This window comes from Paraglaciecola aestuariivivens (genome assembly GCF_052983255.1).
In genome coordinates, this window is sequence record NZ_JBRKBA010000010.1 from 57,672 (window position 1) to 111,409 (window position 53,738).

At 40.7% G+C, this 53,738-nt stretch carries 46 protein-coding genes and 2 tRNA genes (1 of these 48 only partly in view); 29 read left to right on the top strand and 19 right to left on the bottom strand.

The window, feature by feature from the left end; all coding sequences use genetic code 11:
- From ACVCDT_RS13990 to pepA, 5 genes are all read right to left on the bottom strand, one after another.
- Positions 1–1,218 carry the 5' portion of a diguanylate cyclase gene (locus ACVCDT_RS13990; RefSeq protein WP_447133410.1) on the bottom strand. Its footprint begins 393 nt before the window's first position, so only the first 1,218 of its 1,611 coding nucleotides appear in the window; it begins with the start codon at positions 1,216–1,218; its stop codon lies off the left edge, out of view.
- 5 nt (positions 1,219–1,223) lie between these two features.
- Positions 1,224–2,612 carry a bifunctional metallophosphatase/5'-nucleotidase gene (locus ACVCDT_RS13995; protein ID WP_447133411.1) on the bottom strand — a complete coding sequence of 463 codons (1,389 nt, stop codon included), beginning with the start codon at positions 2,610–2,612 and terminating at the stop codon, positions 1,224–1,226.
- A 203-nt stretch (positions 2,613–2,815) separates the two neighbouring features.
- Positions 2,816–5,590 (bottom strand): valine--tRNA ligase, encoded by a 2,775-nt coding sequence (locus ACVCDT_RS14000; RefSeq protein ID WP_447133412.1) that lies wholly within the window; start codon positions 5,588–5,590, stop codon positions 2,816–2,818.
- Positions 5,591–5,594: 4 nt separating this feature from the next.
- Positions 5,595–6,050 carry a DNA polymerase III subunit chi gene (locus ACVCDT_RS14005; RefSeq protein WP_447133413.1) on the bottom strand — a complete coding sequence of 152 codons (456 nt, stop codon included), beginning with the start codon at positions 6,048–6,050 and terminating at the stop codon, positions 5,595–5,597.
- 36 nt (positions 6,051–6,086) lie between these two features.
- The gene (gene pepA / locus ACVCDT_RS14010) at positions 6,087–7,592 is read right to left on the bottom strand and encodes a leucyl aminopeptidase (protein WP_447133414.1); all 1,506 of its coding nucleotides are present in this window, start codon (positions 7,590–7,592) and stop codon (positions 6,087–6,089) included.
- Between the two features lie 261 nt (positions 7,593–7,853).
- Here pepA and lptF point away from each other — a divergent pair, with 261 nt between their 5' ends.
- Complete coding sequence (lptF, locus tag ACVCDT_RS14015; protein ID WP_447133415.1) at positions 7,854–8,963, top strand: LPS export ABC transporter permease LptF; 1,110 nt, start codon at positions 7,854–7,856, stop codon at positions 8,961–8,963.
- Entirely contained in the window at positions 8,956–10,023 is a 1,068-nt protein-coding gene (gene lptG / locus ACVCDT_RS14020) for an LPS export ABC transporter permease LptG (protein ID WP_447133416.1), read from the top strand. The genes lptF and lptG overlap by 8 nt, the downstream gene beginning before the upstream one ends.
- 11 nt (positions 10,024–10,034) lie before the next feature.
- Here the strand turns inward: lptG and ACVCDT_RS14025 are convergent, their stop codons facing one another.
- On the bottom strand, positions 10,035–10,511 hold the full coding sequence (locus tag ACVCDT_RS14025; protein WP_447133453.1) for an RDD family protein: 477 nt from the start codon (positions 10,509–10,511) through the stop codon (positions 10,035–10,037).
- 296 nt (positions 10,512–10,807) lie between these two features.
- On the opposite strand from ACVCDT_RS14025, the gene ACVCDT_RS14030 reads away from it, so the two are divergent.
- Positions 10,808–10,892: transfer RNA gene (locus ACVCDT_RS14030), tRNA-Leu, on the top strand.
- 116 nt (positions 10,893–11,008) lie between these two features.
- Here ACVCDT_RS14030 and ACVCDT_RS14035 read toward each other — a convergent pair.
- The 3 genes from ACVCDT_RS14035 to ACVCDT_RS14045 all read right to left on the bottom strand — a co-directional run bounded on the left by ACVCDT_RS14035 (position 11,009) and on the right by ACVCDT_RS14045 (position 15,567).
- Complete coding sequence (locus ACVCDT_RS14035; RefSeq protein ID WP_447133417.1) at positions 11,009–14,266, bottom strand: tetratricopeptide repeat-containing hybrid sensor histidine kinase/response regulator; 3,258 nt, start codon at positions 14,264–14,266, stop codon at positions 11,009–11,011.
- Positions 14,267–14,274: 8 nt separating this feature from the next.
- The gene (locus ACVCDT_RS14040; RefSeq protein WP_447133418.1) at positions 14,275–14,478 is read right to left on the bottom strand and encodes a hypothetical protein; all 204 of its coding nucleotides are present in this window, start codon (positions 14,476–14,478) and stop codon (positions 14,275–14,277) included.
- Between the two features lie 270 nt (positions 14,479–14,748).
- A complete protein-coding gene (locus ACVCDT_RS14045) occupies positions 14,749–15,567 on the bottom strand; it encodes an SAM-dependent methyltransferase (protein WP_447133419.1) in 819 nt (272 codons plus the stop codon).
- A 137-nt stretch (positions 15,568–15,704) separates the two neighbouring features.
- Between ACVCDT_RS14045 and ACVCDT_RS14050 the strand changes: the two genes are divergently transcribed.
- A complete protein-coding gene (locus ACVCDT_RS14050; RefSeq protein ID WP_447133420.1) occupies positions 15,705–16,148 on the top strand; it encodes a response regulator in 444 nt (147 codons plus the stop codon).
- Between the two features lie 201 nt (positions 16,149–16,349).
- On the top strand, positions 16,350–17,993 hold the full coding sequence (locus ACVCDT_RS14055; protein WP_447133421.1) for an amidase: 1,644 nt from the start codon (positions 16,350–16,352) through the stop codon (positions 17,991–17,993).
- Positions 17,994–18,069: 76 nt separating this feature from the next.
- On the opposite strand, the gene ACVCDT_RS14060 is transcribed toward ACVCDT_RS14055, so the two are convergent.
- From ACVCDT_RS14060 to ACVCDT_RS14075, 4 genes are all read right to left on the bottom strand, one after another.
- Entirely contained in the window at positions 18,070–18,513 is a 444-nt protein-coding gene (locus tag ACVCDT_RS14060; protein WP_447133422.1) for a response regulator, read from the bottom strand.
- A gap of 18 nt (positions 18,514–18,531) precedes the next feature.
- Complete coding sequence (locus tag ACVCDT_RS14065; RefSeq protein ID WP_447133423.1) at positions 18,532–19,611, bottom strand: sensor histidine kinase; 1,080 nt, start codon at positions 19,609–19,611, stop codon at positions 18,532–18,534.
- A 187-nt stretch (positions 19,612–19,798) separates the two neighbouring features.
- Positions 19,799–20,674, bottom strand: coding sequence for a hypothetical protein (locus tag ACVCDT_RS14070; protein ID WP_447133424.1), 876 nt, complete (start codon positions 20,672–20,674; stop codon positions 19,799–19,801).
- Positions 20,675–20,855: 181 nt separating this feature from the next.
- Entirely contained in the window at positions 20,856–21,050 is a 195-nt protein-coding gene (locus tag ACVCDT_RS14075) for a zinc ribbon domain-containing protein (protein WP_447133425.1), read from the bottom strand.
- A gap of 154 nt (positions 21,051–21,204) precedes the next feature.
- Here ACVCDT_RS14075 and ACVCDT_RS14080 point away from each other — a divergent pair, with 154 nt between their 5' ends.
- Entirely contained in the window at positions 21,205–21,642 is a 438-nt protein-coding gene (locus tag ACVCDT_RS14080) for a DUF3010 family protein (RefSeq protein WP_447133426.1), read from the top strand.
- Between the two features lie 21 nt (positions 21,643–21,663).
- Here the strand turns inward: ACVCDT_RS14080 and ACVCDT_RS14085 are convergent, their stop codons facing one another.
- Both ACVCDT_RS14085 and ACVCDT_RS14090 read right to left on the bottom strand, forming a co-directional pair.
- Positions 21,664–22,419, bottom strand: a complete 756-nt coding sequence (locus tag ACVCDT_RS14085; protein WP_447133427.1) for a phytanoyl-CoA dioxygenase family protein — start codon at positions 22,417–22,419, stop codon at positions 21,664–21,666.
- Between the two features lie 5 nt (positions 22,420–22,424).
- Complete coding sequence (locus tag ACVCDT_RS14090; RefSeq protein WP_447133428.1) at positions 22,425–22,961, bottom strand: hypothetical protein; 537 nt, start codon at positions 22,959–22,961, stop codon at positions 22,425–22,427.
- A 240-nt stretch (positions 22,962–23,201) separates the two neighbouring features.
- Between ACVCDT_RS14090 and ACVCDT_RS14095 the strand changes: the two genes are divergently transcribed.
- Entirely contained in the window at positions 23,202–23,537 is a 336-nt protein-coding gene (locus tag ACVCDT_RS14095; RefSeq protein WP_447133429.1) for a zinc ribbon domain-containing protein YjdM, read from the top strand.
- A 58-nt stretch (positions 23,538–23,595) separates the two neighbouring features.
- Here the strand turns inward: ACVCDT_RS14095 and cydB are convergent, their stop codons facing one another.
- The 3 genes from cydB to ACVCDT_RS14110 all read right to left on the bottom strand — a co-directional run bounded on the left by cydB (position 23,596) and on the right by ACVCDT_RS14110 (position 26,590).
- The gene (gene cydB / locus ACVCDT_RS14100; RefSeq protein ID WP_447133430.1) at positions 23,596–24,594 is read right to left on the bottom strand and encodes a cytochrome d ubiquinol oxidase subunit II; all 999 of its coding nucleotides are present in this window, start codon (positions 24,592–24,594) and stop codon (positions 23,596–23,598) included.
- Positions 24,591–25,976 (bottom strand): cytochrome ubiquinol oxidase subunit I, encoded by a 1,386-nt coding sequence (locus ACVCDT_RS14105; protein WP_447133431.1) that lies wholly within the window; start codon positions 25,974–25,976, stop codon positions 24,591–24,593. Before ACVCDT_RS14105 ends, cydB begins: the two co-directional genes overlap by 4 nt.
- A 62-nt stretch (positions 25,977–26,038) precedes the next feature.
- Complete coding sequence (locus ACVCDT_RS14110; protein WP_447133432.1) at positions 26,039–26,590, bottom strand: GbsR/MarR family transcriptional regulator; 552 nt, start codon at positions 26,588–26,590, stop codon at positions 26,039–26,041.
- Between the two features lie 308 nt (positions 26,591–26,898).
- Here ACVCDT_RS14110 and pyrC point away from each other — a divergent pair, with 308 nt between their 5' ends.
- From pyrC to ACVCDT_RS14150, 8 genes are all read left to right on the top strand, one after another.
- Positions 26,899–27,939, top strand: a complete 1,041-nt coding sequence (gene pyrC, locus ACVCDT_RS14115; RefSeq protein ID WP_447133433.1) for a dihydroorotase — start codon at positions 26,899–26,901, stop codon at positions 27,937–27,939.
- Between the two features lie 75 nt (positions 27,940–28,014).
- Complete coding sequence (locus ACVCDT_RS14120; RefSeq protein ID WP_447133434.1) at positions 28,015–28,776, top strand: substrate-binding periplasmic protein; 762 nt, start codon at positions 28,015–28,017, stop codon at positions 28,774–28,776.
- 97 nt (positions 28,777–28,873) lie between these two features.
- A complete protein-coding gene (locus tag ACVCDT_RS14125; RefSeq protein WP_447133435.1) occupies positions 28,874–29,563 on the top strand; it encodes a crotonase/enoyl-CoA hydratase family protein in 690 nt (229 codons plus the stop codon).
- A 34-nt stretch (positions 29,564–29,597) separates the two neighbouring features.
- Positions 29,598–30,977 (top strand): ATP-dependent RNA helicase DbpA, encoded by a 1,380-nt coding sequence (gene dbpA, locus ACVCDT_RS14130; RefSeq protein WP_447133436.1) that lies wholly within the window; start codon positions 29,598–29,600, stop codon positions 30,975–30,977.
- Positions 30,978–31,059: 82 nt separating this feature from the next.
- Positions 31,060–32,523, top strand: a complete 1,464-nt coding sequence (locus ACVCDT_RS14135) for a sensor domain-containing diguanylate cyclase (RefSeq protein WP_447133437.1) — start codon at positions 31,060–31,062, stop codon at positions 32,521–32,523.
- A 163-nt stretch (positions 32,524–32,686) separates the two neighbouring features.
- Positions 32,687–34,528, top strand: a complete 1,842-nt coding sequence (locus tag ACVCDT_RS14140) for an ABC transporter ATP-binding protein (protein ID WP_447133438.1) — start codon at positions 32,687–32,689, stop codon at positions 34,526–34,528.
- A gap of 47 nt (positions 34,529–34,575) precedes the next feature.
- A complete protein-coding gene (locus ACVCDT_RS14145) occupies positions 34,576–35,196 on the top strand; it encodes a LysE/ArgO family amino acid transporter (protein WP_447133454.1) in 621 nt (206 codons plus the stop codon).
- A gap of 2 nt (positions 35,197–35,198) precedes the next feature.
- Positions 35,199–35,873 carry an RluA family pseudouridine synthase gene (locus ACVCDT_RS14150; RefSeq protein WP_447133439.1) on the top strand — a complete coding sequence of 225 codons (675 nt, stop codon included), beginning with the start codon at positions 35,199–35,201 and terminating at the stop codon, positions 35,871–35,873.
- Positions 35,874–35,885: 12 nt separating this feature from the next.
- Here the strand turns inward: ACVCDT_RS14150 and ACVCDT_RS14155 are convergent, their stop codons facing one another.
- Complete coding sequence (locus ACVCDT_RS14155; protein ID WP_447133440.1) at positions 35,886–36,590, bottom strand: DUF445 domain-containing protein; 705 nt, start codon at positions 36,588–36,590, stop codon at positions 35,886–35,888.
- A 320-nt stretch (positions 36,591–36,910) separates the two neighbouring features.
- Here ACVCDT_RS14155 and ACVCDT_RS14160 point away from each other — a divergent pair.
- The 14 genes from ACVCDT_RS14160 to ACVCDT_RS14225 all read left to right on the top strand — a co-directional run.
- Positions 36,911–36,987: transfer RNA gene (locus tag ACVCDT_RS14160), tRNA-Trp, on the top strand.
- A 322-nt stretch (positions 36,988–37,309) separates the two neighbouring features.
- Positions 37,310–37,687 carry a preprotein translocase subunit SecE gene (gene secE, locus ACVCDT_RS14165; protein ID WP_447133441.1) on the top strand — a complete coding sequence of 126 codons (378 nt, stop codon included), beginning with the start codon at positions 37,310–37,312 and terminating at the stop codon, positions 37,685–37,687.
- Between the two features lie 3 nt (positions 37,688–37,690).
- Positions 37,691–38,227, top strand: coding sequence for a transcription termination/antitermination protein NusG (nusG, locus tag ACVCDT_RS14170; RefSeq protein ID WP_447133442.1), 537 nt, complete (start codon positions 37,691–37,693; stop codon positions 38,225–38,227).
- A gap of 256 nt (positions 38,228–38,483) precedes the next feature.
- Complete coding sequence (locus ACVCDT_RS14175; protein WP_447133443.1) at positions 38,484–39,065, top strand: hypothetical protein; 582 nt, start codon at positions 38,484–38,486, stop codon at positions 39,063–39,065.
- A gap of 206 nt (positions 39,066–39,271) precedes the next feature.
- Positions 39,272–39,700 carry a 50S ribosomal protein L11 gene (gene rplK, locus ACVCDT_RS14180; protein ID WP_447133444.1) on the top strand — a complete coding sequence of 143 codons (429 nt, stop codon included), beginning with the start codon at positions 39,272–39,274 and terminating at the stop codon, positions 39,698–39,700.
- A 3-nt stretch (positions 39,701–39,703) separates the two neighbouring features.
- Positions 39,704–40,393, top strand: coding sequence for a 50S ribosomal protein L1 (gene rplA / locus ACVCDT_RS14185; RefSeq protein ID WP_447133445.1), 690 nt, complete (start codon positions 39,704–39,706; stop codon positions 40,391–40,393).
- Positions 40,394–40,743: 350 nt separating this feature from the next.
- Entirely contained in the window at positions 40,744–41,262 is a 519-nt protein-coding gene (rplJ, locus tag ACVCDT_RS14190; protein ID WP_447133446.1) for a 50S ribosomal protein L10, read from the top strand.
- A gap of 53 nt (positions 41,263–41,315) precedes the next feature.
- A complete protein-coding gene (gene rplL, locus ACVCDT_RS14195) occupies positions 41,316–41,687 on the top strand; it encodes a 50S ribosomal protein L7/L12 (protein ID WP_447133447.1) in 372 nt (123 codons plus the stop codon).
- 288 nt (positions 41,688–41,975) lie between these two features.
- Positions 41,976–46,004, top strand: a complete 4,029-nt coding sequence (gene rpoB, locus ACVCDT_RS14200) for a DNA-directed RNA polymerase subunit beta (protein ID WP_447133448.1) — start codon at positions 41,976–41,978, stop codon at positions 46,002–46,004.
- Between the two features lie 87 nt (positions 46,005–46,091).
- Positions 46,092–50,276 carry a DNA-directed RNA polymerase subunit beta' gene (gene rpoC / locus ACVCDT_RS14205; RefSeq protein ID WP_447133449.1) on the top strand — a complete coding sequence of 1,395 codons (4,185 nt, stop codon included), beginning with the start codon at positions 46,092–46,094 and terminating at the stop codon, positions 50,274–50,276.
- 236 nt (positions 50,277–50,512) lie between these two features.
- Entirely contained in the window at positions 50,513–50,887 is a 375-nt protein-coding gene (gene rpsL, locus ACVCDT_RS14210) for a 30S ribosomal protein S12 (RefSeq protein WP_007623100.1), read from the top strand.
- Between the two features lie 78 nt (positions 50,888–50,965).
- Positions 50,966–51,436 carry a 30S ribosomal protein S7 gene (gene rpsG / locus ACVCDT_RS14215; RefSeq protein WP_447133450.1) on the top strand — a complete coding sequence of 157 codons (471 nt, stop codon included), beginning with the start codon at positions 50,966–50,968 and terminating at the stop codon, positions 51,434–51,436.
- 12 nt (positions 51,437–51,448) lie between these two features.
- Positions 51,449–53,551 carry an elongation factor G gene (fusA, locus tag ACVCDT_RS14220; protein WP_447133451.1) on the top strand — a complete coding sequence of 701 codons (2,103 nt, stop codon included), beginning with the start codon at positions 51,449–51,451 and terminating at the stop codon, positions 53,549–53,551.
- Positions 53,552–53,616: 65 nt separating this feature from the next.
- Positions 53,617–53,738, top strand: a 122-nt coding sequence (locus ACVCDT_RS14225) for a GTP-binding protein (RefSeq protein ID WP_447133455.1), incomplete at its 3' end; no start/stop codon positions are given.

The window sequence follows — 53,738 nt, forward strand, 5'->3', positions numbered from 1 at the left end:
TAATAACACAGCTATGGGCATCTTTTGCCTTTTAGCTAATTCAATATCATGCTCTAAACGAATGTCTAGGGCTCGACGATTAGCAATGCCGGTTAAGCCATCTAACATTGATAATTCTTCTAATGCTTGCTTTTGCTGCTCTATAGTATGAGTAAACTCTCTAAAGGTATGAGCTAAATCAGTAATTTCGTCATTGCCATGTATAACAACGTCACATTCATCCCCTAGAGCTTGATTACGCACCATTTGGTTGACTATTCTTAAGCGTTTTAATACACGGCGTTGGAATAAAATAATGATACTTAATAAAAATATTACTCCGCCTGCTAATACATAACGCATAAGCTGAGTTTCTTGCTCCAAATCACTCACTGAATCAGCTACTTGTTGGGTAATGTTTTGTTCGGTTTCGTTTGAGATGTAACCTAAATGTGCTACATAGTCTTCGATTAAGTGATGCACAAAGTTACCGCGCCCCGTTACTCGCCCTTGTAATTGTAAAATTTGAATTTTTAAATCTGCTAGACCATCTTTGCCAAATACCAAAGTACGTAACTCTTGGATCATATGTTGTTGCATGGGTTTTAGTTCATTTTGGCTTTTAACCCTATCTAAATGGTCTAATTGAGCTTCTAGTTGTTTAAACAAAAGTCGAACTTGTTGCAAACGCGCTTCATCTAAAGCTTGCTTAGTATTTAACAAAGCTTGTAGGTAGTCGATTAGCCAGTCTGATGATGAAAACTGCTGAACATTTGAGGCCTGAATTCCTAGTAATGAGATCTTGCCTTTAAGGGTGCGCATTTTTTCTTTTAAGGCTAATAAATTGCCAACTAAAACCGAGAATTCATCTAGTTCAAGGTGAATGGTGTCTAATTGAATATCTAAAAATTCATTGGCGTCTATGGCTTTTACTGCAAGATTTATGGCATCTAAATTAGCATTTAGCTGTTTTTCAACTAAGCGCTTAGAGGCATAAGAAGTCGATTGAGATAATAGCTCGGTAGACTCAAGTAAACGAGCAGATTGATTAAACAAATGGCTAGTGCTAATTAAATTTGGTAAAGCATGATTAGAAAACTTTACCAATACAGTCTCAAAATTTAATAAACGACTAAAGGTAAAATAACTTAACAATACAAAGACCACAAAAATACCGGCCAAGCCTGCACTGAAGACTTTAAATAATGACACCCGCGCTTTTTTGGTAGGTTGTTGCATGGCCATTAGTCTATCCGTTTAATTCTATTATCTAGTTTAGGTGCAAGGTGCTTTTGCCTTTGAATTGCACGAATAATTAAATCAGAGATTAATGGCGCAGCTTGAGAAGACAATTCGACTTTAGTGGCGTTTGTCAGCATATCAAATCCATCCCCACCGTTTGCTATATAGTTTGATGTGGCAACAGTGTAGGTTTGGGTTAAATTAAGAGGTTGCCCATTGACCAAAATATTTTGAGTTCGCTGTCCAATAGGATTGTTCAAAGAATAACTAAAACTTAACCCTGAGACTTGTAAAAATCTACCTTTAGCGGTTTCCACTGCGCTTACTGAGTTTTCTAAGGCTTGTTTAAGCTGAGCACCGGTTATTTGGACGACGGCGAGGTAGGTTCTAAAAGGCAACTCAGATGCTATATCACGGCGAGTAATAGCCGTACCTTGTGCATAGCTTTTGTTGCCTCTTATTACGCCGCTATTAATTAAACCAACATCTGCTTTGGCAAAATTTTTCATGGTATCGGCAATAAAATTACCAAACGGCATTTCTTCGGTACGTATGCGTTCGCGGTCGGTGTTAATGGTTGTATTTAATACCCCAATTTTTTGTTCAAGCAATCGATTGAGTCTTTGTTCGTATTCAGTAACTAACTTGGCGGTATCAGACTGATGACTTAACTTATCTAAGGAAATATCCTGCTGTTCCACTACTAAGTTGTTTTTTGCAGTGTTGCCTTGCCAGACTAATTTGAGCACTGTAATAGGATTGTCATAAGACACAGTAAAAATATTATTCGACTCTTGATGTAAAAGAGGGTCGGCAGAAATGGGAGACACTTGTAAAGCTAAATCAATTTTTTGCTCTGCTAATAAGGTCTGATAATAATCGCGGTCTTTTGAATACACCAAAATGATTAACTCCGCGCCTTTTTGTTTAAGCTGGGTAATTTGTCGATTAATAATTTGCTGCGGTTCAAATACGTCCACTCTTTTTAATAAGTACTCTTCTACTACTTCTTCATCAAGAATGGCGATAAAGCCTATTTGCATGTTTTGTTTTTCGATCACTATGCTGGATAACACACCCTCTAAATTTGAATTGATTAAGGGGTCGTACAAATTGCCAGTGACTATAGGAAACGCGGCTTCATAAGTGCGTAAAGTTAATTCGTCTTCATAATAACTAAACTCGCGTTTAGTCAAAGTCATCAAATCGGGCTCTAAAGTATTAAGAATATCAATGATATGAGAGCCTCTGTCTAAGCTAGACAAAGGGCTAGGTCCTAGGCTGCCACCGGTAAATGCAAATAAAGTAGAATCAGGCTGTGATCTTAGTTTATTTAAAACTTCAGCTAAATCTGAATAGGAACCGTTAGAAGTATTGCTAATGTCTGGCATATTGCCAGCAAATACCAGGTTAAGCTTTTTTTCTACAGCTAGCACAGGTTGCAGCGCAATAAGCGAGAGGCACAAGATGCTATTAATAAAATGTAGATTAAGCCTTCTCAAGGCATACCTCTCTTAACAATTTATGACTGGTATTCTAACCGATAAAAAAAAGGATGCCACTTTATTGAAACACCCTTGATTTTTTATACCTTTTAAAGTGACTCTATACTTTGTTTCTGAGCGGTTAATTTGCTCATTTGCATAGTAAAGTCTGCCAACTTTGCTTTTTCTTTGTCAATCACTGCAGCTGGAGCATTGCTTACAAACTTCTCGTTTGCCAGCTTGCCTTGAGTTCTGGCAAAGTCTTTTTCTAGCTTGTCGTAAGCTTTAGCGATTCGAGCTAATTCGGCGTCTTTGTCGATTAAACCAGCCATAGGAATTAAAATTTCCATTTCGCCAACTAAAGCTGTGGCCGAAGCCGGCGCTTCTTCGTCTGGCGCTAACAAATCAATCTTTTCCAGTTTTGCCATTGCACCTAAAAACACATTAGTTGATTGCAGTCTTTGCCAATCTTGCTCACTAGCATTACGTAACAACACAGATAAAGGTTTATTCGGTGAAATATCCATTTCGCCTCTGATGTTACGAATACCCACTACAAAACTTTTTAGCCATTCGATATCTTGTACTGCAGTTTCATCCATTAATTGAGGGTTTTGTTGAGGGAAGCTTTGTAACATTATGCTGTCTGCAGTCGTTTCTGCGCTAGTGCATAAAGGATGCACTTTTTGCCAAATTTCTTCTGTGATAAAAGGCATAACAGGGTGCATTAAGCGTAATAGATGCTCTAAAACATTGACTAAGGTATGTCGCGTACCGCGTTTTTGCGCCTCGCTGCTGTGTTCAGAATTTAATATAGGTTTAGTTAATTCTAAATACCAATCGCAGAATTGGTTCCAAGTAAATTCGTAAATTAGCTGCGCAGCAATATCAAAACGGTAGTCAACTATAGCGTTTTCAAAGCCTGTAAGTGTTTGTTGAAACTTCGCCCAAATCCACTTGTCGGCTAAACTCAGTGACAATTCGCCACCTTGGGCACCTGTGTCTTGATCTTCAGTATTCATCAATACAAATCGCGAAGCATTCCATAATTTATTACAGAAATTGCGATAACCATCAACTCGGCCTAGATCAAAGTTTATGTCGCGACTAGTTGACGCCATAGCTGCAAAGGTAAAGCGCAGCGCATCTGTGCCATAAGCACTAATGCCGCCTTCAAACTCTTTGCGGGTGCGTTTTTCAATTTTTTTCGCATCTTGAGGATTCATCATGCCAGCGGTACGTTTAGCTACTAAGCTTTCTAAATCTATACCGTCAATTAAATCAATAGGGTCAAGCACATTGCCTTTTGACTTAGACATTTTGTTGCCTTGCTCGTCTCGAATAAGGCCAGTGATGTAGATTTCTTTAAACGGAATTTTGCCAGTAAACTTTTTGGTCATCATGATCATTCTGGCTACCCAGAAAAAGATAATGTCAAAGCCTGTGACCAATACTGAACTAGGTAAAAACTCTTCTAAATCAGGTGTTTGTTCTGGCCAGCCCATAGTGGCAAAAGGCCATAAAGCAGAAGAAAACCAGGTATCTAGTACATCGTTGTCTTGGCGTAATGCCACGTCATCAGCTAACTGGTTTTTTGCTCGCACTTCAGCTTCGTCGCGGCCTACATAAATATTGCCCTGGTCGTCGTACCAAGCGGGAATTCTGTGGCCCCACCAAAGTTGGCGTGAAATACACCAATCTTGAATATTGTGCATCCATTGGTAGTAAGTTTTGTTCCAGTTTTCTGGAACAAATTTAATTTCGCCGCTTTCTACTGCTTCTATGGCGGGCTTAGCTAAGGACTCTACTGCCACATACCATTGATCTGTTAAGTAAGGTTCGATTACGGCACCAGAGCGATCGCCACGAGGCACTTTAAGTTTATGCGGTTCTACCTTAACTAAGACATCAGAGGCAGTTAATTCCTCAACTATTTTCTTACGCGCTGCAAAACGATCTAAGCCTTGGTATTCTGCTGGCGCCTTTTGATTAATTTTAGCGTCGTCTGTGAGTATGTTTATCATCTCTAGATTGTGACGCTTACCCATTTCGTAATCGTTAAAATCGTGAGCTGGAGTGATTTTTACACAACCTGTGCCAAATTCTGGATCCACATAGTCATCGGCAATAATATTAATTAAGCGCCCTGTAATAGGCAGTTTAATTTGTTTGCCTACTAAGGCTTGATAACGTTCATCTTCGGGGTGCACAGCAACAGCTGTATCACCTAACATGGTTTCAGGACGAGTGGTGGCAACCACTAATTCCCCACTGCCATCAGCCAAGGGATAACGCATGTGCCACATAAAGCCGTCTTCTTCTTCGTTTAGTACTTCTAAATCTGATACCGCGGTTAATAAAACCGGATCCCAGTTAACTAAACGTTTACCTCGATAAATTAAACCTTCTTCGTGCAACTTAACAAACACTTCTACCACTGCAGAAGATAAATTGTCGTCCATGGTAAAGGCTTCTCTGTCCCAATCTGGTGAGTCACCTAAACGGCGCATTTGTTGAGAAATGTTGCCGCCTGATTCAGCTTTCCATTCCCATATTTTATCAATAAAAGCTTCGCGACCTAAGTCGTGGCGGGTTTTGCCTTGTGCATTAAGTTGGCGCTCAACTACCATTTGGGTAGCGATACCTGCATGGTCAGTACCACATTGCCACAAGGTATTGTCACCTTTCATACGATGGTAACGCGTAAGAGCATCCATAATGGTATGTTGAAAAGCATGCCCCATATGCAGACTGCCAGTGACATTAGGAGGTGGGATCAAAATGCAGTAGGGTTCGCCTTGACCACTGGCTTTAAAATAGCCATTGTCTTCCCACTTTTGATAACACTGTTGCTCGATATTTTGTGGGCTGTAGGTTTTATCCATGGTGTTAAATCTCGTTTATGCTTGTGGCGGGCAAGGTGTCTAATTGACAACCTGCCGCGCGAAATTGTTTGTAACGCTCGCGTGCTTGGACTTTTAGCGCCTCTACGGCGGGAACAAAGTCGATTATGTGTTTATAGCGTGCGTGAAAATTGGGTACTTGGTCAGACAAATTAATTAACACTGGTCGATTAAATTGTTTGGGCGCTTGCCAGCATATTTCTACTGCTGTGCCATTGGCTGGCCCTTCACCCAATAAGTTGTGAGGAACAAAGGCATCTACAGGTAATTGCCATAATAGCTCATCAAACTTTTCTGCCTCTTGCTGATTATTGCAAAAGACTGTGACTTTTTGCCTATTGCGATAGTGCCGAGTCGATAACGCACATGCCAAAGCAAAATGCTGAGGCATATCCAATACTTCTGCTTGTTGTTCAAGCAAATAAAATGTGACCTGTGGCATATTAAAAGCTGTGTCTCTGACTACCAGTATTCACTATTAATCCTCGGTCTCTATGCCTGCTTTGTTCATTAAAAATTGCGAAAGCATAGGCACAGGGCGCCCTGTAGAGCCCTTTTCTTTACCACCAACCCAAGCTGTACCGGCAATGTCCATATGTGCCCAATTGTATTTGCGAGTAAAGCGCGATAAAAAACATGCCGCGGTTATGGTGCCCGCAGGACGACCACCTAGGTTACTCATATCCGCAAAGGGGCTTTCAATTTGTTCTTGATACTCATCCCATAAAGGTAAGCGCCAAGCTTTGTCGCCACTTTGTTCAGAGGCATTAATCAGTTCGTGAGCTAAAGGATTGTGATTACTCAAAACACCAGTAGCGTGCTTGCCTAATGCAATGACACAAGCGCCGGTTAAAGTGGCTACGTCTACTACTAACTCTGGGTCGAAGCGCTCTACGTAAGTTAAAGCGTCACATAATACTAAGCGCCCTTCGGCATCGGTATTTAATACTTCAACCGTTTGTCCTGACATAGTAGTTAACACATCGCCAGGGCGATAGGCATTAGCATCAGGCATGTTTTCACAGCCAGCTAACACGCCAATAACATTAATAGGCAGGTTCAATTCACACACTGTATGCATGGCACCTAAAACACCAGCGGCACCGCCCATGTCATATTTCATTTCGTCCATTGCTTCGCCAGGTTTTAGTGAAATACCACCTGAATCGAAGGTTAAGCCTTTACCAACTAAGACAATAGGGGCTTGCCCAGAAGGGCCGCCTTTATGCTCCATTATGGTCATAATAGATTCGTTAGCTGAACCTCTGCCAACGGCTAGGTAGGAGTGCATGCCCAGTTCGTGCATTTGTTTTTCATCTACTGCACTAACTTGCAAGTTAGGATAGTGCTTTTCAAGCTCTTGGGCTTGCTCTAACAAATATTTAGGATTGCAAATATTAGGCGGCATATTGGCTGCATCTTTAGTGGTTTTCACCCCTTGCGCCACAGCTAGGCCATGTTCTAATGCGCGCTCACCAATAGACAATTCACGACGAGTTGGCACATTAAATACTATCTTTCTTAACGGACGGCGTAACTCGCCTTTTTTGGTTTTTAGTTGTAAAAAGGTATACAGCGAATCTTGCGTAGCTTCTACTGCCTGACGTACCTTCCAATAGGTATCGCGACCTTTAACATGTAATTCTGTTAAAAAGCTGACCGCTTCCATTGAGCCTGTTTCATTCAGGGTTTTAATGGTCTTAGATATGATTTGTTTGTATTGGCGTTCGTCTAATTCACGCTCTTTGCCGCAGCCAACCAGTAACACACGTTCACTTAGAATATTTGGCACATGATGGAGTAACAACATTTGCCCGGCTTGCCCTTCAAGGTCGCCACGTCTAAGTAGATTGCTGATGTAACCTTCGCTGACTATATCTAACTGTTCTGCTACTGAGGTTAATCGTCTTGGTTCGAATACGCCTACTACTATACAGGCACTACGTTGTTTTTCTGGACTGCCACTTTTGACACTAAATTCCACTTTTGAACCCTCATTACGCTAAGTCTAATCACGGCTGCAAAAACCATTAACTACCCTTTTTATGTGATATTACTAAGCTGGGCTTGGGCAATGCAGTGATATTATTGTAAGATTTAACTTTGCCAATCAAAATCTGTAAACAAGACATTGGCTAAGTGCTTTAATTACGCACACTTTATAAATTAAACTTGTGAAAACGTTAAGTTTACTTAAAATTTCGTATAGTGCCACTAAAAATACTACTTTTCCTATGGATGTGATGTGCTGATTTTCCGCTATTTGATGAAAGAAACCCTTAAATCGCAAGTGGCTATTTTCTTGCTTTTAATGGCGATTTTTGTCACCCAAAAATTCGTTAGAGTGTTAGCCGATGCGTCTGATGGCGAAATCCCTGCGGGCTTAGTATTGGGATTTTTAGCCCTTCATATGCCTGTTTTGGCTTCTTTGATTTTACCCTTAAGTTTGTTTTTAGGCATTATGTTGGCGCATGGGCGCTTATATGTTGATAGTGAAATGAGCGTTATGCGCGCTTGTGGCATTAGTGAATGGTATATCACCCGAGTCATGTTGGTATTAGCATTGTGCATGGCAGTATTTACCGCAGTATTAACTATGTGGTTAACCCCTTTATCTATTGAAAGCCGTTATCAACTTGAAGAAAAAGCTGGGGCGCAAAGTGGTTTATCTAGTTTAATTTCGGGGCGCTTTCAGCAAACTGCCAACCAACAGGCGGTGATTTTTGTGCATGAAATTGATGCTGGCGCTACCCCTTTACGTAAAGTGTTTTTAGCTCAAAAAAGCGATGACTCTGAAACCCAAAGTGTGCGAATAGTGTATGCCAACCAAGGCGGCATTGAAGAACAAACGAATGGCGCACAAAAGTTGATTTTGGGGCAAGGCAAGCAGTATGAAGGGGAGTTAGGCAAGCAAGATTATCGAGTGATTGAGTTTGATGAGTATCAAATTCAAATTGCCGAGCAGCAAGCTGAAAAAAAACGCCGAAAAATTAGTGCATTTGCAACCACAGATTTAATTAACGATACCTCGATAGATGCCATTGCAGAATTGCATTGGCGCATAGCCATACCTCTTTCTTTGCCATTTTTAGTGTTAATAGCCGTGCCATTAAGTGCAGCAAACCCAAGGCAAGGGCGGTTTGGCAAAATGTTCCCTGCCTTAATGTTGTACCTAGGGTATTTTATGTTGCTTATGGCCGGTAGAAAGGCGTTAGAAGATGGCAATATACCCCCGCAATTAGGATTGTGGTGGGTGCATTTTGTACTCTTTGTTATAGGCATAGTATTGATATTGAAAAATCGACCTTTAGGGGTAAAGCTGCGCGCCCGCATTAAAGGAGATGGCCATGTTTAAAATTTTAGATGTTTACATTGCCAAAACCTTGTTGGCCACCACTGCCTTAAGTTTAAGTGTGTTAGTTGGCTTAAGTGGGCTAATTAAATTTATCGAACAAATGAAACAAGTAGGACGGGGTAGCTACGATATGACAGTGGCAGGCATTTATGTGCTACTTAGCTTGCCCCGCGAAATCGAACAATTCTTTCCTATGGCCACCTTAATTGGTGGGTTAATTGGCATGGGTATTTTAGCCAGTAATAGTGAGTTAGTGGTGATGCAGGCTGCTGGACAGAGCCGCTGGAACATTATTGTTTCGGCAATGAAATCGGCATTGTTAATGGTATTGTTTGTGATGTCTATTGGCGAATGGGTGGCGCCAGTGACAGAAACTAAAGCCAAAGAAATTCGAACTCAAGCTATATCGGGGGGCAGTTTATTTGCATCTGATCGACTCATCTGGGCCAAAGATGGCAATCATTTTGTCAGTATTGGTGAGGTAGTAAATACTCATACTTTAGGCAAAGTGAACAGGTATGAATTTGATGATAATTTGGTGCTTAAACAAATAACCAGTGCCTTTAAAGCTCAGTATACAGATAAGGGTTGGTTGCTAGAACAAGTAACCTATACACGCATGGATCAAGAGCGAATCCGGTATGAACAAAAATCCCAAGATAACTGGCAATCTAGTTTAACCCCAGACAAGTTAGGTGTAGTGACCATCAAACCCGAGGCCTTATCTATCCAAGGGTTAATTGAATATGTTAACTACAGTCGTAACAATAGCCTAGATCCCAGTCGTTATGAATTGGCTTTATGGCGCAAAATATTACAACCCTTATCTGTGGGGGTGATGTTACTTATGGCTTTGTCTTTTATATTTGGCCCTTTGCGCAGCGTGACTATGGGGGCTCGGATTATTTTAGGTGTGCTCACTGGCTTTGGCTTTTTTGTGAGTAACGAAGTATTTGGGGCAGTGAGTTTAGTCTATCAATTACCCCCAATACTAGGAGCCGCTTTACCTAGTGCGGTGTTTGCCGGCTTAGCTTGTTATCTTTTGCAACGAAGAAGCTAATCAGCAAGAGATTATTCTTGAATGTTTTTCCACGCCGCATGGTGATTTTGTTCTTTGCTTAGCACTAAAATTTCTGTGGAGACTAAGCGGTCTTGCAATGACTGTTTGTGTTTAATGTCAAATAACACTAACAATGTGCCTAGCCCACCTAAAGAACATATAAGGCGTAAAAGCGCTCGACCATAACCAAAGGGTTGTGGGTTGGTGCTAAATAAACGCAATCGCCATGCTCGCATACCTATAGTTTGTCCGCCATTGCGCCAAAACCAAAGAAAAAAACCTATTACCCAAAACGCTACCCACAGTTGCAAAATCAGCTGATATTCTGGTGACTGACTAATTAAATCACTAAAGTGTTGGTGCCCATTGTTATCTATTATGTTGTTTTCACTCAACAAAAGCAGGCTTATTAACATGACCATAGCGGCACACATGCCTACGGCCACCGCAACTAAGGTGTCGTAAATCATGGCAGCTAAGCGGCGCATAAAACCTGCACGTTGAGGTTGAGAAGAGCTTGAGTTCAATTAAGGTCCTTAAGGGATGTTTTATTACTAAGAGGTAAAGGCCCATAGTAAACAATCGGCCTAAATTTTCAATCTTAGAACTAGACTCAATCAATCTTCAGGTAAATAAGGCGAGTTTTAAAATAAAAAATCCACAGTTGCTTAAAAACTCAACAAGGAAGCTAAGACTTGCATAAAAACACTTGCATGCAAGACACTGCTCGCTATAATGCTCGCCTCTTGAAGTTTACGTTAAATTAACTTCAAAAATCACCTTTGCCAGTGTGATGGAATTGGTAGACATGACGGATTCAAAATCCGTTGCAGCAATGCGTGGCGGTTCGAGTCCGCCCACTGGTACCATCTTTGATGCTTTACATTAAAGATAAAATAACCTGCTTTTGGCAGGTTTTTTTATATTTGGCCAACTCAAGTCAGCCCCTATTCTTCCGCAACCCAATATTTATCAAAGTTTGTTGTTATTCGTTTTTATCAAGTTGTTGTTTTACAACTGTAAAAAGCTTGAGCATGGCTTGATTAAATAGACTTAATTGTTGATGTAATTCCCGTGAGCCTGAATCTTTGTCTGTATAAAGTTTGTCTTCAATATTTTTCGCTAGTTTAGCTAAGTTGTAGGCACCAATGTAATTAAGGGCAGGCAAGGCATCGTGAATGATTTTATGCACAGCATCTAAATCGTTAGTTTTTATTAAGTTTTCTAATGTGTGGATAATGTTTTCTTTGTCTAAAAAGTCATGTAATAAAGCTTGAAACTCTTGCTGATTAACAAAGAGTTTCTGCATAGCTTTAGCCTGCTCTAAAATAACTAACTTATCGATTTGTTCAGCTGTGGGTGGCAAGGTCGCTTGGTTTTGAGTTAATGCCTGTTGCGGGGATTGATTAGCTGGTTTAGCCAATAAAATTTCAGCCAAAACTTGATATAAGTATTCGGGATCTATGGGTTTAGTAATATGTGCGGTCATACCAACTTCAGCGGTTTTTAGCATATCTTGCTTCATCGCATTGGCGGTCATAGCAACTATGGGCATAGTACAAGCCAATTCGTTTCTCAAATTTGTGGTGGCGCTTAATCCGTCCATCTCTGGCATTTGTAAATCCATAAGAATGCAGTCGAAATCAGGCTGCTTTTTAACTGCTTCAATGACTTCTAAACCATTGTTTACTAGATGTAATTCAGCCTGAGTGTATTTAAGGAAGCCAAGCGCAACTTTTTGATTGAGTTTATTGTCTTCGGCGATGAGAATGCGCTTACCTGTTAGATCCGGCACGTTTTCTAAGCCAGCAACAGAAACCGAAGATGGTGATGTGATATTAAATGCGGTTTCCTGCATTTTATTAATTAATTCACTGGCGCTAAAAGGCTTAGCAATAAAGTGAATTATGCCTAACTCTTTTGCCTGCTGTTGCATGGGGGCAAAGTCGAAAGCTGATAACATAATGATTTTGGGTTTATTGCGGCTAAACTCTTGATTAATAATGGCTGTCACTTGGAGTCCATCTATATCCGGCATCTTCCAATCTAACAGCAATAAGTCGTAAGGCGCATGTTGCGCCACAGCGCTACGCAGTTTATGTAAAGTGTCTTGGCCACCATTGGCTAAATCACAATGAATGTTAACTTGCAGCAAAGCATCTGCAATAACTTGCCGAGATAAATTAACATCGTCTGCAACTAATACTTTTAAGGCTGAAAGTTGCGAAGAAGGAGAGACTATATGTTGCTCTTTATCGACCTTTACCGGCACAGTAAAATAGAAGCTAGAACCTTGTTGAGGTTTACTTTCAACCCAAATGTTGCCGCCCATTAACTCCACAAGTTGTTTGCAGATGGCTAAACCTAAACCTGTGCCGCCAAACCTTCTGGAAATGGATTCGTCGACTTGGGCAAAAGATTCAAATAAGCCAGACATTTCCTGCTCTGTCAGGCCAATTCCTGTATCTGTTACGTTAAATTCCAATACCACATCTTGTTCGCGAGTTTGGCTTTTAACTTTTACCGAAACTAGTCCTTCGTCAGTAAATTTCACTGCGTTACTTAATAGATTCACTAGAACTTGCTGAATGCGTAAACCATCACCTTGTAAATGCAGCGGTACATCGCGGGCAATATGTTGAATTAACTCGATGTTTTTTTCGTGTGCTCTAATAGATTGTAGGCGTAGCGATTGACTGATAATTTTATCTAGCTGAAATGGCTGGATTTCAATGTCTAATTTACCCGCTTCGATTTTAGAAAAATCAAGAATATCGTTGATCACCCCTAGTAGAGAATGTGAAGCCTGATCAATTTGCCGCAAGTTGGTTAGATCTTCTGGATTAGTTGCATTTTTTTGCATCAGCTTAGTTAAGCCCGAAATTGCATTGATTGGGGTGCGAATTTCGTGACTCATTCGAGCTAAAAAATCAGACTTAGCTTGGGTGGCCTGTTTAAGCTCTTGTGCATATTGATTAAGCTGCTCGCGCTGCATGCGGGTTCGAATAAACAAAAAGAAAACTAACAATAAGGCCGCAACTAATGTGAGGCTAAAGTAAACTTGATACCTATTGTTTTGAACTTGGGCAAGGTGACGTTGAGACTGAAGCTCATTTTCTTTTTGTAATAATTTGATGGCTTTTTCTTTTTCAAACACATCCAGTCGAACATTATTTATGGCAACTAACTGTGATTGTTTTTGATTAAAACTTTGTTTATATAATTGAGTATATTGCTTTAAATAGCCAAGTTGTGCGGAAGCATCACCAGTAAGTTCGGTTAATTCTATCAGTTTAGCTAAGATTTCTAGGTGCTGAATTTTATCTTTTTTGAGTACTTCAAGGGCTAAGTTGGTTTCAAGTTCAGTTACTGCTTTTTGTAAGTCACCTTGTTGTTGATAAATTTCTGCTAAAACTAATAGGCGCGGTACTTCTGCATGTAAAAAGTTTATTTTTCTATCTGCTTTTATAGATTGGCTAATACGCTTTAGGGCTTGGTCGTATTCGCCTTTGGCGACTTTAAGTTTAGCGATTAACAGGTGAACATTGCCGATAAAAGGATAGTTGGCTTGTTGTAAAATGCTTTCTGCTAAGGCCGCATTCACTTCCGCATCAAGCAACTTTCCTAGATTAATTTGTGCCAGGGCAATACCAAAATAAGCCATGCCTTCAGATTCTTTATTGTTAAATTTTTGCGCCGCAGTTAACTGTTGATAAGCATTATCTAACATGCCCTGGTAGTCTCTTAGTGAGATATAAGTATTCTGCAAGGAGTTGTAGATATTTAGCACTTTTTCGCTATTCAGCTCGCTGTATAATTGAAAGCCATTGTTGAGTGCCGTTAATGCATCACCATATTCACCAATGGTATCTAGTACTGCCCCTTCAATACGGAAGGATTCTGCTACTTCTATTTGATTGTTGGATAACTGGGCTTTAGTACGGGCTTCTAATAATTTTTTGTAGGCTGCTTCTAAGTCGAGTTTTAATAGATAAGCGTAGGCCTGCACATTAAAAAATGTACTTTGATGAAAATCATCTGGATGTTGCAAAAAGAGTTGTTCGAAATGTTCAAACTGTTGTGCCAGTTCTGGCGAATTGGTTTGGACTTGGGTTTTTAACAAAGCTAACTGCTCGGCTAAACTTTGTTGATTGTTAGCTTGCACAAAACTAGAAAAAACACAGCAAACTAGCAGGGTGAAAACCAAGCTAGCCTGCCAAAGTCTAGTTAGTAAGTGTTTCAAGCTAACCCTTAATATGTATGGGTTTTTATTGGTTTGCCTTCACTTTCAAACATCTGTTTTGCTTTTTCCCAATCTTGGTTTTTGATGAGTTCTATATCATCATCACCTAGTCCGTAGGATTGTGCAGTGCCCACAGGATCTTTTAAATAAGCCTCTTTTAATTTTGCGTTGCTATCGAGCTCTTCTAAAAAATCAATCAGTGATCTTGCCATGATAGTGTCCTAAATTAAGGGTTAAATTTATTAATCAATTAGGTTTTTGTTAAAGAGATTTTCTTCACCCTAACGATTATACGCAGAAAAGCCAACAGAAAGCACGGCTAAACTTACCCCCTCACTTGGGTAAAGAAAGTAAACGGTATTTTTCTAATTCAGAATAGTCCTATCGCCAACTTAAGATTAAATAAACCGCCTGAGCAATCCTTAATTGTCTACTTTATTGACTTTAGTGAGCTAAAGCAGCATGCCTTAAAGCTTGCCAATTCAGTTGTGTCGGTAAGCTTTAACTTGCTCAAGGGTTAACCCTAACTTGGCCAACCTAGTTTGATTGTATTCAGGCAGACCTAATGATGGCACCACTAAAGTAGATATTAAGCTTGGTTGACATAGGGATAATTTGGATAACGGGAAGCGTTCTATGCGAGGTCCAAACAAAGGTAAGGTGGCCGCTTCATATAGTATGACTTCATGCTCGGCAGGATAATGGCTTAACAAAATTTCTTGGTACAGGGCTAAGCCCGCACGGCAATGTTGGGCATCTAACACACTTAACTTTGCTTCACCTGCTAATCCAATTTGCCAGATAATTTGGGTCATATGCGGATCTAAGGTGTAATTTCTAAACAAAAACTGTGTGGCTTCATAGGACTGGCAGCCGAAGTGTGCCGGATCTATCCCTAAATCGGCCACTAAACAATCTTCAGCCGAAATGCCGGGTAACATTTCGGCACGCAAACCTAGCGCCCTAACTTGTTTGATTGCCTCGTGAGAAGGGTTAACAAACACACCAGGGTGACCATAAAATGCCGCACAAACGTTTTTCCCTGCCTTAACATCATCTACTATGCGTTGTGTCATCTGCTGGTAAGTTTTTGCCCGTGATTTACCTTCTGTATACAAGTCATCGAGCTTAATCAGCTTTGGATTAAGTTTTTGAATGACTTCTTCAGCAACTTTATGGTTTAGGCCTGTAAATACTAAGTCTGCCTGTTGTATGTAACTTTGAGCGAGCGGAGTAATTTGACCAGCTACACTGATGCCTGTACCTACTACAATTAGCGAGCCTAGAGATTTATCTGACATAACTTCCTTGGTGCGAATAAAAGTGTTCTTTGAAACCTTACCAGTCTCATTTTTAGAAGACTAGTTTGTGTTAAATTAACATAGCGAAAAGATAAATTTAGATTGAACATGTAAAAGTTAAGTTGCCCATAGAGTACGTGTTAAGTAAACCATGCCCATCTGATATTTTGTTTACTGCAATAGAACATTGTTTAAATGAAAAAACACAAGAGCTAGATATTAAGCAACCTGCTAAAAAATTAGAAGATATACGAGTGTTAGTGGTTGAAGATAATGAGATTAATCAGGTAGTAATTAATCACTTACTTCAAGAAAATGGAGCTGTTGTTATTATTGCCAATCATGGCAAAGCCGCCCTTGAATTACTAGAACAAAATGATGATTTTCAAGTGATTTTAATGGATATCCAGATGCCAGAAATGGACGGAATTCAAGCCACTAAAATTATTCGTGCCCAGGCGAATCCCAAGGTTGCTAAAATGCCTATCATTGCGCTTTCTGCCAATGTATTGGAAAAAGACGTAGCAAGTTATCTGGCTGTGGGGGATGAATGCTCACAGTGCGAAACCGGTGAATATTGATGAGTTAACTAAAAAAATATTAGCGTTAATTGATTAATATGACGCATATTATGGATAACTAGCAGGCTTTGGTTGTGACTTTATTGATTGCACTAGATTTAGCAGCAAATAATTGTGCCGTTTAGACTTACTCTTCTCTTGCAAAATCCTAGTAGTTTTATTAGCGTCTAGTCACACTAAAAATACTAATAAAGAGAGAAAATGAAAAACATCATTCTTTTGTCCATTTCGACAATTTTTGCTCTAACAGGGTGCTCACCTAATTCACAGCCAAAAAACACGGTAAAAGCAGCGTCAGTGCAAAGTGTTCATGACTACACAGCCAAAGGAATTATTGCTGGCACTTTGCCCGAAATAGTAGAGGCGTTAAATAGTGGCGAAGTAAGTGCCGAGCAGTTAGTTAAATTATATCTTGAACGTATAGAACAAGTAGATAAACAAGGGCCGCAGTTACAGTCTATTATTTCGCTTAATCCAGATGCGCTAAAGCAAGCACAAAAGTTGGATGAAATGCGCGCCAATGGTGAAGTATTAGGGGCTTTGCATGGGGTGCCTATTTTACTTAAAGACAATATTGAATCACTCGATGCAATGCCCACCACAGCAGGCGCATTAGCACTTATAGACAACATTACCCTGCGCGACAGCCCTTTAGTGACTGGTTTAAGAGCTCAAGGTGCAATTATTTTAGGTAAAACAAATCTGAGTCAATGGGCCAACTTTCGCTCTGAAGGCTCTATGAGTGGTTGGAGTGCCCTTGGTGGGCAGGTTAAAAACCCGCATATGCTGGATAGGAACCCTTGTGGCTCAAGCTCTGGTTCAGGGGCCGCGGCAGCCGCATCGTTAAGTGCTGGTACAGTAGGAACCGAAACCAATGGCTCTATAACTTGCCCGGCTAATGCCAGTGGCATAGTAGGCTTTAAGCCCACTGTTGGCATAGTACCTCAAGAACATATTATTCCTATTTCTGCCTCGCAAGATACCGCAGGCCCTATGACTAAAAGTGTGAAGGGCGCTGCTATGATGATGAATGCCATGGCCACCACTACACCTAATGTCGACTATACCCAAGGCTTAACTAAAGATGCCTTACAAGGAGTACGAATAGGGGTTTTACATTTTGCTAAAGGCAATACTGCGCCAATAGTGAAACACTTTGAACAAGCTTTAAAAGACCTAGAGGCGGCTGGCGCCACCTTAGTTGTTATACATGAGCGCCCCGCCACACCAGAAAATTACGGTTCTATGGGGTACGATATTCTAAAGTATGAATTTAAAGCGGGGATCAACGAATACCTAGCATCTACTTCGCCAGAACAGGTTAAACCGCGTAATTTAGCTGAGTTAATAGCCTTTAATCAGGCGCATAAAGACATAGAGTTAGCCTTATTTGATCAGAGTATTTTTGACGCCTCTCAGGCCATGGGATCACTAGAAAGCGACGACTATAAAAATGCCGTAAAAACCGTGCAGACTGCTTCTGGTCCTCAAGGTATAGACAAGTTACTGGCCGAATATGATGTGCAGGTTTTAGTTGCGCCTACAGGGGTGATAGTACCTAGAGTGGATCCTATTAATGGTGATGTGTGGCCTAATAACTGGCCTGGATTTGGAGGACATGCAGCGCGAGCAGGGTATCCTCATGCCACAGTGCCCATGGGCGGCATTAATGGCTTGTCGGTGGGCTTGTCATTTATAGGCACAAAAAATACCGATAGTGATATTTTGGCCTACGCCTACGGCTATGAACAGCAGTCTAAACGCAGACTAGATCCTCAGTATTTAGCAAATGCGCAAGCTATTCCAGCCATTGCCAAAGCTATGCAAGGACAGGGGGTAAAATAGTTTTTAGCTTAGAATAAATCATGCTTGAGTGAAGTAAAAAGTGCGGCGGGTTAAGCCTCTTTTTACTTCACTCAGGTTAAGAAGGAAGCTCAGTCGTGTTGGCCCAATAATGATTAAGGTCAGCTATTTTTTGGTAAAAACGATCAAATTCAACTGGCTTGGTAATATAGCCATTAGCACCTAACTGATAACAGATTTCAATTTCTGCTTTGGTTTTTGAGGTACTGATCATAATCACTGGAATATGTTGTAACTCAGGATTGCTTTTAATCAGTTTTAAGGTGGCAATGCCGTTTTGTTTGGGCATGCGAATATCTAATAAAATGATATCTGGTTGAGCATGTAAGCTTGCATCGTCAAAAGGCGGTTGTCGATTTAAAAATAACACCGCCTCTTCACCATCATCTATATGTTTTACTTCATTTAATGGGTTAAATTTATATAGGGCGTCTGTCATCAATTCAGCATGATCAATGTTGTCTTCAATCATTAATACAGTAAGAGGCTTATGGTTTTTCATTAAGGGTCCATTCCATATTTACTGGGAAGGTTGAGTGATAGGAAATTTAAGGGTAAAACTGGTGCCTTTTCCTTCTTCAGAGGTGACAGATATATTGCCCCTGTGATGTTCAACCACCCGTTTAACTATGCTTAACCCTAAACCACTGCCTCCAAACTTTTTACCATTAGCTAATCGATAAAAAGGTGAGAACACTTTTTCAGCCTGAGTGGGATCAAAACCTATACCATTGTCGGTGAGAGTAAGGATGACAAGGTTATCTTCGGTTTGGCAGGTTAGGCTGATGTGTGGCGAGTTTTCGTTGAATTTTATGCTATTGCTAATGAGGTTTTGAAACATTAATTGCATCAGCTCTGCATTGCCCATTATTTTAGGTAATTGCTCAGGGTAGTCAAAAGTAAAAGCTTTTTCTGATGCCATTTTTATCGATAATTTGGTGTACTCTAAAACCTTATCTAAAGAAATTTGTTTAAATTCACGGGCACTGTGACCTAAATTTAAATACTGCTGTAAATTGCCAACCAAGGCCATAATGGCATTGGTACTTTTATCTAAATAACTAAACCATTGTTTATCGTCTTCGGTAAAAGTTAGGCGTTTTTCAAAACTTATTTTTATGGCTTCAGAGACACTCATGATGCGGCTAATATGCCCATTAAAATCGTGTGACAAACTCGCACAAAATGCCTGCATGTCTTTGTTGTTTTCATCCATTATAAATTGGTGTTTCCAGCGGTCGATGGCATATCGGCAGGTGCGAAACAACAAGTTAGGGGATAATTCTTCTTTAGGAATAAAGTCTTGCACACCACTGCGTAGTAGACTTTTAGCTAACTCAACACTGTTTAGTGAGGTTAAAATGATAATAGGCAAATTTAACGAGTGCGAACGTAAAAACTCAACTGTTAGCTCAATAGGCGAGTCGGGTAGCTTTAAATCACATAAACACACATCGTATTCTTGTGCTTTTAACGCTTTAACACCGTCTGCTAGGGTATGGGCTGAATCCATATGCACATCAGTGTCGACAATGGCATAAAGCGCATCCTCTACTAACTGCAAATGATCTAAGTTGTCTTCAATTACAAATACTTTCACTGCCAGACTCCTATTTACACTTAATTGAGACTTAAACTTATGATCGCTTATTAACTATCTCTAATGTAGTCGCACTCACCCTTAAAAATCAATGTGAATTATGCTTTAAACGCGCTTAGCAGCGTGAGTTATTTATCTTTAAGATTAAATAGTTAAATAGACAAAGCAATGAGTTAAGCCGAATGACTTAGGCTTGAGGGATGATTTCAACACTATACCTATTGCCTTCAATACTAGCCAAACTGCTAGAGGCTATTTCGCCTAAGGCAATTTTAGCTGGCCCAGTAGGCTCCATAAGTAAGTAGTTTAAACCGTTTACTGTTAATGTTTGTTCGTTAGTTCGAAAAGGTAAAGCCGCACCTAACAAAGCATGGCCGGGCAAATAAATCATGATTAATTGTAGTTCAGGTACTAAAGCGCGAATTAAACTGGCCATCAATACAGATTTACTGTCGCAATCCCCTTGATTATTGGCTATCACAGAAAGCGGTGGTAAATACCCAGCACCATTGGAAGTTAAGCGATTGTTTAGTTCATTATAGGGGATGCTTTGTACCCAACTTAACAATAAATTGATATAGGCTCGGGTTTCACTATTACTGGGGAGCTGGTCGTAAACAGCTTGGGCCACTGGCAAAAGTGCATTAGCATTTTCTACTATATATCTCACGTGATCGGGTTTGATTGCTTGTTGACCTAAATAAGAATAAAAGCGGCTATAATAATGTTCCTGCAAATATTGGGTTAATGCTTGTTCTTGGCTGTCTTGCATCATTTTTTGCCAAGTTTTAATGTGCTCTTCAGAGCGGCTTGTAACTGATATGGAAATGTCTTTGCCTCTTCGCTGAATCTCTACTCTAGCTTCTTTAGGATCTACTTTGCGTGCCGCCTTGTGTAATTCAATAAACACATATTGTTGAGCCATTTCGGGAATAAAGCGTTTATGACTCTGACTATTTAATTTGTTTAGGGGCAGGGTAAAACTTAGTTCAGCTTCTCTATTTAAATGATCGATCCACACATAGTTAAAGGCACTTTGACTTTCGCCCTTAGCGCTGGTCATAGAAACTTGCTGAGCTAGGGCACAACTTAGTTGCCCCAACCACAATAGCCAAATCCAATTGCGATTTATTTTAATAGAACTAAACATAGATAAGATAAGTTTTATATAGGTAGATAATTTAAGGTTAACACTAAGCTATTTACTAAGAAACCAAGCTAACAGACAACAATAACAGAGCGGGTTAATCACTGTCGGTACGAGCATTAATACTTAAACTATCATCAGGGTTGCGGGTCACTATAACTTCTATGGGTGAACAACAAATTTGGCAATCTACAATTTGCTGTTGATTGATATCATTAAACTGATCAATTTCAATATCATTACACACCATACAATATGGGCAACTAAAAGTGGCGCTATCGGTTAGACTCATAAGGCTGTACTAGTATTTATTGCTTGTAGAAAATTGTCTTTTATCAAGGTTAGTACAGTAGCAACAGTGGTACAATTATTTGTCAGTAGTTGTTAAATCAATATTTAACGAATTGCGTTATAATCGAGAAAAATTTTGTACGGGATAAGAAGTTATGCGTGTTATAGGTGTTGAGTTAAGTGGTAATGATGCCAATCTATGTTTGTTGTCTTTAGCAGACGAAGTATTTCAAATTCCAGATTGTCGAACTCGAAAGTTGTCTCTGCCTAAAAATGCAGAAGCAAAAGATTTACGTTATTTTCAAAAAACCTTTGCTCAATTAGTTAAAGATTACAAAATTGATAAAGTGGTGATCCGTCAACGCCCAATGAAAGGGAAATTTGCTGGTGGAGCGGTTGGCTTTAAACTAGAGGCGGCGCTTGAGTTGCTGACTGATGTTGAGGTGATAGTGTTAGCCCCAACTGATATTAAAGAATCGTTAAAACGCAACCCAGTGCATGTTCCTATGGCCGAGACCGGATTAAAAATGTTTCAAGAGGTGGCCTTTAACACGGCTTTTGCGTATTTAATGAAAGATAAATACGACTTATAAAAGATTAGGTGATCAAGCCAATCAAGCAGACTTTGCGGATAAAAATAAGCCTTTAGGTAAACTATTTAAGAGCTTTGGATCAGGTTGATGTTCAGCTTCAATAAAGGGATAAAGTTGAACATCATCTTCACAATAAATAATATCTAAGGCTAACCTATTATGGCCATATAGTCCTCTGTGGATCATATTGGCGGAAAAAAACAATATATCTCCGGGTATCAAGGCAATAGGCAAACCATTGGACAGTGGTTGGTGATTTTTATGACCGCTTTTCTCTAGCCTTACTGCTAACTCTTCTGCTGTATCCCAGTTTTTGTGAGAACCAGGGATGACTTCTATCCCAGGATCTATGGTTAGTGGAATGCGTACATGTAACACTTCTGGACCCAGTAGTGCTTGTTTTTGCTGCTCTTCGGTTAAATGGTACTGAGGATCTCTATGCCAATAATTTTTTTGCTGACTGTTTAGTGGGTCAAAAAATAATTGGGTATTTAAAAAAAGTGGTGTAGCAATAATTTGATCCACTACAGCCAAAATATCGGCATGGCTTATTAACTTAAACAATTGTTTGGTTTGCTCTGTGTTTAAGCAGGATTTTGCGGTTAATCCTGAGCTATTGATCGCCCCGGCTTGATAAAAGTCTTGATTTTGTTTACACCAGTTTTTATGAAAGTATTCAATGATTTGTCTTAACTCGGCTAAATATTCGAGGGAGAAAAATTGGCAAAGTTTAATAAAGCCCTGCTGGTTATATTCTTGAGCATAGTTTGTTCCCATAGTTTTTAATCTGCGGCTGTATAGTGGCGTTTGATGAGTTTACCTACCAAAGCTAAGATTAAAACACTAATACACGCAAAACCACTCCACTTTGTGGCAGTAACAAAACCAGCAAGATCTGCTACAAATAGGTGTTTTACTGGGTATTCTAAGAGTAAATAAATAAGCAAAGTGTTTTCAAATAAGTCAAAAAACACCACCATAAAAGGAAGAAAAATTACATAGCTGGGTTGGTAATGCGGTAAGTTTTTTATGAGCCAAGCAATCAACAAGGCCAATAAGGTGCCATAAAATATTGGGTAAGCAAGATCTGCTGAAATCAAGCCTACTATGTACCTAAATCTGAGTGTTTCACCATACCCAATAAACAACGAATACAGAATTTCGTGGTTATACCAAAACCGCAAATCAAGAGGGCCCAATTCCCCTGTGTTAATGATTCCAGGTAACAAATACAAAGGAAAAAATAAATAGATCACGCACATAGCCAAAATTAATGGGATATTTGTGACCTTAAAAAACCAAGCGCGGATCCTTTGCATAGTGGTTACATCCAATGGGGGAAATGATTCAAATTTAACCAGCTTAACCTGCAATAATCAAACTGGCTTTAATTTTAGCCCATGAATTTTATTCACCAATTCCTCTGGCGGTAAGGGCAGAGAAATATAATAACCTTGGATCCAATCAGCGCCTTTCAAACAGTCTAATTGACTGGTAATTAACAAACTAAGCACAGATAATAGCGCGTTTGAAAAGTAACATTAATTTAAAGGTCTTTTATGAGTGATTTACCAGCCTGTCCTAAATGCCAATCTATATACACTTACCAAGACCGTGATATGTACGTGTGTCCAGAGTGTGCCAATGAATGGTCTGATACTACTGAGCAAGATGAACAGCAAAAAGTGGTTAAAGATGCAAATGGCAACAGTTTAGTAGATGGCGACACTGTCACAGTGATTAAAGATCTAAAAATCAAAGGCAGTTCTGCAGTAGTCAAAGTCGGCACTAAAGTAAAAAATATTCGTTTGGTAGAGGGCGATCACGACATAGATTGTAAAATTGATGGCATAGGAGCCATGAAACTCAAATCACAATTTGTGAAAAAAGTTTAATTAGCCCAGCTAGCTAAACTTTTTTCAATTAAATTAAAGATTCCCTTTCTAAGTGCAATTAATAATAACGTAGCTTTTCTACTTTGCCCCAAAACACTCGATAGGAAAATATGGTGTAGGCTAAAATACAAGGGATAACAAAAATTGCACCATACAAAATAAAGTGCAAAGACTTGGGGGCGCTAGCTGCTTGATAGATAGTTAGTTGCCCTGGCACTATATAAGGGTAAAAACTAAACGCTAAACCACAAAAACAAAATAAATAAACTAGCATAGCGATAATAAAGGGCAGCCAGCACCCAGAGTCATCCTTTAATGGCAGACGGTTTAGAACTAGATTTCCTAAAAACAATAAAGTGAAGCTAATTAAAGGAATAATAGCGATAAAGTAGGCAAAAGGAGCTGTGGTCCATTTATCCCAAACAAATGAATTGATCAGAGGATTCACAATACACACAGCTAAAATACCTATAAAACTTACTTTTCCTGATAGTTTTGCCCATTTTATGGCTTTTAATTGTAACTCATCCGTTGTTTTTAAAATCAGCCAGGTACTGCCAATTAATACATAAGCACAGGTCACACCAAGAGCACTCAGAGTAGCAAATATATAAGCTAATAAACTTTGTTCGAATCCCATAACAAAACTGCCTAACATGTAGCCTTGGCTGGCAGCAGCTATACAAGAGCCAAGTTTAAAAATTTGATTCCATCTATGTTTATTGCCTTGAGCTACTTTAGCTCTAAAATCAAAGGCCACGCCTCGTAAGATAAGGCCCACAAGCATAATAGCGCTTGGAATATATAGGGCTTTTAAAATGATGTTATGGGCGCTCGGAAAGGCAATTAACACTATGCCTACAGACAAGACTAACCAGGTTTCGTTAGCGTCCCAAAATGGGCCAATAGAGGCAATCATGAGGTCAGCTTGTTCATCGTTATTAAGCGGCAGTAGAATCCCTACGCCTAAGTCATAACCGTCCAATATGGCATAAACTAATACTGACAATGCCATTAACCCTGCAAAGATAATGGCTAAGTTATGCTCGGCAATCATGATTTTTCTCCTGCTATTGAGGATTGCTCATCTATTGGGTTGAAGTATCTTTGTTGCTGTCTTTCTTGAGGTTGTATTTCTTCAATCTCAACTGAGTTAGCTGCCATTAAGTACAAGGTTTTTAGATAAGCAATTAATAATAAAGCGTATACAGATAGATAGAGAACAAAGCTAAATAGTACATTTTCAGGGGCAATATCTGTAACCGCTTCCGAGGTGCGTAATACCCCAGAAACAAGATAGGGTTGCCTGCCAATTTCTGTGACATACCAGCCCGATAAAGTGGCGACCCATCCAATAAAAGTGCATGCCACCAAAAGGTATAAATTGCCTTGGCTAAGGTTTTTTTTACGCAACAATTTAACGCTGGTAAACCAAGAGACTACTAACATCAATATGCCCATGCCAATCATGAGCCTAAAAGCGTAGAAAACCGGAGCCACAGGCGGATGTTCACCGATAAAATCATTTAACCCTTGTACTTCACCATCTAGTTTGTGCGTGAGAATAAGGCTAGTGATATTAGGGATACTTAAAGCATATTTATTGGTTCGCGAGTCTTCATCTGGAATGGCAAATAATACCAGTGGCACATTCGTTTGGGTTTCCCACAGGCCTTCCATTGCTGCTACTTTTTGTGGTTGATGCTGCAAGGTATTTAAGCCATGTAAATCACCTACTAAGATCTGCAATGGGATTAACCAAGCCGCCACAAAAATCGCGGTTTTTAAGGCAATAGCTGGCGCTTTTTTATTGTCTCCTCTAAGTATGCGATAAGCAGAGATACCAGAGATTAGAAAGGCGGCCGTTAAACCAGATGCAATGAGTACGTGGGTTAAACGATATGGGAATGAAGGATTAAATATCACTTGCCACCAGTCAATAGCATGTGCCACTGTGCCTTGCATTTCAAAGCCAGTGGGGGTCTGCATCCATGAATTTAAAGCGTTGATCCAAAACGCTGAGAGGGTAGTGCCCACCGCCACCAATAATGTAGCAAGGGTATGCACCCATACAGGTACGCGGTGTATGCCAAATAACATTATGCCTAAAAATGTCGCCTCTAAAAAGAATGCGGTCAGTACTTCGTAACCTAATAATGGGCCTGCAATATTACCTACTGTGTCCATAAAACCCGGCCAGTTGGTGCCAAATTGAAATGACATGGTAATGCCACTGACCACTCCTAGCGCAAAAGTTAGGGCAAACACTTTGACCCAAAAACGATAAATGCGCATCCAAACTGGGTGACCGCTGAGGTTAAAACGTAATTTGAAATAGAATAAAAACCAACCTAGCGCGATAGTGATACTGGGGAATAAAATATGAAAGCTGATGTTGGCCGCAAATTGCATACGGGATAACAAAAATACGTCATCCATAAAAAACCTCTTTTAAGGTAAATGCTTAAGTGAAAACAAAGTTAAAATTCGAGTTGTACTACCTAATTAGTCGATTTATTTAACAGCTTATCTTTCATATCTAATACCTTGCCAACGCCTGAGCCTAGTTTCATTAAGGTATCGAGTTTTTCAGGGCTTAAACGCTGTAATTCGCTTGACCATTTTGTAATGCCCTCTAACAAATCATGCATTTCTTGTAGTTTCTGTTGAGCGTGTTGTTCTGCCTCGTTGGCTGGGGTATCTAGTAAAATATCTCTTAACAAAGATAAAGTAGGGTCCATTTCCCTTTTACGTCTTTCTTCAAACACTCGATTTGCCATATCCCAAATACTACCGTTGGTTTGAAAATAGTCTTTTCTATCACCAGGCTTATGATGGACTTGGATTAATCGCCATGATTGCAATTCCTTTAACCCCATGCTGACATTGCCACGTGAAATACTCAGAGCCTCAGCAATTTCATTGGCGCTAATTGGATCTTTAGTGATCACCAGCAAGGCATACATTTGCCCCACAGTTCTATTAAACCCCCAGCGGCTTCCCATTTCACCAAAGTGCATCACAAAGGTTTCGATCATTGGAGTCATTTGCATGATATTTAACAACCTTCTAAAGTTTCAGTAATTACTGAAACTTTAGAAGGTTGGGGTGGTAAAGTCAAGGACTGCCTTATTCAAATTGCATGCAAGATTATTCTGCGCCAATTTGCTGTAAATCATATGTTGCTAATCAGGCACAGGATTAATTGATTTTTAGGGGAGACAGAGTGGGTTTTTGTTGGGACATTTTTATGCTAAATCTAAAATTTTAAATAGTGCTTGAATAGAGTATTTTGCTGTTTATGCCTAAATTAAGGCATAATAGACTACCCGCCCAACCCGTTAAAAATGAAGATATTAAGATGCCAGAAACTACAAAAATTACCCTAAGCACTCCAGATGATTGGCATTTACATTTTAGAGATGGCGAGATGTTGCAAGAAACTGTTCCCGCAACTGCTCGATGTTTTGCGCGCGCCATAGTGATGCCAAATTTAGTCCCGCCTATCACCAATGCAAAGCTGGCCAGTGATTATCGTCAACGTATTTTGTCGGCTCGCCCATTAAATAGTGATTTTGAGCCATTAATGACTGTGTATCTGACCAATCAAACTACCTGCCAAGATATTATTGATGCCAAACAAGCTGGCGTAGTGGCGGCTAAATTATACCCTGCAGGCGCCACCACAAACTCAGCTGAAGCGGTCAGTGGCATTGAAGCGCTTTATCCTGTTTTCGCAGAAATGCAAAAACAAGGCATGTTACTTTTGATCCATGGAGAGGTAACAGAAAACCATATTGATATTTTTGATCGCGAAAAGGTATTTATTGATCAATATATGCAAAAAATTGTGGCAGAGTTTTCTGAGTTAAAAGTGGTATTTGAACACATTACCACTAGCGATGCGGTGGACTTTGTAAAGTCTGGCTCAGAACGACTCGCTGCAACCATTACCCCACAACATTTATTGTTAAATCGAAATGATTTATTGGTTGGCGGAGTCAAACCGCATAACTATTGTTTGCCAGTGTTAAAACGTAGCACCCATCAAGAAGCTTTACGTCAAGCGGTAGCCAGTGGCTCTAAAAAATTCTTTTTAGGAACAGACTCTGCGCCCCATGCAAAGCATGCCAAAGAAAGTGCTTGTGGATGTGCGGGTTGTTACAGTGCCTGGAGTGCGTTAGAGCTTTATACTCAGGTCTTTGATGAATTAGGCTGTTTAGATAAATTAGAAGGCTTTGCAAGTTTTTATGGGGCCGATTTTTATGGCTTACCCAGAAATACCACTCAAGTCAGCTTAGTTAAACAAGCTTGGACAGTACCTGAGTCAATCACTTTGGCAAACGGCGACGACATAGTGCCATTTTTTGCTGGACAAAAAGTTAATTGGAAATTAGTTTAGATAAGTTGGTTAAATTTTAGGCGATGAGTGAGATTGCGAGTTAGTGGTTTAATACAAATAATTAGAGTGTTTTTAATGTGCTTAGTCTTAACAAGTACGGCATCGCCTTATGCTCAACAACAGATAAGTAATAAAACTTTAAGGCTGGCGGTAATTTACAATGAAGAGCCGCCTTTTTTATTTACAGACAAAAATAACCAGTTTCAAGGCATTTTACCTGAGTTAGCTCAAGCCCTTAGCCGAGAACTGAATGTCCGCATAGAATACGTGCCAACCCCGCGTAAAGGTTTAGAGCAAGTGATTTTATCGGGGCAGGCAGATCTAGGCTTTTTACCTAAAGAGTGGATAGTAAATAGTGCTAAGATGGCGTTTTCAAACGCCGCTTTTAATCACCGAGATTATTTGTATAGCTTAACGGCTTTTAATACTAGTGGTGATCCTATTGCCTGGCTAACAGGTAAAACCATTTGTGTTAGGCAAGACTATCAATACCCCATTTTAAACCAATACTTTGATCGCCATATTGCTAAGCCAATAAAAGTGTCTAATCAAGTCCCACTGCTTACACTCATAGAAAAAAAGCGCTGCGATTTAGTTTTTATGAATGAGTTACGTAAAAATTGGATGGAACAAAATTTAGGTTTTTCTGGCAAAATATGGCGTTCGCCTTTACCGCTCGAAGTCACAGCTATGACGTTTTTTGTTAAACATCACAATAAAAATGTATTGCTAAAAGTTAATCAGGCATTGGCTAAATTAAAGCACTCCGGGGAGTTAGCAAAAATACTAAGTGCGTTTATTTCCGCTGAAACTTTACCGGAAATCTTAGTAGACTAACCTGACATAATACTTTTCTATACATATTAATGACTTGTAGTTCATGGCAAATATGTAAAATTAGCCTCTTCTCAACAGTGATAAAAAGAGACAGTTTATGAGTGATTTAGTGAGTTGTATTATCCAAAATAACATTGCCACCCTTACCATACAAAATGGTAAAGCCAATGCGATTTCTCATCAGGTAATAGACGACTTAAACCACGCCCTTGATCAAGCTGAAGAAGCCGGGGCAGTAGTAGTATTAACCGGGAAAGCGGGCATGTTTTCAGGGGGGTATGACTTAAAAGTGATGCGCGAAAGTATGCAGTCTGCTATGGCTTTAGTAGAAAAAGGCACAACCCTAACCAGACGTATGTTAGCGTTTCCTTTTCCAATTCTTATTGCTTGCAGTGGTCATGCTGTAGCCAAAGGCGCCTTTTTGTTATTAGCGGGTGATTACCGAGTGGGCGTTGCTGGAGATTTTAAAATTGGTTTAAATGAAGTCGCTATTGGTATGAGTATGCATCATGGTGGGGTAGAATTAGCCCGAGGTAGATTAGCCCCAGTATTTTTTAACCGTTCGGTCATTTTAGCCGAAATGGTAAATCCCGAGGAAGCAGTGACTGCTGGCTTTTTAGATAAAGTGGTTAGTCAGGATGCGTTCATCCCAACAGTAGAGGCCATAGCCTTAGCTATGACCAAATTAGATATGAGAGCACATCATCAAACCAAACTGAAAGCCAGAGCCGCGCTTTTAAGTACCTTAGATGAATGTATACAAAAAGACCGACATAGCAGTTTGTAGCTATAGGTCACATTAAATTACTAAAGAGACAATTTTGAATAAAGATTTTGCATCACTGGGCTTAAACTATGCCCTGCTAGACAACTTGGAAACCATGGGTTTTCAGGAAATGACAGATATCCAAGCCAAGAGCTTGCCAGCCATTATTGCTGGAAAAGACGTAGTGGCTAAAGCCAAAACCGGTAGCGGTAAAACCGCTGCCTTTGGTTTGGGGTTATTGCATAATCTCAATGTTAAGCGCTTTAGAGTGCAAGCCTTAGTCATGTGTCCTACTCGAGAGCTGGCCGAACAGGTAGCAGAAGAAATTCGTAGGTTAGGTCGTGGTGTGCACAATATTAAAGTTCTAACTTTATGTGGTGGTACGCCTATGGGGCCACAAATTGGCTCTTTAGAACATGGTGCGCATATAGTGGTTGGCACCCCAGGGCGTATCATGGATCACTTGTTTCGCCAGCGTTTAGATTTAAGTGAAGTGAATACCTTAGTGTTAGATGAAGCCGATCGTATGTTAGATATGGGCTTTGAAGTCGAGATGGCAAAAGTGATAGATGCCGTGCCGCTTGAACGTCAAACCTTACTTTTTTCTGCCACTTACCCAGAGACTATTGCGCAAATTAGTCGTGATGTGCAAAAAGATCCCGTTGAAGTGAGTGTCGAAGCCACTCATGACACAGATAAAATTGAACAAATATTTTTTGAAGTAGAAGAAGCTCATAGAGTAAAAGCAACGGCCGCCTTACTGAGTCATTATCAGCCCGAGTCAGCCATTATCTTTTGCAATACCAAAGTTGCCTGCCAACAAGTGTACGATGAATTAAAGTCTTTAGGGGTGTCTGCATTAGCTTTGCATGGTGATCTTGAACAACGAGATAGAACTCAAGTGCTGATCCGTTTTGCCAATAGAAGTGTGTCAGTATTAATAGCGACAGATGTCGCGTCTCGCGGATTAGACATTAAAGAAGTGAATGCTGTTATCAGCCATCAAATCACCCCAGATCCAGAAGTGCATATTCACCGCATAGGGCGCACCGGCAGAGCAGATGCGAAAGGCTTGGCTTTAACGCTATGTACCCCTAAAGAAATGCATAGAGCTAATGCCATTGAAGACTATCAACAAAGTAAAATTAAATGGACTGGCATTCAATCTATACGTTTTCATGCCAATCGATTAATTCAACCTGAATACGCCACTATCTGCATCGATGGCGGTAAAAAAAGTAAAATTCGTCCAGGCGATATTATAGGCGCCTTAACTAAAGATGCAGATATTGCCTTTGACGATATAGGAAAAATTAACCTAACAGCCACCCATACATATGTGGCAGTGAAAACCCGCAGTGTGAAACGGGCCCTTAAACAATTTAACGAAGGAAAACTTAAAGGCCGAAAGTTTAAAGCCAGAAAGTTAAATTAAAACAAGTAAATGTCTATCTAAATGGTGGTTGTTTAATAATCAATATATAATAAGGTTCACCTTTGCGATCTAGAGAGTGAGCATGCATTTTTGGAAAAGGTTTTCCCATTCAAAGAGCTTTTTTATTTTATTGGTTTTTTTGTTTTCTGTGGCCTTGAGTGCAGTTGTATCTCTATCAAAATCTGTCGAAAATCAAAGTTTATTAGAACGCCAAAGTCTCACTCCCGCCTTTGACATTATTATTGAAGAAGTCTTAAAACCGCTTTTTATAGCAGAAACTGTCGCTCGGGCATCTCCATTAAAACTAATTTTAGATTTAGGTGTGCCCGACGAAAAAGCGCTGGTTTTAAAGTTGCAAGACTTGGCCAGTGAGTTTGACATGGTATTTTTTGCTGCAAGTGAAAAGACCCTTAAACAATACAATTCAGACGGCACAATTTTCCCCCTCGAGCCGGAAAAAGTAGAATGGTATTTTCGAGCAAAAGAAATGGACCAGAATGTCTTTGCTGCTATTGGCAATAAAGAAAATATTCACATCTATTTCGACATTAAAATTTTTAATAAAAAACAAGAGTTCGTCGGTTTTATTGGGGTAGGTAGAACCTTACAGAGTTTTATGCAGTCTTTTGAAAAAATTAAAAGTCGCTTAAATTATGACTTTGTATTTGTTAATCAAAATGATGACATAGTGCTGTCTTCTGATGCGACTTTAGTGGCAGATGGAAAAAGCATTAAAAAATTACAAGATTTGCCTTGGTTTAAAGTATTAACAGATACACAACAGTCTAAAGCGCCTCTCGCTGACAATTTGTTGGTTAAACTTGATGGCGAAGATTTACTGATCGCAAGAGCTGATTTAAAAGCGTTAAATTGGCAGTTGTATTTGGTTAACTCTTTAAATGCTAGGCAAAATAACTCGCTCTTGGCCTTTATTGAGCTAACCCTTTATATAGTAGTGTTGTTGTTATTAGGATTGGTTATTGGCTACTTTTTATTGGCATATTTACAAAATGAATTTGCCAACAAGCATCAAAATGATCCTCTAACAAAGTTGCCCAATCGAGCTCATCTAGATTGGCGTTTTCAACAAATTATTAGTGAAGAAAAGCCGCTGTGCGCGGTTATGGTAGATATCGATCACTTTAAAAAGATTAATGATACTTATGGTCATGTAGTAGGGGATCAAATATTGGTGGCATTTGCCGAATTGCTTAAATCACTGCTGCGCTCGGCAGATGTAATAGGCCGCTGGGGAGGTGAAGAGTTTTTAATGTTGTTACCCGACACTAAGTTAAATACTGCCTTTGATGTGGCCGACCGAGCACGCAAGGTCATAGCATTGCATGCTTTTCAAGCGGGAGATAAAACCTTATATATCACTGCAAGCTTTGGTGTGGCATTTGAAAAACAACCCAAAAATTTAGAAAAACTGATTGAGCAAGCCGATACCGCCTTGTATTTTTCTAAGGCGAAAGGCCGAAATGCAGTTAATACCACCAAAGATGTAGAGCTAGATAAGTTATTACAGCCTCCTGCTGCGCCTTAAGCATTAGTTGCTTATTAGTTTATTCTTTAACTCACTGACTTAAAGGTGATAAAAAGTAGCACAGATAAACTCAGAACCTTGCTATCCTATGCGCCTATTTCTGACTTAATTATTCTGACAGTCTGTGACTGTTAGCGCTATTTGTTCAAGGTTTATATTCTTCATGTTTGCATTTTTCGAACGGCTAACTAACCCGTTTCCACTTAATCATCCTACTCAACCACCAAAGAGTTTATTGGCCTTTTGTCGTTATTACACTCAGGGCATGTGGCCAGTGATATTTTGTGTGTCTATATTAGCCGCCACTATTGCGGCCTTAGAAGTATCGTTATTTGGATTTTTAGGCAGGCTGGTGGATTGGCTGGCCGCTAGCGATAGAGAGACTTTTTTAGAGCAAGAAAAAAGCCAGTTAATTTGGATGGGAGTATTGGTGCTAGTGGTGCTTCCGATTTTAGTCATTACCCAGTCAATGTTGTCGCATCAAGGATTAATGGGCAATTATCCTATGCAAATTCGCTGGCAAGCGCATCGATATATGATGGGGCAAAGTCTTGGCTTTTTTCAAAACGAGTTTGCAGGAAGAGTTGCCACTAAAGTGATGCAAACCGCTTTATCGGTGCGCGAAACTGTGATGAAAACCTTAGACATACTGGTCTATGTGAGTGTGTACTTTATCAGTATTGTGTTTTTAGTGTTTAGCGCAGACTGGCGCTTAACTGCACCTTTGATAGTGTGGTTTTTAGTGTATTTGGTAATTTTGCGTCTTTTAATTCCTAAATTAAAACGAGTGTCTCAACGTCAAGCTGATGCGCGCTCTATGATGACAGGTCGTATAGTTGATAGTTATACCAATATTACTACTGTTAAACTCTTTGCGCATAGCAATCGAGAAGCAGACTATGCCAAAGAAGGTATGTTAGCTTTTCTTAAAAGTGTGTACCCACAAATGCGCTTAGTAACAGTGTTATACGGCTGTGTGTGGTTTAGCAATGCCTTGTTAGTTTTTTCTATTACCGCTTTAGCTATTTATTTATGGATGCAGCAATTGGTGACTCCTGGGGAAATCGCCATTACTGTTAGTTTATGTTTGCGCTTAAACGGCATGTCACAGTGGGTGATGTGGGAAGTCTCTTCGTTATTTGAAAACATTGGCACAGTACAAGATGGCATCAACAGTTTGTCTGTACCTGTTGCTGTGCAAGATTCTGCTAACGCTAAACCACTTGCTGTTAAAGGCGGGGCAATTGAATTTAAGCAAGTGAACTTTGGCTACTCGGGCGCCGACAATTTACCTATACAAGTGTTCAACAACCTAGAGATTAAAATTAAGCCAGGTGAAAAAGTGGGGTTAGTTGGGCGTTCTGGTGCAGGCAAGTCCACTTTAGTTAACCTGCTATTACGTTTTTATGATGTGCAAAGCGGGACTATTAGCATAGATGGACAAGATATTAGTCAGGTTCAACAAGAAAGTTTAAGAGCCAATATTAGTATGGTGACCCAAGATACCTCATTGTTACATCGCTCGGTGCGCGACAATATTTTGTATGGTCGACTCGATGCCAGTGAAGCTGATATGTTAAAAGCCGCAAAACAGGCCGAGTCTCATGAGTTTATCCAAAGCTTGTCTGACTTGCAGGGGCGTACAGGCTATGACGCTCATGTAGGAGAAAGAGGGGTTAAACTGTCTGGTGGTCAAAGGCAACGTATTGCGATTGCACGAGTCATGTTAAAAGACGCGCCTATATTAATTCTCGACGAAGCCACCTCTGCATTAGATTCAGAAGTTGAAGCGGCCATTCAGCAGTGCCTTAACCGCATTATGCAAAACAAAACGGTTTTAGCCATCGCCCACAGGCTGTCAACTATCGCGCAAATGGACAGATTGCTAGTGTTAGATAAAGGCCAAGTAGTGGAGTCTGGTACACACGCTGAATTAATCAAAAAGAATGGCATATATGCCAAGTTGTGGGAGCACCAAACTGGTGGATTTATTGGACTTGAATAAGGCTCAGGAAAACAGCTTACCGCTAGGGAGTATACATTGTGATTAGTATGTTTATTCAAGGCATACTAATTTCTGGTGGTTTGATCGTGGCTATTGGTGCCCAAAATGCCTATTTATTGCGTCAGGGCTTATTAGGTCAGAAAGTTTATTATGCTTGTGCCGTGTGTTTTTTATGTGATTCGGTATTAATTAGCTTAGGCATTTTAGGGGTGGGCACGGTTTTGCAAGCCACGCCTTTGTTGTTAAATATTTTGGCCTCAACAGGTGCAATTTTTCTATATTGGTATGGTTTAAATTCATTTGTTCGAGCCTACCAAGGTAATAGCCATTTAGATATTCAACAAAATGCACAAAACAACCAGCAGTCAGTCATGAAGTTAGTTATGACTACTTTAGCTATTACTCTGCTTAACCCCCATGTTTATCTTGATACTTTAGTTATTATTGGTGGCATTGGTGGGACTTTAGGCCCTGAGCAAAAGCAGTGGTTTTTAGCTGGCTCTATTTTAGCGTCTTTTATTTGGTTTTTTGGTTTAGGTTATGCTTCTAAAAAACTTATTCCATTGTTTGCCAGTAACAAAACTTGGGTAATTTTAGACACTGTTATTGGCATCATTATGTGTTGGATAGGCACAGGATTAGCGCTCTTTGTATATCAAAACGTCTAAGTATGAATAGAGACATAGTTGATCATTTTGTAGCGCCTAAATGTCTAGAACAGATAGGTATAGTGTACGAAGACGAGTTTCTTGTGGCTATCAACAAGCCTAGCGGGTTATTAAGCTTATCGGGTAAAAATCCACTTAATCAAGATTCAGTGCACCATCGCTTAGCTTCTCTGTTTCCTGATATTAGGCTGACTCATAGGTTAGATTTAGGTACTTCTGGCATTATGTTGTTGGCTAAAAATAAGTATGTGAATAGCCAATTAACCGCGCAGTTTCAACAGCGAACAGTGAGTAAGGGTTATGTGAGTGTTGTGGCGGGTTTGGTAGCCGATGATTATGGTGAAATAGACATACCTATTGCAAAAGACCCTGCACTTTTTCCAAAGCTAAAGGTATGCCAATTGACTGGTAAACCAGCCCAAACCTCTTATCAAGTGCTTGAGCGAGATAACAACCTAAACCGCAGCAGAGTGCGGTTCACTCCTCATACCGGGCGCACCCACCAGTTGCGAATTCATAGTCAAGCCATAGGACATCCGATATTAGGTTGTGACTTATATGGCAATGCAAACACTCTACAAATGGCACCTAGGCTTTTATTGCATGCTTTAGATATTAGTTTTAATCACCCAGAATCGGGCCAACGCATGACACTGGCTAGCCCGTGCCCGTTTTAGTTGCCAATACAGTTAAAGGTTATAAAATCCCGCTGTTAAGCCAATTAAACCACCAAACACACCACCCCAAACAACTAACCAGCCTAAGTGTTGTTTAATCATGCGTTGAATAATGTCTTTTACCATTTTAGGGGTTAATTCTGCTAATCGTTGTTCGACAATATGGGTGATCTTGAGCTGTAACTCATCTGTCAATCCAGGTTGCTGCAGCTGTTCTTGCAGTATGTCTTTAAAAGCCGCTTGTTGACTGATTTCTTCAAAGGCTTCTCGCATTTTTTTGACAAAAGGTTCACGCATTGGCTCTAGCGCTTCTACGCCACCAAACATGCCTAGCATTTGCCCAAATGATGACGCTTGGATCACCGCCACTAACGAATCAAATGTGGGGGTAAGGTCGAGCTTCTGAATGATTGGGCTGAAATTAATTTCAGTTGGTGATTGGTTATTGGCCATAAAGCGCTGGATATTTTCTTGGCTAAAAAATTGCTGCATCACCAAAGCGTGAATGCCAGCTTTAAAATCCTCAAAACGATTTGGGATAACCCCAGATCCATACAAGCCCGGCACTTTTTCAAATAACATATGGATAGCTAACCAATTGGTTAGGGCGCCTGATAAGGCAAACAAGCCAATGGATTGAATAATAGTGTTATTTAAATAACTTCCTATGAGTAAAACTGCCAATGCTAGACCATTAGTGAGGGTACTTTTATGCAAAACTAACACTCCAAGTTTGAGAAAAAGTGCTAGGTTTTATATCAGCAATTTTATCAGTGTCAATATAGCTTGAGCAATTCACCAATAGGATATTTAAAAAAGTAGGCAGGCTGTAATTTACAAGAAACAAAGATAAAGTGGTTTAGTTTTTCGCTTCCTTAATCTTTCTTCTTGAATCCACTCAGCCAATAAGTATAATACGCCTCCCTCCTTGTTAGCGATTCAGAATTTTTCCCGAAAAATCCATGATTCTACAAGGTTGATGTAACTAAAATTTGCGTTGTTGAATGCTTAGCTATTTGGCAATGGCACAAAGTTTTAGGGGTGTAGTTCCAATTGGTAGAACGGCGGTCTCCAAAACCGACGGTTGGGGGTTCGAATCCCTCCACCCCTGCCAGTACAAGTAAAACGCAGGCTTTGTAAATTGTCTGTAGAGTTAAAAAAATTGATGTAGAGGTGGAGGGTGAGAACCCCCATGGGTTTGACAAATCGTCTGGAACGATTTGAACCGCGCTAGCGCCGCTTGCGGTCAGTTACATGGATGTAACTGAGTTAATCCCTCCCCCCCTGCCAGTACAAGTAAAACGCAGGCTTTGTAGATTGTCTGTTAAGTAAAAATGTTAGGGCTTGTCCCAGCATTCAAGTAATTGAAAAGCAAAATGTGTTGGTATGTGAATCGTCACCATCAACAAAGCAAATAGTGATTATTAGGGTTTAGCATGAGCGAAAATACAGAAAACAGTTCCAACCCACTAGATTTAGTTAAGTGGTTGGTGATCTTCGGTTTGTTAGCAGGCGTAGTGGCCGTAAACCACTATTTTCCAGAACTTTCTGTTCTGTATGTTGCTTTAGTAGCAGTGGCCGGTGTTGTGATTGCTGGGCTAATAGCTGCAACCACAGTGAAAGGCAGTACCTTTATTACTTTTGCTAAAGAAGCGCGCATTGAAGTACGCAAAGTTGTTTGGCCTACGCGTCAAGAAACAACAACTACTACTATGATAGTGTTAGCCGCAACAGTGGTTATGGCGCTATTGCTATGGGGATTAGATGGCATCATAGTGGAAGTGGTTTCATTTATAACTGGATTAGGAATTTAAACTATGTCTGATAAAAAATGGTATGTGGTACAAGCATTCTCCGGTTATGAAGGTCGCGTGCAAAAAACCTTACTAGAGCACATTAGAATGCACCAAATGGAAGACTATTTTGGTGAGATTTTAGTGCCTACAGAAGAAGTAGTGGAAATGCGTGCAGGGCAACAACGAAAAAGTGAACGCAAATTTTTCCCTGGTTACGTTTTAGTGCAAATGGATATGAATGAAGATTCATGGCATTTAGTTAAAAGTGTGCCGCGTGTTTTAGGCTTTATTGGTGGCACCTCTGACCGTCCAGCGCCTATTACTACAAAAGAAGCCAATGCTATCTTAAACCGTCTTGAAGAAGGGGTTGATAAGCCTAAGCCTAAGACCTTGTTCGAACCAGGCGAAGTGGTACGTGTTACCGATGGGCCTTTTGCTGACTTTAACGGTGTAGTTGAAGAAGTGGATTACGAAAAGAGCCGCTTAAAAGTTTCAGTACTTATCTTTGGTCGTTCTACCCCTGTAGAGCTAGAATTTGGCCAAGTTGAAAAAGGCTAGGTTTGCTATAACAAATCGATTTTATTAAAGGATGCAAATTGCATCCTTTTTTTTTGCTTTAAATTCAAATGAACAGTCATTTAGTTGAAAAATAGAACTTTTCATTTAGTCAGGTATTTGTGGGGTTGAGAAAGATTAAATTGGCGTATAAAGTTGGTTGGTTGTTTTTTGAACTGCTAGTGTAGCCGTTAATGCATTGTTCAGTAGCACTGATAAAAGGCTTATTAGTAAACAAAGATGGTTATGGATAATGGTTATGTCAAAATTTGTAATGCTCACATCGATTGTATTGGTATTAGGTTTAACTTTTAGCACTCACCCCCTGCAAGCCAAGCAAAATTCAGAAGTTGATGATAAGACTGAAATTATAACAGTGCACGGCACTAAGCCTTATGGATTTTATCGTCAGAAGATGGTGGAGTTAAAATATGCTTTTTTTGATTTACACAATTCATTGAACGACAACGAAGACCTTAAGATACATTGTAATAAAAAATCTTTTGGTGGAAGAATTAGAGTGATGGTTTGTGAGCCACAATATGTGATTGATGCTCGGATAAAGCTAGATCAAGAAAAACGCCGGATGTCCAAATTTACCCGAAGCATGCTGACACAAACTACTGACAGGGAATTAAATGCTTATCTAAAAGACTGGCATGCTAAAGCAGATGCTGAAAAGTTAAGACTTATGCAGCAACACCCAAGTCTTAAAGCTCTGTTTTTAGAGTTAATTGAAGCAGAAAACAACTACAAGCGCACACACGCTGAAACTTTTGGCAGGTTTTCGAATTTTTACCAAGATCCAGATGAAAAAAGCACAAGCTCTCGAGAAGGCTAATATAGGCTAAGGCAACCCAAGCCAAACTGCTAGATTTTGACTAAATAATTCAATAAAGCATAAAGCTAACTTTTGTCAATATTAATGCTTGTGCCTGCTCAATCATTCATCTATAATGCGCGACCCTATTTTGATGAACGGGAAGCCTGAGAAGTAAACATACTCAGTGTTTACAAGGCGTTATACCCAAATTAGAGAGAATAATCATGGCGAAAAAAGTCACTGGCTTAATTAAGCTACAGGTTGCAGCAGGCGCTGCTAACCCAAGTCCACCAGTTGGTCCTGCACTAGGTCAACACGGTGTAAACATCATGGAATTCTGTAAGGCTTTTAACGCTAAAACAGAAAGCATTGAAAAAGGCGCTCCAGTTCCAGTAGAAATTACTGTATATGAAGACCGTTCTTTTACCTTCGAAACTAAAACTCCACCAGCTTCTTTCTTATTGAAGAAAGCCGCAGGTATTAAGAGTGGTTCTGGCCGTCCTAACACTGAAAAAGTGGGTAAAGTGACGCGCGCGCAACTTGAAGAAATTGCAAAAACTAAAGAACCTGATTTAACTGCTGCTAGCTTAGACGCCGCAGTAAACACCATTGCTGGCTCTGCACGCAGCATGGGCTTAGTGGTAGAGGGATAAGACATGGCTAAATTATCAAAACGCGCTCGCTTGATTAAAGAAAAAGTTGATGCGACTAAAGAATACGAAATTAACGAAGCTGTTGCTTTGTTAAAAGAATTAGCCACTGCTAAATTTGCTGAAAGCGTTGACGTTGCTGTTAACCTTGGCATAGATGCACGTAAATCTGATCAAAACGTTCGTGGTGCAACTGTATTACCAAATGGTACAGGTAAAGAAGTACGTGTCGCAGTATTTACTCAAGGCGCTAACGCAGAAGCTGCGAAAGAAGCCGGTGCAGATATTGTAGGTATGGACGACTTAGCTGAGCTAGTTAAAAAAGGCGAAATGAACTTTGACGTAGTAGTAGCATCTCCAGATGCAATGCGCGTTGTAGGTCAGTTAGGCCAAATCTTAGGTCCACGTGGCCTTATGCCTAACCCTAAAACTGGTACAGTAACACCAGACGTAGCTACAGCAGTTAAAAATGCTAAAGCTGGTCAGGTTCGTTACCGTAATGACAAAAACGGTATTATCCATGCTAGCATTGGTAAAATCGCTTTTGAAGCTAACCAAATTCAAGAAAACTTAGCTGCATTGTTAGAAGCGCTTAATAAAGCCAAGCCTTCTTCTGCTAAAGGTACTTTCATTAAGAAAATCAGCCTTAGCACAACAATGGGTGCAGGTGTTTCTATAGACCAAGCTAGCCTTTAAGCTAGTTGGTTTGACAATTAACTCAAGGTTAATTGTTTCTCTGTAAAGGTTATGGGTTGGAGTCTATGTTGCTTGCAACATAAGACTCCCGTCCAAGACCGCAGGCGTAAGTTGGTGAATGAAGTAAGAGAGCATTCACCTAAACCGCATCTTAGGATGCTGTTGCAAACAACTTACTTAAAAAGCGAGCCTGCGCAGACGGTGGTTTCGACTCAGACTCTCTGGGATTAACGAACACCGTAGAGCGGTGGATTTACTCAGGTTAACCCCTAAGTAATGATATCAATCTGTGAATCCTGAAGTGGATATTTTTAAACAAATGAAACTTCAGACTTTAAGAGGTGAACTCAGTGGCATTAGGCTTAGCAGCAAAAAAAGAGATCGTAGCGGAGATTAACGACGTTGCATCTCGAGCTCTATCTGTTGCCGTCGCTGAATACCGTGGCATGGAAGTATCAGAACTAACTGACCTTCGTGTTAAAGCTCGTGAACAAGGTGTTTACTTACGTGTTGTACGTAACACTCTTGCAAAGCGCGCTTTAGCTGATAGTAAGTTTGCTGATATTGACAGTGCGTTAACTGGTCCGTTGATCTATGGATTTTCTATAGATGCACCTGGTGGTGCGGCGCGTCTTTTCAAAGACTTCGCTAAAACTAACGACAAGCTAAACGTTACTGCACTTTCTATTGGTAGTGGTTTATTGGGTCCAGAGAAATTGGACGCAGTTGCATCACTTCCTACCCGCGACGAAGCACTGGCAAAATTACTTGCTACCTTCAAAGCACCTGCCGAGAAATTCGTTCGTACTATCAACGAAGTTCCAGGCAAATTTGTGCGCGTATTGGCGGCGATCAAAGAAGAAAAATAATTTTCGACTTTGGCATTATAAATTTTTAACATTAAACCCAGGAGTTTAGAGAAATGGCTCTAACTAAAGATGATATTTTAAACGCTATTGCTGAAATGCCAGTAATGGAACTAGTTGAACTAATCGAAGCGGCTGAAGAAAAATTCAACGTTTCTGCTGCTGCAGCTGTTGCTGTTGCTGGCCCTGCAGTTGCTGCTGAAGCTGCTGCCGAGCAAACTGAATTTGATGTTGTTATGACATCTTTCGGTGCTAACAAAGTTGCTGTTATCAAAGCAGTACGTGGCGCAACTGGTCTAGGTCTTAAAGAAGCTAAAGAAGTAGTTGAATCTGCTCCTAAAGCTATCAAAGAAGGCGTAGCGAAAGAAGAAGCTGAAGAACTTAAGAAGACGCTTGAAGAAGCTGGCGCTGAAGTTGAGCTTAAATAATCTGCCTAAACACAGATTGTTAGCCTGAAATGGCATAGGCTGGTGACTTTTTAGTCACCAGCCTTTTTGCGCTGTAGGATTTACTATTTTCATCCTTTGATATAAATTCTAAATAAGAAGCGCAAATTGTAGATAAAACCACATAAAACCAATAAGTTAAGTAAGCCTCTTAATGACTTTGGTAAACGTTTTAACTGCAACTTAAAGGGTAGCGGAAGTTTGTTTAGCTGAATGATGAATTTTATTCACTAAGCAAGTTGGGTCAAAAATCGGCAGGCTGAGGAACCCATGGTTTACTCTTATAGCGAAAAGAAACGTATCCGTAAGGATTTTGGCAAACGCCCACAGGTATTGGAAATACCGTATCTACTTTCAATCCAATTAGATTCTTTTAAGAAGTTTATTGACCTAGATGTAGATGGTCAACATGGACTGGAAGCAGCATTTCGATCAGTTTTCCCAATAAAGAGTTACTCAGGTAACGCTGAGTTGCAATATGTAAGTTACCGTTTAGGTGAGCCCGTATTTGATGTGAAAGAATGTCAAATTCGTGGTGTAACATATTCAGCTCCTTTACGTGTGAAATTGCGTTTAGTGTTGTTTGATAGAGAAGCAGCACCAGGCACTGTAAAAGACATTAAAGAGCAAGAAGTCTACATGGGTGAAATACCACTTATGACTGATAACGGTACTTTCGTTATCAACGGGACTGAGCGTGTTATCGTGTCGCAATTACACCGTTCTCCAGGCGTGTTCTTTGATCACGACAAAGGGAAAACTCACTCATCAGGTAAAGTATTATATAACGCCCGCGTTATTCCTTACCGTGGTTCGTGGTTAGACTTTGAATTTGACCCTAAAGATAATTTATTTGTTCGTATAGATAGACGCCGTAAATTACCAGCGACTATTATGTTACGTGCATTAGAAATGCCTACCGAAGAAATCCTTGCGTTGTTCTTTGAGACCAACCAAGTGCGTATCGACGGTGATAAATTCTTATCTGACATAGTACCAGACCGTTTGCGTGGTGAAACCGCACAGTTTGATATTTTAGATAATAAAGGCAAAGTGTTAGTTGAGACTGGACGCCGTATTTCGGCTCGTCATACACGTGCACTTGAAAAAGCAAAAATCACAGAACTTGAAGTACCTGCAGAATATCTAGTAGGTCGTGTATTTGCCCGTGACTACATCAACCAAGACACCGGTGAAGTTATTGTTAGTGCGAATGACGAACTAACCTTAGAAAACCTAGCTGAATTAAAAGAAGCGGGGATCACTGCTTTTGATACTTTGTATATCAATGAGCTAGATCACGGTGCTTATATTTCTGACACTTTACGTATAGATAGCTCAACTAACCGCCTAGAAGCTTTAGTTGAAATTTATCGTATGATGCGTCCTGGTGAGCCACCTACTAAAGATGCAGCTGAAACCTTGTTCACTAACTTGTTCTTCTCTGAAGACAGATACGATTTATCGTCTGTTGGTCGTATGAAGTTCAACCGTCGTTTAGGACGTGAAGAGTCAACAGGTGCAGGTACACTAGACAAAGACGACATAGTTGCAGTCATGAAGCAACTTATCACCATTCGTGACGGTAAAGACGAAGTGGATGATATCGACCATTTAGGTAACAGACGTATACGTTCTGTTGGTGAAATGGCTGAAAACCAATTCCGTGTTGGTTTAGTTCGTGTTGAACGTGCGGTTAAAGAACGCTTAAGTCTTGGTGACCTAGATGCAGTTATGCCACAAGACTTAATCAACGCTAAGCCTATTTCGGCTGCAGTGAAAGAGTTCTTTGGTTCTAGCCAGTTGTCACAATTTATGGATCAAAACAATCCATTGTCAGAAGTGACACACAAACGTCGTATCTCAGCTTTAGGCCCAGGCGGTCTAACACGTGAACGTGCAGGCTTTGAAGTACGTGACGTACACCCAACTCACTATGGTCGTGTATGTCCAATCGAAACGCCAGAAGGACCAAACATTGGTTTGATCAACTCTTTGGCAAGTTTCGCCCGTACTAACGATTTTGGTTTCTTAGAAACTCCTTATCGTAAAATTATCGACGGTGTTATGACTGACGAAATCGACTACTTGTCTGCCATTGAAGAAGGCCAATACGCCATCGCTCAGGCAAATGTAGTAGTAGATGAAAACGGTAAATTGACAGAAGATTTGATCCCATGTCGTTTCCGTGGTGAAACTACTTTAATGTCGGTTTCAGACATTACTTATATGGATGTGTCACCACAACAAATTGTGTCTGTTGCTGCAAGCATCATTCCTTTCCTAGAGCATGATGATGCTAACCGTGCACTTATGGGTGCCAACATGCAACGTCAAGCTGTTCCTACATTAATTGCTGAAAAGCCATTAGTAGGTACAGGTATGGAAAGAACAGTAGCGGTTGACTCTGGTGTGACAATTATCGCCAAACGTGGCGGTACGGTTGACTATGTTGACGCAAGTCGCATTGTAGTTAAGGTAAATGAAGAAGAGATGACTGCAGGCGAAGCGGGCATTGATATCTATAACCTAACTAAATACACCCGTTCTAACCAAAATACTTGTATTAACCAAAAGCCTACCTGTAATGTCGGCGAGCCTGTAGTGGCTGGCGATGTATTAGCTGACGGTCCGTCAACTGATATGGGTGACTTAGCTCTTGGGCAAAACATGCGTATCGCATTCATGCCTTGGAATGGTTATAACTTCGAAGATTCAATCTTGATTTCAGAGCGTGTTGCTATGGAAGACAGATTTACTTCAATCCACATTCAAGAATTAAGCTGTATCGCTCGTGATACTAAGCTTGGTCCAGAAGAAATCAGTGCTGATATCCCTAATGTTGGTGAGTCTGCCCTAGGTAAACTGGATGAGTCTGGTGTGGTTTATATCGGTGCTGAAGTAAAAGGCGGCGATATTCTAGTAGGTAAAGTGACACCTAAAGGTGAAACCCAACTTACCCCTGAAGAAAAACTATTAAGAGCCATCTTTGGTGAAAAAGCGTCTGACGTTAAAGATACTTCGTTACGTGTACCTAACAGTGTACATGGCACAGTTATCGACGTTCAGGTCTTTACCCGTGACGGTGTAGAAAAAGACAAACGCGCCCGCGAAATTGAAGATATGCAATTACGCGAAGTGAAAAAAGACTTATCAGATGAGTTTAACATTTTAGCCGACGGCATCTTTGCTCGTGCAACTAACTTGTTACTTAAATCAGGTGTTGATCAAGCTAAGCTAGACAGCATCCCGCGTGATAAGTGGTTTGACTTAACCTTAGATGACGAAGATGCACAAGCGGAACTTGATCAAATCGCTGATCAGCACGCTGAAATCAAAGCTGACTTTGATACTAAGTTCGAAATTAAACGTCGCAAAATCACTCAAGGTGATGACTTAGCGCCAGGTGTACTTAAAATTGTTAAAGTTTACCTAGCTGTTAAACGTCATATTCAACCTGGTGATAAAATGGCGGGTCGTCACGGTAACAAAGGTGTTATCTCGACTATCAAGCCTGTTGAAGACATGCCTTATGACGAAAACGGCACACCTGTTGATATCGTACTAAACCCACTGGGCGTACCTTCGCGTATGAACATTGGTCAGGTACTTGAAACTCACTTAGGTATGGCTGCTAGCGGAATTGGTGTGAAAATCGACCGTATGCTTAAAGAGCGCGAAGAAATGGCTAAGCTACGTAACTTCTTAAAAGAAGTTTACAGCGCTGGCAAATCGCACCAAGAAGTAGACCTAGATAGCTTCACTGACGACGAAATTACCCGTTTAGCCGGTAACTTGCGTAAAGGTGTGCCTATGGCCACACCAGTGTTTGATGGTGCTACTGAAGCAGAAATCAAACACATGCTAACCTTGGCAGATATCCCAGAGAGCGGACAAATTACTTTGTTCGACGGTCGTACTGGTCGCCCATTTGAGCGTCCTGTGACTGTGGGTTATATGTACATGCTGAAACTGAACCACTTGGTCGACGACAAAATGCACGCTCGTTCTACTGGTTCTTACAGCTTGGTTACCCAGCAACCGTTGGGCGGTAAAGCGCAATTCGGTGGTCAGCGTTTCGGAGAGATGGAAGTATGGGCACTAGAAGCATACGGTGCTGCTTACACCTTGCAGGAAATGCTAACTGTTAAGTCTGATGACGTGAATGGCCGTACTAAAATGTATAAAAACATTGTGGATGGTGATCATCGTATGGAACCTGGTATGCCAGAATCCTTCAACGTATTGTTGAAAGAGATCCGCTCGCTAGGTATCAACATCGAACTTGAAGAGCAATAAGCTGCTCTTGCTGAGCGTTTAGACAGGATGGTGTAGCAGTTAATTTAATTGCTACACCTTTGCAATTGACTCCGCTGGGAGAGAAATGTGAAAGATTTATTAAAGTTTCTTAAGCAACAAAATAAGACAGAAGAATTCGATAATATTCGAATTGGTCTTGCATCACCGGATATGATCCGTTCGTGGTCATTTGGTGAAGTTAAGAAGCCAGAAACCATTAACTATCGTACTTTTAAACCAGAACGTGACGGCTTATTTTGCGCACGTATCTTTGGTCCAGTAAAAGATTACGAATGTTTATGTGGTAAGTACAAGCGCCTTAAACACCGTGGTGTAATTTGTGAAAAATGTGGGGTAGAAGTTACCTTAACTAAAGTACGTCGTGAGCGTATGGGTCACATTGAACTGGCCAGCCCAGTTGCACATATTTGGTTCTTAAAATCATTGCCGTCACGTATTGGTTTAATGTTAGACATGACCCTACGTGATATTGAACGTGTTCTTTATTTTGAATCATATGTGGTGTCAGAGCCAGGTATGACAACCTTAGAGCGTAGTCAACTTCTTACCGAAGAAGAATACTTAGATGCGCTTGAAGAACATGGTGACGAATTTGAAGCGAAAATGGGTGCTGAAGCAGTATTTGAATTGCTTAAAGCCCTAGACGTTGACGCAGATGTTGCCGCTATGCGTGAAGAGTTACCTACAATTAACTCTGAAACTAAGCGTAAGAAAATTACTAAGCGTTTGAAATTGTTAGAATCTTTCCAATTATCAGGTAACAAGCCTGAGTGGATGATCATGACAGTTCTACCTGTGTTACCACCAGACTTACGTCCTTTGGTACCACTAGACGGTGGACGTTTTGCGACTTCTGATTTGAACGATCTATATCGTCGTGTAATTAACCGTAACAACCGTTTGAAGCGTCTATTAGACCTTGCCGCGCCTGACATTATCGTACGTAACGAAAAACGTATGTTACAAGAAGCAGTTGATGCCTTGTTAGATAATGGTCGTCGTGGTCGTGCTATCACAGGTTCTAACAAACGTCCTCTTAAGTCTTTGGCCGATATGATCAAAGGTAAACAAGGTCGTTTCCGTCAGAACTTACTGGGTAAGCGTGTTGATTATTCTGGTCGTTCGGTTATTACCGTTGGTCCTACATTACGTTTACACCAGTGTGGTCTACCTAAGAAAATGGCACTTGAGTTATTCAAGCCATTTATCTATGGAAAATTAGAAGGTCGTGGCCTAGCTACTACCATCAAAGCCGCTAAAAAGTTAGTAGAACGTGAAGATCCGGAAGTGTGGGATGTACTAGACGAAGTAATTCGTGAACACCCAGTGTTACTTAACCGTGCACCAACTCTTCACAGATTGGGTATTCAAGCTTTTGAACCTATCCTAATCGAAGGTAAAGCTATTCAGTTACACCCTCTAGTGTGTGCTGCATACAACGCCGATTTCGATGGTGACCAAATGGCTGTTCACGTGCCGCTTACGATTGAAGCTCAGCTTGAATCACGCGCACTGATGATGTCTACCAACAACATTTTATCACCGGCTAACGGTGAACCAATTATCGTTCCTTCACAGGATGTGGTAATGGGCTTGTACTATATGACACGTGACCGTGTTAATGGTAAAGGTGAAGGCATGGTCTTCACTAGCCCACACGAAGCTGAAAAAGCTTACCGTACAGATGCAGCTGAATTACATGCACGCGTTAAAGTACGTATCACAGAATACGATGTGGATGCAGAAGGCAACAAAGTAGAAAAAGTGACCCTAACAGATACCACTGTTGGTCGTGCTATTTTCTCGACTATTTTACCTAAAGGTTTGCCATTCGAAATTATCAACCAAGCTATGGGTAAAAAGCAGATTTCTAGGCTGTTAAACGCTTGTTATCGTACCCTAGGTTTGAAAGATACAGTTATTGCTGCTGACCAAATCATGTATACAGGTTTCCACTACGCTATGATTGCTGGTGCATCTGTTGGTATAGATGACATGGTTATTCCAGACGCTAAGAAAGACATTATCGAAGGCGCTGAAGCAGAAGTATTCGAAATCCAAGAGCAATTCCAATCAGGTCTTGTTACTGCCGGTGAACGTTATAACAAAGTTATCGATATCTGGTCTAATGCCAACGAAAAAGTTGCTAAGGCCATGATGGAAAACCTTTCAAAAGAATCGGTTAAAAATCGTGATGGCGAAATGGAAGAGCAAGCCTCTTTCAACTCAGTCTTTATGATGGCCGACTCGGGTGCTCGTGGTAGTGCCGCTCAGATCCGTCAGTTGGCGGGTATGCGTGGCTTGATGGCAAAACCAGATGGTTCAATCATCGAAACTCCCATTACCGCTAACTTCCGTGAAGGTCTGAACGTACTACAGTACTTCATCTCAACTCACGGTGCGCGTAAAGGTTTGGCCGATACGGCACTTAAAACTGCTAACTCGGGTTACTTAACTCGTCGTTTGGTAGATGTTGCACAAGATTTGGTTATTAACAATGATGACTGTGGCACATTCGAAGGGGTGAAAATGACACCGCTAATCGAAGGTGGTGATGTTGTTGAACCACTTCGCGAACGTGTACTAGGTCGTACTGTAGCTGAAGACGTATTAAAACCAGGTACTAACGAAGTATTAGTAGAACGTAATGTACTACTAGACGAAGCCTTAGTAGACCTGCTTGAAGTTAACTCTGTTGACCAAATTCAAGTACGCTCTGTAATCACTTGTGAAAACGACTTTGGTGTTTGTGCTAAATGTTACGGTCGTGACTTAGCACGTGGTCACATGGTTGGTCACGGTGAAGCTGTTGGTGTTATTGCTGCTCAGTCAATCGGTGAGCCAGGTACTCAGCTTACCATGCGTACCTTCCACATTGGTGGTGCGGCGTCGAGAGCTTCTGCAGAAAACAGTGTACAAGTGAAAACCACAGGTACCTTAAAACTGCATAATGCTAAGTTTGTTCGCAATACTGACGACAAAGTAGTGATTGTTTCTCGTTCAACTGAAATCACCATTATTGATGATCAAGGTCGTGAGAAAGAGCGTTATAAAGTACCTTACGGTGCAATATTAACGGTGGATGACGGTGCTAAAGTGACTGCTGGTGAAGTAGTGGCTAACTGGGACCCTCACTCGCATCCAATCGTTACTGAACGTGCTGCAAAAATTAGTTTTGCTGACGTTGATGACAGTAATACTGAAATGCAACAAGATGAGCTAACTGGTTTAACTCGTATAGTAGTTAACGACTTATCTAAAGCGAATGCTAAAGAGCCTAAACTTATCCTAGAAAGTGAAGAGTTTGGTCTACAAGAAATCCGTTTACCTAGCTTTACTACCATCGAAGCTACAGATGGTATGGACGCTAAACCAGGTGACGTATTAGCACGTATTCCGCAAGAAAGTTCGAAAACTCGTGATATTACCGGTGGTCTACCGCGTGTTGCTGACTTATTCGAAGCCCGTAAGCCTAAAGAGCCAGCTATCTTAGCTGAAGTCTCAGGTATGATTGGTTTTGGTAAAGAAACTAAAGGTAAGAAGCGTTTAACTATTACGCCTAAAGACGGTGATCACTATGAAGAAATGATCCCTAAATGGCGTCAACTTAACGTGTTCGAAGGTGAGACTGTAGAAAAAGGCGAAGTTATTGCCGATGGTCCAGAGTCTCCACACGACATCTTACGTTTACGAGGTATCAGTGCGGTTTCTAACTATATCGTTAACGAAGTACAAGAAGTTTACCGCTTACAAGGGGTAAAAATTAACGATAAGCACATCGAAGTGGTTATTCGTCAGATGTTGCGTAAGTGTTTAATTACAGACGCCGGTGACAGTAACTTCCTTGAAGGTGAGCAGTTAGAAGTATCTAACGTGAAGATCGCTAACCGTGAATTGGAAAAACAGGGCAAAATTCCTGCTAAGTACGAAACACAGTTATTGGGTATTACTAAAGCTTCATTGTCGACTGAGTCGTTTATCTCAGCGGCGTCTTTCCAAGAAACTACTCGTGTACTTACCGAAGCAGCAGTGCAAGGTAAAGAAGATGAGTTACGTGGCTTGAAAGAAAACGTTATCGTTGGTCGCTTAATACCTGCAGGTACTGGTTTTGCGTATCACCAAAAACGTACTGCTAGAAAACTAGCAGAACAACAGGAGCTGGAAGAACCTTCAGTTTCTGCCTCTGAAGCAGAATTGGCGTTAACAGAAGCATTAAATGCTGAAGTTAGCGACTCACCTGCCGAGGAATAACAGTAAAGATCGACAGGTGATCTGGAAAAGTCACTACGGCTAGGCATAACTAGGCTAAAACCTATAAAAATGCAGAATAGCCGTAGTCTTACTTGACAGCTAAGCCATTGATCATTAGACTTCCGCGACCCGAAATTTGGTGACTAAATGTCCATCAAATTAAGGTTCGCGGATTTTTCGCGTTTAACGCCCTGCAAAAATGGGCAACAGTCGTAAATTTAATCAGGAGCTAGTTAATGGCAACAGTTAACCAGTTAGTGCGCAAGCCACGCAAACAACCTGCGACGAAGAGCAACGTCGCGGCTTTGCAAGCCTGCCCACAACGCCGTGGAGTATGTACTCGTGTATATACCACCACACCAAAAAAGCCGAACTCTGCATTACGTAAAGTATGTCGTGTTCGTTTGACTAACGGTTTTGAAGTTTCTTCATACATTGGTGGTGAAGGTCACAACTTACAAGAGCACAGTGTTGTTCTTATTCGTGGTGGTCGTGTTAAAGATCTACCAGGTGTTCGTTATCACACTGTTCGTGGAACATTAGACTGTGCAGGCGTAAGTGATCGTCGTGCTGGTCGTTCTAAGTACGGCGCAAAAAGGCCTAAGTCTTAACGGTTCTCCGTTAGTAAGGCCAAACTAAGAATTAATTGAGTTTTGGGAAACCCCTGAAATTTCTACGGAGAAAGTAAAATGCCAAGAAGAAGAGTCGTAGGTCAACGTAAAATCCTACCAGATCCTAAGTTCGGATCAGAATTACTTGCAAAATTCATGAATGTCGTCATGTTAGACGGCAAAAAATCGACTGCTGAAAAAATCGTTTACGGTGCGCTAGATATTGTTGCTTCTAAAGCTGACAAAGCACACTTAGACATATTTGAAGAAGCGTTGGACAACATCCGCCCTACAGTCGAGGTTAAGTCTCGTCGTGTTGGTGGTTCTACTTACCAAGTACCAGTAGAAGTACGTCCCGTTCGTCGAAATGCCCTAGGTATGCGTTGGTTAGTTGACGCTGCTCGTAAACGTGGTGAAAAATCAATGGCTCAACGCCTTGCAGCTGAAATGCTCGATGCTGCTGAAAACAAAGGTTCTGCGGTTAAGAAACGTGAAGACGTTCACCGTATGGCCGAAGCTAACAAAGCCTTCGCTCACTACCGTTGGTAATAAGAGAAAGCTATGGCTCGTAAAACGCCCCTTGAGCGTTACCGTAATATTGGCATTGTCGCCCACGTGGATGCGGGTAAAACCACTACCACTGAACGTGTTCTTTTCTACACTGGTTTGTCACATAAAATCGGTGAAGTCCATGATGGCGCAGCCACCATGGACTGGATGGAACAAGAGCAAGAGCGTGGCATAACCATAACTTCGGCAGCGACGACCTGTTTTTGGTCGGGAATGGACCAACAATTTGACCAACACCGTATCAATATCATAGATACTCCAGGGCACGTTGACTTCACTATTGAAGTTGAGCGTTCGCTTAGGGTACTAGATGGCGCTGTGGTGGTTTTTTGTGGTTCGTCAGGTGTAGAACCTCAATCAGAAACTGTATGGCGTCAAGCTGATAAATACCACGTTCCACGTATGGTATTTGTTAACAAGATGGACCGAGCTGGTGCTGATTTTGAGCGTGTAGTTAAACAAATTAGAAATCGTTTAGGCGCAAATTGTGTGCCTATCCATTTAAATATTGGTGCCGAAGAAACCTTCAAAGGTGTTGTCGACCTGATCAAAATGAAAGCCATTAATTGGAATCAGGCTGATCAAGGCATGACCTTCACTTACGAGGCTATCCCTGCTGATTTACTAGAAAAGGCGCAAGCATTGCGTACTGAACTAGTAGAAGCAGCAGCTGAAGCTACCGATGAGTTAATGGATAAATATTTGGAAGGCATTGAGCTAACCGAAGACGAAATTAAATTTGGTTTACGTAAGCGCACCCTGGCTAACGAAATTGTGTTGGCAACCTGTGGTTCGGCATTTAAAAACAAAGGTGTGCAAGCTGTACTTGATTCTGTAATTGAGTATTTACCTGCGCCTATGGATGTGCCAGCCATTAAAGGTGTACTAAACGACAAAGATGAAACCGAAGCTGAACGTCCTGCTGATGATTCAGCGCCGTTTGCTGCGTTAGCATTTAAAATTGCTACTGACCCCTTTGTTGGCTCTTTAACTTTTTTCCGCTGTTACTCTGGTGTAGTCAACTCCGGTGATGCTGTTTACAACCCAGTAAAAGCAAAACGTGAGCGTTTTGGCCGAATAGTGCAAATGCATGCCAAAGACAGAGAAGAACTTAAAGAAGTACGTGCCGGTGATATTGCAGCGGCAATAGGGCTAAAAGATGTGACCACGGGAGACACTTTGTGTGATCCTAATCATATTATTACCCTAGAGCGCATGGAATTTCCTGAACCGGTTATTTCCATTGCAGTAGAGCCACGCTCACAACCAGATCAAGAAAGAATGGGCATTGCATTAGGCAAATTAGCCGCAGAAGACCCATCTTTTAGAGTCAAAACTGACGAAGAGTCAGGTCAAACTATTATATCTGGCATGGGTGAATTACACCTAGATATCATTGTTGACCGTATGAAGCGTGAGTTTAACGTTGAGTGTAACGTTGGAAAACCTCAAGTAGCCTACCGTGAAACGATTCGTAAGAAAGTGGATGCGGAAGGCAAGTTTGTTCGTCAATCAGGCGGTAAAGGCCAATATGGTCATGTCTGGTTAACTATCGAACCAAATGAAGAAGGCGCAGGTTTCGAATTTATCAATCAGATAGTAGGAGGGGCGGTTCCAAAAGAATACATCTCTTCTGTTGAGAAAGGTATTGAGGAACAAATGCAAAATGGTGTAGTGGCGGGTTATCCGGTACTAGATGTGAAAGTCACTTTATTTGACGGTTCATACCATGATGTTGACTCTTCTGAAATGGCGTTTAAAATCGCAGGTTCGATGGGATTCAAGAAAGGGGCTGCAGAAGCAAATCCTGTATTACTTGAGCCAACAATGAAAGTAGAAGTTACCACTCCAGAAGAATGGATGGGTGATGTAGTCGGCGACCTCAATAGGCGTCGCGGTATGATTGAAGGCATGGACGATGGTGTAGCAGGTATTAAAATAATACACGCAAAAGTACCTTTATCTGAAATGTTTGGTTATGCCACTGATTTGCGTAGCGCAACTCAGGGTAGAGCATCATACTCAATGGAATTTTTTAATTACGCAGAAGCGCCTAGTAATGTCACTAAAGCCATTACTGATGCGCGAACTTAAATTTTAATGAAGGTCTGATCCGGGTCTATTTAAGGGTCGGATTTTTAACTTAGGAAACCAGTAAAATGGCAAAAGCAAAGTTTGAACGTACTAAACCGCATGTAAACGTCGGTACTATCGGCCACGTTGACCACGGTAAAACAACATTAACAGCGGCAATTACTACTGTATTGGCTAAAACCTACGG

Excerpts from the sequence above, each read along its gene's own strand:
- ACVCDT_RS13995 (WP_447133411.1), bottom strand. The coding sequence starts at position 2,612 with ATGCCAGACATTAGCAATACTTCTAACGGTTCCTATTCAGATTTAGCT.
- ACVCDT_RS14000 (WP_447133412.1), bottom strand. The coding sequence starts at position 5,590 with ATGGATAAAACCTACAGCCCACAAAATATCGAGCAACAGTGTTATCAA.
- ACVCDT_RS14005 (WP_447133413.1), bottom strand. The coding sequence starts at position 6,050 with ATGCCACAGGTCACATTTTATTTGCTTGAACAACAAGCAGAAGTATTG.
- lptG (WP_447133416.1), top strand. The coding sequence starts at position 8,956 with ATGTTTAAAATTTTAGATGTTTACATTGCCAAAACCTTGTTGGCCACC.
- ACVCDT_RS14025 (WP_447133453.1), bottom strand. The coding sequence starts at position 10,511 with ATGCGCCGCTTAGCTGCCATGATTTACGACACCTTAGTTGCGGTGGCC.
- ACVCDT_RS14040 (WP_447133418.1), bottom strand. The coding sequence starts at position 14,478 with ATGGCAAGATCACTGATTGATTTTTTAGAAGAGCTCGATAGCAACGCA.
- ACVCDT_RS14045 (WP_447133419.1), bottom strand. The coding sequence starts at position 15,567 with ATGTCAGATAAATCTCTAGGCTCGCTAATTGTAGTAGGTACAGGCATC.
- ACVCDT_RS14055 (WP_447133421.1), top strand. The coding sequence starts at position 16,350 with ATGAAAAACATCATTCTTTTGTCCATTTCGACAATTTTTGCTCTAACA.
- ACVCDT_RS14060 (WP_447133422.1), bottom strand. The coding sequence starts at position 18,513 with ATGAAAAACCATAAGCCTCTTACTGTATTAATGATTGAAGACAACATT.
- ACVCDT_RS14070 (WP_447133424.1), bottom strand. The coding sequence starts at position 20,674 with ATGACCAGCGCTAAGGGCGAAAGTCAAAGTGCCTTTAACTATGTGTGG.
- ACVCDT_RS14075 (WP_447133425.1), bottom strand. The coding sequence starts at position 21,050 with ATGAGTCTAACCGATAGCGCCACTTTTAGTTGCCCATATTGTATGGTG.
- ACVCDT_RS14080 (WP_447133426.1), top strand. The coding sequence starts at position 21,205 with ATGCGTGTTATAGGTGTTGAGTTAAGTGGTAATGATGCCAATCTATGT.
- ACVCDT_RS14085 (WP_447133427.1), bottom strand. The coding sequence starts at position 22,419 with ATGGGAACAAACTATGCTCAAGAATATAACCAGCAGGGCTTTATTAAA.
- ACVCDT_RS14090 (WP_447133428.1), bottom strand. The coding sequence starts at position 22,961 with ATGCAAAGGATCCGCGCTTGGTTTTTTAAGGTCACAAATATCCCATTA.
- ACVCDT_RS14095 (WP_447133429.1), top strand. The coding sequence starts at position 23,202 with ATGAGTGATTTACCAGCCTGTCCTAAATGCCAATCTATATACACTTAC.
- cydB (WP_447133430.1), bottom strand. The coding sequence starts at position 24,594 with ATGATTGCCGAGCATAACTTAGCCATTATCTTTGCAGGGTTAATGGCA.
- ACVCDT_RS14105 (WP_447133431.1), bottom strand. The coding sequence starts at position 25,976 with ATGGATGACGTATTTTTGTTATCCCGTATGCAATTTGCGGCCAACATC.
- ACVCDT_RS14110 (WP_447133432.1), bottom strand. The coding sequence starts at position 26,590 with ATGCAAATGACTCCAATGATCGAAACCTTTGTGATGCACTTTGGTGAA.
- pyrC (WP_447133433.1), top strand. The coding sequence starts at position 26,899 with ATGCCAGAAACTACAAAAATTACCCTAAGCACTCCAGATGATTGGCAT.
- ACVCDT_RS14120 (WP_447133434.1), top strand. The coding sequence starts at position 28,015 with ATGTGCTTAGTCTTAACAAGTACGGCATCGCCTTATGCTCAACAACAG.
- ACVCDT_RS14125 (WP_447133435.1), top strand. The coding sequence starts at position 28,874 with ATGAGTGATTTAGTGAGTTGTATTATCCAAAATAACATTGCCACCCTT.
- ACVCDT_RS14135 (WP_447133437.1), top strand. The coding sequence starts at position 31,060 with ATGCATTTTTGGAAAAGGTTTTCCCATTCAAAGAGCTTTTTTATTTTA.
- ACVCDT_RS14140 (WP_447133438.1), top strand. The coding sequence starts at position 32,687 with ATGTTTGCATTTTTCGAACGGCTAACTAACCCGTTTCCACTTAATCAT.
- ACVCDT_RS14145 (WP_447133454.1), top strand. The coding sequence starts at position 34,576 with ATGTTTATTCAAGGCATACTAATTTCTGGTGGTTTGATCGTGGCTATT.
- ACVCDT_RS14150 (WP_447133439.1), top strand. The coding sequence starts at position 35,199 with ATGAATAGAGACATAGTTGATCATTTTGTAGCGCCTAAATGTCTAGAA.
- secE (WP_447133441.1), top strand. The coding sequence starts at position 37,310 with ATGAGCGAAAATACAGAAAACAGTTCCAACCCACTAGATTTAGTTAAG.
- nusG (WP_447133442.1), top strand. The coding sequence starts at position 37,691 with ATGTCTGATAAAAAATGGTATGTGGTACAAGCATTCTCCGGTTATGAA.
- ACVCDT_RS14175 (WP_447133443.1), top strand. The coding sequence starts at position 38,484 with ATGTCAAAATTTGTAATGCTCACATCGATTGTATTGGTATTAGGTTTA.
- rplK (WP_447133444.1), top strand. The coding sequence starts at position 39,272 with ATGGCGAAAAAAGTCACTGGCTTAATTAAGCTACAGGTTGCAGCAGGC.
- rplA (WP_447133445.1), top strand. The coding sequence starts at position 39,704 with ATGGCTAAATTATCAAAACGCGCTCGCTTGATTAAAGAAAAAGTTGAT.
- rplL (WP_447133447.1), top strand. The coding sequence starts at position 41,316 with ATGGCTCTAACTAAAGATGATATTTTAAACGCTATTGCTGAAATGCCA.
- rpoB (WP_447133448.1), top strand. The coding sequence starts at position 41,976 with ATGGTTTACTCTTATAGCGAAAAGAAACGTATCCGTAAGGATTTTGGC.
- rpsL (WP_007623100.1), top strand. The coding sequence starts at position 50,513 with ATGGCAACAGTTAACCAGTTAGTGCGCAAGCCACGCAAACAACCTGCG.
- rpsG (WP_447133450.1), top strand. The coding sequence starts at position 50,966 with ATGCCAAGAAGAAGAGTCGTAGGTCAACGTAAAATCCTACCAGATCCT.
- fusA (WP_447133451.1), top strand. The coding sequence starts at position 51,449 with ATGGCTCGTAAAACGCCCCTTGAGCGTTACCGTAATATTGGCATTGTC.